This window comes from Parabacteroides faecis, from assembly GCF_014647375.1.
Lineage (GTDB): Bacteria > Bacteroidota > Bacteroidia > Bacteroidales > Tannerellaceae > Parabacteroides > Parabacteroides faecis.
This window is the reverse complement of record NZ_BMPB01000013.1, coordinates 1-57,671: the sequence shown is the minus strand read 5'-3', so window position 1 is coordinate 57,671 and position 57,671 is coordinate 1. Positions and strand designations below refer to the sequence as shown.

The 57,671-nt window shown below is 43.0% G+C and carries 50 protein-coding genes, 1 tRNA gene and 1 riboswitch (1 of these 52 running past the window's edge); of the genes, 22 read left to right on the top strand and 29 right to left on the bottom strand.

The features are described from left to right. Positions 1-793: the beginning of a PAS domain-containing sensor histidine kinase gene (locus IEY67_RS18580; RefSeq protein ID WP_183670864.1), read on the bottom strand. 1,061 nt of this gene lie to the left of the window's left edge; 793 of the gene's 1,854 nt are visible here — the first part of the coding sequence; the start codon lies at positions 791-793; its stop codon lies beyond the left edge, outside the window. Positions 794-1,132: 339 nt separating this feature from the next. Next, positions 1,133-1,609 carry a pyridoxamine 5'-phosphate oxidase family protein gene (locus IEY67_RS18575; protein ID WP_183670866.1) on the bottom strand — a complete coding sequence of 159 codons (477 nt, stop codon included), beginning with the start codon at positions 1,607-1,609 and terminating at the stop codon, positions 1,133-1,135. 79 nt (positions 1,610-1,688) lie between these two features. Between IEY67_RS18575 and IEY67_RS18570 the strand changes: the two genes are divergently transcribed. Beyond that, positions 1,689-2,975: a M64 family metallopeptidase gene (locus tag IEY67_RS18570; RefSeq protein WP_183670868.1), complete on the top strand. Its 1,287-nt coding sequence runs from the start codon at positions 1,689-1,691 to the stop codon at positions 2,973-2,975. 69 nt (positions 2,976-3,044) lie between these two features. Here IEY67_RS18570 and IEY67_RS18565 read toward each other — a convergent pair whose 3' ends face one another. Continuing rightward, positions 3,045-3,752, bottom strand: a complete 708-nt coding sequence (locus IEY67_RS18565; RefSeq protein WP_183670870.1) for a pirin family protein — start codon at positions 3,750-3,752, stop codon at positions 3,045-3,047. 178 nt (positions 3,753-3,930) lie between these two features. Between IEY67_RS18565 and IEY67_RS18560 the strand changes: the two genes are divergently transcribed. The 4 genes from IEY67_RS18560 to IEY67_RS18545 all read left to right on the top strand — a co-directional run bounded on the left by IEY67_RS18560 (position 3,931) and on the right by IEY67_RS18545 (position 10,476). After that, positions 3,931-5,424, top strand: a complete 1,494-nt coding sequence (locus tag IEY67_RS18560) for an IMP dehydrogenase (protein WP_122352898.1) — start codon at positions 3,931-3,933, stop codon at positions 5,422-5,424. 279 nt (positions 5,425-5,703) lie between these two features. After that, on the top strand, positions 5,704-6,606 hold the full coding sequence (locus tag IEY67_RS18555) for a helicase associated domain-containing protein (RefSeq protein ID WP_183670872.1): 903 nt from the start codon (positions 5,704-5,706) through the stop codon (positions 6,604-6,606). A gap of 78 nt (positions 6,607-6,684) precedes the next feature. Next, positions 6,685-6,889, top strand: a riboswitch (cobalamin riboswitch). A 228-nt stretch (positions 6,890-7,117) separates the two neighbouring features. Further along, a complete protein-coding gene (locus IEY67_RS18550; RefSeq protein ID WP_229801128.1) occupies positions 7,118-9,358 on the top strand; it encodes a TonB-dependent siderophore receptor in 2,241 nt (746 codons plus the stop codon). A gap of 11 nt (positions 9,359-9,369) precedes the next feature. Beyond that, the gene (locus tag IEY67_RS18545; RefSeq protein WP_183670876.1) at positions 9,370-10,476 is read left to right on the top strand and encodes a PepSY-associated TM helix domain-containing protein; all 1,107 of its coding nucleotides are present in this window, start codon (positions 9,370-9,372) and stop codon (positions 10,474-10,476) included. Positions 10,477-10,526: 50 nt separating this feature from the next. Here IEY67_RS18545 and IEY67_RS18540 read toward each other — a convergent pair. Further along, positions 10,527-10,597 (bottom strand) — tRNA-Gln (locus IEY67_RS18540). Between the two features lie 224 nt (positions 10,598-10,821). Between IEY67_RS18540 and rsfS the strand changes: the two genes are divergently transcribed. The 3 genes from rsfS (at position 10,822) to IEY67_RS18525 (ending at position 14,260) form a co-directional block, all read left to right on the top strand. Further along, positions 10,822-11,181, top strand: a complete 360-nt coding sequence (gene rsfS, locus IEY67_RS18535) for a ribosome silencing factor (RefSeq protein WP_122352894.1) — start codon at positions 10,822-10,824, stop codon at positions 11,179-11,181. Positions 11,182-11,209: 28 nt separating this feature from the next. Continuing rightward, positions 11,210-13,273: an ATP-dependent zinc metalloprotease FtsH gene (gene ftsH, locus IEY67_RS18530; protein ID WP_122374016.1), complete on the top strand. Its 2,064-nt coding sequence runs from the start codon at positions 11,210-11,212 to the stop codon at positions 13,271-13,273. A 153-nt stretch (positions 13,274-13,426) separates the two neighbouring features. Then, positions 13,427-14,260, top strand: coding sequence for a phosphatidate cytidylyltransferase (locus IEY67_RS18525; RefSeq protein ID WP_122374015.1), 834 nt, complete (start codon positions 13,427-13,429; stop codon positions 14,258-14,260). Here IEY67_RS18525 and porT read toward each other — a convergent pair. Next, the gene (gene porT / locus IEY67_RS18520; RefSeq protein WP_122352891.1) at positions 14,247-14,948 is read right to left on the bottom strand and encodes a type IX secretion/gliding motility protein PorT/SprT; all 702 of its coding nucleotides are present in this window, start codon (positions 14,946-14,948) and stop codon (positions 14,247-14,249) included. The two genes, IEY67_RS18525 and porT, sit on opposite strands and share 14 nt — an antisense overlap. A gap of 112 nt (positions 14,949-15,060) precedes the next feature. Between porT and fdxA the strand changes: the two genes are divergently transcribed. Continuing rightward, positions 15,061-15,231: a 4Fe-4S ferredoxin gene (fdxA, locus tag IEY67_RS18515; RefSeq protein ID WP_007658993.1), complete on the top strand. Its 171-nt coding sequence runs from the start codon at positions 15,061-15,063 to the stop codon at positions 15,229-15,231. Between the two features lie 101 nt (positions 15,232-15,332). Here the strand turns inward: fdxA and IEY67_RS18510 are convergent, their stop codons facing one another. Continuing rightward, entirely contained in the window at positions 15,333-15,695 is a 363-nt protein-coding gene (locus IEY67_RS18510; RefSeq protein WP_122352890.1) for a DUF3276 family protein, read from the bottom strand. 224 nt (positions 15,696-15,919) lie between these two features. On the opposite strand from IEY67_RS18510, the gene nusB reads away from it, so the two are divergent. From nusB to IEY67_RS18485, 5 genes are all read left to right on the top strand, one after another. Then, entirely contained in the window at positions 15,920-16,846 is a 927-nt protein-coding gene (gene nusB, locus IEY67_RS18505; RefSeq protein ID WP_122352889.1) for a transcription antitermination factor NusB, read from the top strand. A gap of 63 nt (positions 16,847-16,909) precedes the next feature. Beyond that, complete coding sequence (gene yajC / locus IEY67_RS18500) at positions 16,910-17,221, top strand: preprotein translocase subunit YajC (protein WP_007658999.1); 312 nt, start codon at positions 16,910-16,912, stop codon at positions 17,219-17,221. Between the two features lie 12 nt (positions 17,222-17,233). Further along, positions 17,234-18,244, top strand: coding sequence for a YbbR-like domain-containing protein (locus IEY67_RS18495; RefSeq protein WP_122374014.1), 1,011 nt, complete (start codon positions 17,234-17,236; stop codon positions 18,242-18,244). Next, positions 18,241-18,813, top strand: coding sequence for a dephospho-CoA kinase (gene coaE, locus IEY67_RS18490; protein ID WP_122374013.1), 573 nt, complete (start codon positions 18,241-18,243; stop codon positions 18,811-18,813). Before IEY67_RS18495 ends, coaE begins: the two co-directional genes overlap by 4 nt. A 66-nt stretch (positions 18,814-18,879) precedes the next feature. Then, positions 18,880-19,329 carry a DUF5606 family protein gene (locus IEY67_RS18485; RefSeq protein WP_122374012.1) on the top strand — a complete coding sequence of 150 codons (450 nt, stop codon included), beginning with the start codon at positions 18,880-18,882 and terminating at the stop codon, positions 19,327-19,329. Between the two features lie 69 nt (positions 19,330-19,398). On the opposite strand, the gene lon is transcribed toward IEY67_RS18485, so the two are convergent. After that, the gene (gene lon, locus IEY67_RS18480) at positions 19,399-21,858 is read right to left on the bottom strand and encodes an endopeptidase La (RefSeq protein ID WP_370450077.1); all 2,460 of its coding nucleotides are present in this window, start codon (positions 21,856-21,858) and stop codon (positions 19,399-19,401) included. Between the two features lie 107 nt (positions 21,859-21,965). Between lon and IEY67_RS18475 the strand changes: the two genes are divergently transcribed. After that, on the top strand, positions 21,966-22,682 hold the full coding sequence (locus IEY67_RS18475) for a tRNA1(Val) (adenine(37)-N6)-methyltransferase (RefSeq protein WP_183670877.1): 717 nt from the start codon (positions 21,966-21,968) through the stop codon (positions 22,680-22,682). Here IEY67_RS18475 and IEY67_RS18470 read toward each other — a convergent pair. Beyond that, positions 22,667-23,638, bottom strand: coding sequence for a diacylglycerol/lipid kinase family protein (locus tag IEY67_RS18470; protein ID WP_122352883.1), 972 nt, complete (start codon positions 23,636-23,638; stop codon positions 22,667-22,669). The two genes, IEY67_RS18475 and IEY67_RS18470, sit on opposite strands and share 16 nt — an antisense overlap. A gap of 197 nt (positions 23,639-23,835) precedes the next feature. Between IEY67_RS18470 and spt the strand changes: the two genes are divergently transcribed. From spt to gldH, 3 genes are all read left to right on the top strand, one after another. Continuing rightward, positions 23,836-25,023 carry a serine palmitoyltransferase gene (gene spt, locus IEY67_RS18465; protein ID WP_183670878.1) on the top strand — a complete coding sequence of 396 codons (1,188 nt, stop codon included), beginning with the start codon at positions 23,836-23,838 and terminating at the stop codon, positions 25,021-25,023. A gap of 169 nt (positions 25,024-25,192) precedes the next feature. Continuing rightward, entirely contained in the window at positions 25,193-26,617 is a 1,425-nt protein-coding gene (locus tag IEY67_RS18460) for a PSP1 domain-containing protein (protein WP_122352882.1), read from the top strand. Next, positions 26,556-27,068, top strand: coding sequence for a gliding motility lipoprotein GldH (gldH, locus tag IEY67_RS18455; RefSeq protein ID WP_122352881.1), 513 nt, complete (start codon positions 26,556-26,558; stop codon positions 27,066-27,068). The genes IEY67_RS18460 and gldH overlap by 62 nt, the downstream gene beginning before the upstream one ends. A 9-nt stretch (positions 27,069-27,077) precedes the next feature. On the opposite strand, the gene rodA is transcribed toward gldH, so the two are convergent. The 8 genes from rodA to IEY67_RS18415 form a co-directional block, all read right to left on the bottom strand. Further along, complete coding sequence (gene rodA / locus IEY67_RS18450; protein WP_122374166.1) at positions 27,078-28,523, bottom strand: rod shape-determining protein RodA; 1,446 nt, start codon at positions 28,521-28,523, stop codon at positions 27,078-27,080. Beyond that, positions 28,513-30,390, bottom strand: a complete 1,878-nt coding sequence (gene mrdA / locus IEY67_RS18445; protein WP_183670879.1) for a penicillin-binding protein 2 — start codon at positions 30,388-30,390, stop codon at positions 28,513-28,515. The genes rodA and mrdA overlap by 11 nt, the downstream gene beginning before the upstream one ends. Next, positions 30,380-30,895 carry a rod shape-determining protein MreD gene (gene mreD, locus IEY67_RS18440; protein WP_122352879.1) on the bottom strand — a complete coding sequence of 172 codons (516 nt, stop codon included), beginning with the start codon at positions 30,893-30,895 and terminating at the stop codon, positions 30,380-30,382. Before mreD ends, mrdA begins: the two co-directional genes overlap by 11 nt. Beyond that, a complete protein-coding gene (gene mreC, locus IEY67_RS18435; protein ID WP_122352878.1) occupies positions 30,888-31,742 on the bottom strand; it encodes a rod shape-determining protein MreC in 855 nt (284 codons plus the stop codon). The genes mreD and mreC overlap by 8 nt, the downstream gene beginning before the upstream one ends. 95 nt (positions 31,743-31,837) lie before the next feature. Continuing rightward, positions 31,838-32,857: a rod shape-determining protein gene (locus IEY67_RS18430; protein WP_007659018.1), complete on the bottom strand. Its 1,020-nt coding sequence runs from the start codon at positions 32,855-32,857 to the stop codon at positions 31,838-31,840. A gap of 20 nt (positions 32,858-32,877) precedes the next feature. Then, the gene (gene purH / locus IEY67_RS18425; RefSeq protein WP_122352877.1) at positions 32,878-34,401 is read right to left on the bottom strand and encodes a bifunctional phosphoribosylaminoimidazolecarboxamide formyltransferase/IMP cyclohydrolase; all 1,524 of its coding nucleotides are present in this window, start codon (positions 34,399-34,401) and stop codon (positions 32,878-32,880) included. Positions 34,402-34,540: 139 nt separating this feature from the next. Further along, positions 34,541-35,704, bottom strand: coding sequence for a DUF4934 domain-containing protein (locus IEY67_RS18420; RefSeq protein WP_183670880.1), 1,164 nt, complete (start codon positions 35,702-35,704; stop codon positions 34,541-34,543). 130 nt (positions 35,705-35,834) lie between these two features. Next, complete coding sequence (locus tag IEY67_RS18415; protein ID WP_183670882.1) at positions 35,835-37,619, bottom strand: tetratricopeptide repeat protein; 1,785 nt, start codon at positions 37,617-37,619, stop codon at positions 35,835-35,837. A gap of 351 nt (positions 37,620-37,970) precedes the next feature. Between IEY67_RS18415 and IEY67_RS18410 the strand changes: the two genes are divergently transcribed. Both IEY67_RS18410 and IEY67_RS18405 read left to right on the top strand, forming a co-directional pair. Further along, on the top strand, positions 37,971-39,590 hold the full coding sequence (locus IEY67_RS18410; RefSeq protein WP_122353863.1) for an ABC-F family ATP-binding cassette domain-containing protein: 1,620 nt from the start codon (positions 37,971-37,973) through the stop codon (positions 39,588-39,590). Further along, entirely contained in the window at positions 39,587-41,428 is a 1,842-nt protein-coding gene (locus IEY67_RS18405) for an LTA synthase family protein (RefSeq protein WP_183670883.1), read from the top strand. Before IEY67_RS18410 ends, IEY67_RS18405 begins: the two co-directional genes overlap by 4 nt. An 89-nt stretch (positions 41,429-41,517) precedes the next feature. Here the strand turns inward: IEY67_RS18405 and IEY67_RS18400 are convergent, their stop codons facing one another. From IEY67_RS18400 to IEY67_RS18340, 13 genes are all read right to left on the bottom strand, one after another. Further along, positions 41,518-42,057: a DUF1097 domain-containing protein gene (locus IEY67_RS18400; protein WP_183670885.1), complete on the bottom strand. Its 540-nt coding sequence runs from the start codon at positions 42,055-42,057 to the stop codon at positions 41,518-41,520. 260 nt (positions 42,058-42,317) lie between these two features. Beyond that, positions 42,318-43,856 carry a ribonuclease Y gene (gene rny, locus IEY67_RS18395; RefSeq protein ID WP_122353866.1) on the bottom strand — a complete coding sequence of 513 codons (1,539 nt, stop codon included), beginning with the start codon at positions 43,854-43,856 and terminating at the stop codon, positions 42,318-42,320. A gap of 107 nt (positions 43,857-43,963) precedes the next feature. Then, a complete protein-coding gene (locus IEY67_RS18390; RefSeq protein WP_122353867.1) occupies positions 43,964-44,260 on the bottom strand; it encodes a cell division protein ZapA in 297 nt (98 codons plus the stop codon). Positions 44,261-44,265: 5 nt separating this feature from the next. Then, positions 44,266-44,559 (bottom strand): coiled-coil domain-containing protein, encoded by a 294-nt coding sequence (locus tag IEY67_RS18385; protein ID WP_122374003.1) that lies wholly within the window; start codon positions 44,557-44,559, stop codon positions 44,266-44,268. A 148-nt stretch (positions 44,560-44,707) separates the two neighbouring features. Continuing rightward, positions 44,708-44,908, bottom strand: a complete 201-nt coding sequence (locus tag IEY67_RS18380) for a winged helix-turn-helix domain-containing protein (RefSeq protein ID WP_007659033.1) — start codon at positions 44,906-44,908, stop codon at positions 44,708-44,710. A 129-nt stretch (positions 44,909-45,037) separates the two neighbouring features. Further along, positions 45,038-45,727: a B3/B4 domain-containing protein gene (locus IEY67_RS18375; RefSeq protein WP_183670887.1), complete on the bottom strand. Its 690-nt coding sequence runs from the start codon at positions 45,725-45,727 to the stop codon at positions 45,038-45,040. A gap of 6 nt (positions 45,728-45,733) precedes the next feature. Beyond that, positions 45,734-46,585, bottom strand: a complete 852-nt coding sequence (pgeF, locus tag IEY67_RS18370) for a peptidoglycan editing factor PgeF (RefSeq protein ID WP_183670889.1) — start codon at positions 46,583-46,585, stop codon at positions 45,734-45,736. Beyond that, a complete protein-coding gene (gene obgE / locus IEY67_RS18365) occupies positions 46,530-47,687 on the bottom strand; it encodes a GTPase ObgE (RefSeq protein WP_122353871.1) in 1,158 nt (385 codons plus the stop codon). Before obgE ends, pgeF begins: the two co-directional genes overlap by 56 nt. A 15-nt stretch (positions 47,688-47,702) precedes the next feature. Then, positions 47,703-48,275, bottom strand: a complete 573-nt coding sequence (locus IEY67_RS18360; RefSeq protein ID WP_122353872.1) for an adenylate kinase — start codon at positions 48,273-48,275, stop codon at positions 47,703-47,705. 121 nt (positions 48,276-48,396) lie between these two features. Continuing rightward, positions 48,397-48,939, bottom strand: coding sequence for a hypoxanthine phosphoribosyltransferase (gene hpt, locus IEY67_RS18355; RefSeq protein ID WP_122374000.1), 543 nt, complete (start codon positions 48,937-48,939; stop codon positions 48,397-48,399). Between the two features lie 88 nt (positions 48,940-49,027). Next, positions 49,028-49,702: an ABC transporter ATP-binding protein gene (locus IEY67_RS18350; protein ID WP_122373999.1), complete on the bottom strand. Its 675-nt coding sequence runs from the start codon at positions 49,700-49,702 to the stop codon at positions 49,028-49,030. A gap of 27 nt (positions 49,703-49,729) precedes the next feature. Further along, positions 49,730-52,138, bottom strand: a complete 2,409-nt coding sequence (locus IEY67_RS18345) for an ABC transporter permease (RefSeq protein WP_183670891.1) — start codon at positions 52,136-52,138, stop codon at positions 49,730-49,732. 23 nt (positions 52,139-52,161) lie between these two features. Then, positions 52,162-54,549 (bottom strand): ABC transporter permease, encoded by a 2,388-nt coding sequence (locus IEY67_RS18340; RefSeq protein ID WP_183670893.1) that lies wholly within the window; start codon positions 54,547-54,549, stop codon positions 52,162-52,164. 351 nt (positions 54,550-54,900) lie between these two features. On the opposite strand from IEY67_RS18340, the gene IEY67_RS18335 reads away from it, so the two are divergent. Then, complete coding sequence (locus IEY67_RS18335; protein ID WP_183670895.1) at positions 54,901-56,268, top strand: sigma-54-dependent transcriptional regulator; 1,368 nt, start codon at positions 54,901-54,903, stop codon at positions 56,266-56,268. Next, on the top strand, positions 56,265-57,587 hold the full coding sequence (locus IEY67_RS18330) for a sensor histidine kinase (protein ID WP_183670897.1): 1,323 nt from the start codon (positions 56,265-56,267) through the stop codon (positions 57,585-57,587). The genes IEY67_RS18335 and IEY67_RS18330 overlap by 4 nt, the downstream gene beginning before the upstream one ends. The last annotated feature ends 84 nt before the right edge of the window (positions 57,588-57,671 follow it).

The following is a 57,671-nucleotide window of genomic DNA, read 5'->3' as shown; positions in this document are numbered from 1 at the left end:
TGTGGCTATTCTTCAATGCTAATTCCATCATAGTACGACTCTCCGTCAGTTTACCGCTCAGAGCCTTATTTTCTTTTTCCCTTTCTACCTGCTCAGATACGTTGCGAATATAGACCACCACATATTTATGATGCAACGGAACCATTCTTATCTTAAAATAGACAACCGGAGTATTATGCCCGGGAATCGACATATCCATATTGATTATTTCCGATGTATCCAGGCATTTTTGTACAATCTTCGTCATATTCCTCTTCGTTTCATCGGGGTAGGTAAAACCAGGCAAATCATCTATACGGTGATTGATCGCTTCGGGAGTGATACAAGTCTCTGTCGCATAAGCGATGATCCGCTCTACAACAAGTTCTTCATTCACTAACAGTATCGTATCCGGAATCGATTCGGCTACCTTTTCGGAGATATCAGCCAGTTCCCGCATTTTCTGGTCATACGACATAACATCCCATTCTTTGGAGGCCGGGTCTGTAAGTAACAATGTATATCCTATAATTCCTCCTTCTTCATTGAACCCGGGAATAATAGAAAACCCGAGAGGCAAATTGTGACTGACCACACTCCCATTCCGTAGATAAGTTTTTTGAATATCTGAAAGAAACGTCGTTTCAAATAAATTACTCAGGAGAAAATCAGAAATATCTGTTATAGCAAACTTCTCACACATTGCCTTATTTAAAGCGATTAACAAACCATCACCATCATACAAAGCTCCGCCCTGAGGATAGTAGTTAAAGAAATTTGTTATCAACTGCTGTTCGACCAATGAATTTCCCATCGCTATTTAGATTTAAATCAATCTACAAAGAAAAGCAAACTTTATAAATCAAAGACTATTTAAACATAAAAATATTTTATCAGAGAAAAATAACAATTACCATAAACGCAGTCTATCGCATCATAGATATTATCCATCGGATAAGTTTGGCTAAGGAAAATGAATAAGCGAACTTTGTTACAGAATCATGTAATGTTATAAAAAAATAGGGATATAATTAGTCAATAGCAAAAAGGCGATAAGGGATATGCCGTGAGATGGCACAAGAGATCCCGTCATAACTAAGAGAGGGTTAATCCCGGGAAGTTTTCCCGGGATTAATTATTTATATTCATCCTGTTACTTGATGCGTTTACATTTTCCGGAAATATGCTCAATATCCAGACGCAGGACATTAGTCCGCTTAAATGATCCGGCAATATATTTTTCTCCGACAACCTCAAATCCGGAGCAATATTTCTTTGCCAGCAGACGCAGGGCAAGCATTCTCTCTTCTACCGGCAGATCCATATGAATTGTACCGAAAGCAATAGCTGATTCATAAGCAGTCGTAAACTGCCCGGGAATAACACGGGTTTCTCCAACTACACTAAAACAGACTTTCGGGTTTTGTCTCAGACATTCCAGTTTATACCCTTCCGGAGCACAATGAAAATAGATACACTTATCATCGTTCAGTACATAACTGATCGGTATACCATAACCATAGCCATTCACTCCTTCCATAGCAAGAAATCCATATTCTCCACTTTCCAGGAGCCGATAAGCTAATTCATTTTCAAGAATTCTATCCTTTCTTCTTATATCCGTAAACATATCCTTGAGATTTAGAAAGACAAATCTACAAAAATAGTATCTTTGTGCGTACAAATCACACCTGATAAAACACAAAAATATGAGAACACAAATTTCCCTGCTTCTAATTGCCTGTTTTTGCAGCCTTACTTGCCTGGCACAAAACGAATTCGACAAATATTTCACAACCAAAAGCCTACGAATTGATTTCGCTTTAAGCGGAAATACCCAATTTCAGGCTGCAGCTATACAGCAGTTACGGGAAGAACCGGTATGGGGAGGTCCTGTTAAAAACCGGATCGACAAATTCAATTATGGCGGATATTACATCAACATATATGATAAATCAACCAATGAATTGATCTACTCACGCGGTTTCAATACGCTTTTTGAAGAATGGCGTACCACAGAACAGGCCAAAACAGAAACACAATCGTGGACGAACAGTATCTCGGTTCCCTATCCTAAGACAACAGTCGTTGTTGAGATTACAGCACGTGACAAAGCAGACATGCAATTTCACCCTCTGTTAAAAATGGATATCGACCCGGCCAGTATTTTCATTGACCGGGGAAAACTAAAAGAAAATAAAGTAACTCAAATTCAATATGAAGGAAATCCGAATGAAAAAGTCGATCTGGTTTTCATTGCAGAAGGTTATACGGCAGACGATCAGGATAAATTTGTTGCCGATGCAAAAAAATTTACGGAGTCATTGTTTCAGACGCCTCCTTATACTACACGACGTAAGGATTTCAATATATGGGCAGTGAATCTAATCTCAGAAGATAAAGGAACTGATATTTCAGGTAAAGGCATATATAAGAACACGGCTTTAAATTCCGGATATTACACCTTTGGAGTCGACCGTTACCTGACAACACCGGATATGAAACCGATCCGCGATGCAGTATGGAATGTACCCTGCGATGCCATATTTCTGCTGGTTAACACCGATACATATGGTGGTGGTGGAATGTATAATTTCTACGCTATGGGAACTGCCGATAATGAAAAAACACAACATGTTTTTGTCCATGAATTCGGACATAGTTTTGCCGGACTGGCCGACGAATATTTCTCTTCCGAAGTCGCCTATCAGGATTTCTATAATCTGAAATATGAGCCCTGGGAACCCAATATCACCACGCTGGTTGACTTCGACAGTAAATGGAAAGATCTTTTACCTGCCAATACCCCTATTCCAACACCACTGGACGCTGCACACAAAGACAAACCCGGTGTATTTGAAGGAGGCGGTTATATTTCCAAAGGTATTTACCGTCCGATGGATCATTGCATGATGCGTGATTACGCTCCTTTCTGCCCGGCCTGCAGCCGTGCTATTCTACGAATGATCGATTTCCTGTCTGACAGAGAATACTAAAAAAACAGAAGGAGGTATGCCATCAAAACATACCTCCTTCATATTTATATTAACCAAAAGATCTAAAATTCAATTCATCGGAACTTCCATCAATAAGATTTTCGCATCCTTCAGAACTTCTATCGTTATACTGTCGGTATCATAGAAACCGGCACCATCCCGTTTGGATAAAGTCGTGTTGTTTACCTCTACTTCTCCTTCGATAACGAAAAGATAAACACCTGTTCCTTTCTTATGAAACTTATACTCCTTGATCTGTCCGGCATCCAGTGTTCCCAACGAGAACCAGGCATCCTGATTGATCGCAGCCGGAGTTACACCGTCAGGCGAAAGGATCAAAGATAACTCATTCTTTTTCAAAAAAGGACGTACATCATAATTGTTGTACTTCGGTTTGGTATTCTCTTCACGCGGGAAAACCCAAATCTGCAGAAATTCAAGCTGCTGCTCGGCACTATCATTAAACTCGCTATGGAAAATGCCTGTACCGGCACTCATCACCTGTATATCTCCCGGAGTGATCGTTTCGCTGTTCTGTATACTATCGCCATGCCGCAAATAACCATTCAACGGAATAGAGATAACTTCCATATTCTTATGTGGGTGTGTATCAAAACCTTCACGCGGTGCTACCGTATCATCATTCAATACACGCAACTTTCCGAAATGTACTCTTTTGGGGTTGTAATAATTGGCAAAACTAAATGTATGATATGTTTTAAGCCATCCGTGGTTTGCATATCCGCGAGAGTTCGCCTTATCTACTACCATTTTCATAAATATTCCTCCTCTTTAATTCACATATATAACATTTCAGCCGTTGAAAAAGTTCCGGCAATGCCTTTTGTCCGGTAACAGCCTTTTTTATTCATATGAAAAATGATCATAAATAAAACATATCTGAACAGAATTCAGTACTTTTGCACAAAAATTCATCCAGTAAATATATAATCATATGGCAGTTTACTTAAACGATGTATCTAGAACCTTCGGAGAATACCTTCTTATTCCCGGTCTGACTACAAAACAATGTGTGCCTACAAACGTTTCTTTAAAAACTTCGCTTGTCAAACACAATGTTGGCGATAAGTCATCTATCGAATTAAATATCCCGTTCGTATCGGCAATCATGCAATCGGTATCCGGTCCGGAACTGGCAATCGAACTGGCCCGCAACGGTGGTCTTTCTTTCATTTTCGGTTCACAGCCGATCGAGAGCCAGGCAGAAATGGTTAGAAGAGTAAAGAAATTCAAAGCTGGTTTCGTGACCAGCGACTCCAACCTGACACCGGAAAACACGCTGGCTGACGTGATCGATCTGGTCAACAAAACAGAACACTCCACCATCGGTATCACTGATGACGGAACTCCTAATGGTAAACTGCTGGGATTGGTTACCAGCCGCGACTATCGCATCGAAAAAGACGATCCTTCCACAAAAGTAAAAGAGTTCATGACACCTTTCGCAAAACTGATCGTCGGAGAAGTCGGCATCACGCTGAAAGAAGCAAACCAGATCATCTGGGATCATAAACTGAATACACTTCCGATCATAGACAAGGACCAGAACCTGGCCTATTTTGTATTCCGTAAGGATTATGACAGCCATCGCGAAAATCCGAACGAAATTTCCGGAGCTGACAAAAAATTACTGGTCGGTGCCGGTATCAATACCCGTGACTATACGGAACGCGTTCCTGCCCTGGTTGAAGCCGGTGTAGATGTATTATGTATCGACTCATCAGATGGTTATTCGGAATGGCAATACGAGACATTACAGTGGATCAAGAAAGAATATGGTGACAAAGTAAAAGTCGGAGCCGGAAACGTGGTGGACAGAGATGGTTTCTTATATCTGGTAAAAGCCGGAGCTGACTTTATCAAAGTCGGGATCGGTGGTGGTTCCATCTGTATTACACGCGAACAAAAAGGGATCGGACGCGGACAAGCTACCGCTTTGATCGATGTAGCTCAGGCCCGCGACGAATATAAAGAACAGACAGGTATTTATGTCCCTATTTGCAGCGACGGTGGTTTGGTGCACGATTATCACATGGTACTTGCATTGGCAATGGGAGCTGACTTCCTGATGATGGGACGTTATTTTGCCCGTTTCGACGAATCTCCTACAAAGAAACTGCGTATCGGAAACAACTTCGTAAAAGAATATTGGGGTGAAGGTTCAAACCGTGCCCAAAACTGGCAACGTTACGACATGGGAGGAAGTGCCTCACTGAAGTTTGAAGAAGGTGTAGACAGCTATGTTCCTTATGCCGGTAAAATGAAAGACAATCTGAATCTGACATTAGGCAAGATCAAAGCTACCATGTGTAGTTGCGGTGCTATCGCAATCCCCGCCTTACAGAAAAATGCCAAGATCACGCTGGTATCTTCAACGAGTATCGTAGAAGGTGGTGCACACGATGTGATCCTGAAAGAACAGAATTAAGTAATCCTATCTGAGATATTTAATCCCCCAACTGTAATCTCTTCATTCGTGAGCTTACTGTTGGGGGATTTTTTCTATCAATAATTTATATCTACAGAAATCCGATATTTTGAAAACAGACGTAAATATCTCCTATAAAACATATAGAAAACAGAGGTAAAATAACATTATATCAAACGGAGATTATTAGAAACCAAATATTTGAATATCTTTGAGGATAATAAAAACATTCGGTTATATAATACACAATAGACAAAGGAGATATAGAGTCGCTAGTATATGAAAAGAAGAAGAAAGAAAAGAAGTACCAAGCAGTATGCGGTTATTGCTTTCTACGAAAAAAACAACAGATGGCCTGCACCTTCGTCGCAAAATGTAAAAGAGCGGCATCTAGGTGAGTGGATTACCAGATGCAGATTTATCAGGAACCATTCTCCGGAGAAACTTACAGAAAAGCAGATTCAATTAATTGATAGAATCGATGCGGATAAGGCTCAAAAAAAGACAGAACGGTGGATGGTTAATTATGAAATGTTGAAAGACTTTGTGGAAAAAGAAAAACGATGGCCTTCCGTCAATGCATCAGAACCGGAAGAGATCAGGCTTGTCAACTGGTGCCTGTCACAACGGATTACCAGAAAAAACACCCCCAAAAGCAAACTAAATAAAGAACATATCAAACTGTTGGATGATATCGGTTTCCATTGGAGTTCAAACAACAAAAGAAGAACATGGAAAGAATCGTTCAACCTGGTCAAGGATTATTATGCCCGTACCGGTCAATGGCCTGCCCATACCAGAGATCCGGAAGAGTCGAGACTGGCGAAGTGGTGTAGTAAAATGAGAGCTTATAAAAACCGAACGGATACAAGTGTAACGCTTTCTCCCGGACAGATCAAAAAATTGAGTAATTTAGGTTTCGACTGGACCAATAGCCAGGAGAATAACAGACGCTCACCGGAAAATACCAACAGGATATGGATCGAGAGATATCATCATTTTTGTGAGTTCACAACAAACAACAAACGATACCCTAAGGCGAAATCCGGAGATCCCCAGGAAGAGTCTCTGTATTCATGGTGGATGAGAATGGCTTATTTGAAAAGAAAAGGCAAGCTCAGTAACGAACGTATCCATCTACTTGATTGTATCGGATTCAGATGGGGGAAAGGGAATGAATAGTCAAAAACAAAATTTCCCCACTCTGTCCCCGAAAGATAGGCGTATTCAGGTATTACTTTTATTCTAAAAAATATATTTATATTTGCTGCGATTTTTGGTTCATATAAAATAGACTCTATGAATATGATTAAAAGGGAATCAGGTGTGAATCCTGAGCAGACCCGCTGCTGTATTCTCCACAAAAGTCTTTGAACAACAAATACATCCACTGTTCATCAATGAATGGGAAGGAACGTTCAAAGATGGAGTAAGTCAGAAGACCTGCCAAAATCTTTTTTCTAAGGCTAACGTGGAATATAGCTGAAAGATATGACCAATGGAAAAATTCTAATTTTTCTTTTATCTTTTGTACTAAATTTTCAATTGTTTAGCTGTAATTTTTGTTATTTTTTCAATATTAATAATAATTATTATGGTTACATCATTTACTCGTTGCAGAACTCCATTTTTAATATGGCTGTTTCTGTTTATTTTATTTATTCCCATTTATACCTTTGCACAAACTAACAGAATGGTTAGTGGTTATATTGTTGATGAAAACAATAAGGCGTTAGAAAACATTGTAATTTTCATCAAAGGGTCGGAGTTGAGAACGATTACAGATGACAATGGCTACTACTCCATAAATTTAGAAGACTCAAAAAATCATGTATTGATAACCAACAGTTACAATACCGTTTCCGCTGTCCGCGACATTCCTGATGGCGAACAGGATTACAGATTGGATATTCAGCTGTCATATAAGTCATTAAGCCTTCCCGAGGTAGATATTACAGGAGCCCAACCCCAAAGCTACAATTCTGATATCGCCTTTTCTGCAACCCGCATGGAAATTCCGGTGCTGGAGATACCGGGATCGGTTGGTATTGTAACAAGAAAATTAATTGAAGACCAGCAGGCAACCACCATGACAGAAGTAGTACGAAATCTGGGTGGTGTCAAAGGAGGAGCTTCTGGTGAAGCCGGTAACATTAACGAGGTATTTTCTTCCCGTGGCTTTTCTATGACAAACTCCCGCAATTATTTCAGAAATGGAGTACGTTATCTCAAATTCTCAAATGATGCTCTTTCAAGTATCGAACGCATCGAAATACTAAAAGGACCTGCATCCGTTCTTTATGGAGCCGTAGAACCTGGTGGTATAATTAATTTTATCACCAAGCCGACTTTATATACTCCCCGCTATGGAGCTTCCATCAGATATGGCAGTTATGATTATAAACAGGCGGCCATCGACTTAACCGGTCCAATAAACACGAAAAAAACAATACGCTATCGCCTGAATGCGATGTACGAAGACGCAGATAAATTCCGTAAACCGCAAAATAGTAAACGATATGACATCACTCCAACCATTGACATTGATTTAGGAAGAAAGACTACTCTTAATCTTGATGCAGACATTTTCAGGGACAAGAGAACACATGATCCCGGAGTTTTACATATAAACAATGAAATTATCGATCATGGGTTCAAAACTTTTTTAGGTGAACCATGGGCTTATGGAAAGTTTACCAACACCAGTTTCGGCTATGAGTTGAAGCACCGTTTTAATAAAGATTGGACATTCAGAAGTTCTGCCCGCCAATATTTCACCCATGAAGACCGTCTGTATTTTCAGATGAAGACACCTCAAAAAGATAGCACAATCACTAGACGTCTGGCACATTGGGATGCAAAAATCAATTATTTAAATCTGATTGAAGAAATTAGCGGTAATTTCACAACAGGCTTTATCAAACATAAAGCGATCGCAGGAGTAGAATTCGGCCGGCTTACCAATAGAAGAAAAGTAAAGGGTAATATGTATACCCCCATAAATTATGTCAACCCTGTATACTCAGAGAAACCGACAGATTTTGAAATGGAACAAAGTACAGATTTATATATCACACAAAATACCGGAGCAATATATTTGCAAGATCAGCTAAGCTTTACCGACCAGCTAAAATTATTAATTGGTGCACGTGCTGACTGGGTAAACGACAAACAGGACAATTATATTAAAGAGACAAAAAGTGATGAAAAGAATTTCGCTATCTCCCCACGTGTTGGTGCGGTTTATATGCCAATACCAAGTTTAAGCCTTTATCTTTCTTATAGCCAATCATTCGTTCCTCAATCCGGCCAGACTAAAGATGGTAAAGCTTTCGATCCGATTCGTTCCAAACAATGGGAAGCCGGTATAAAGAAATCATTCTTCAATGATCGTCTTACCTCTAGCCTGGCGTTCTATAAACTGTCAAAAACAAACTTACCTACAACAGATCCTGAAGATGAAGAATTCAAAATTCTTATCGGTGAACAGACAAGTAAAGGTATAGAATTGGCTGTCTCCGGCGAAATTACCCCGAGCTGGAGTGTCGCATTCAACTATGCATATACACATGCCGAGGTGACCGAAACTAACGACAAGAACTATCCCGTTGGTACAAAGTTGGCAAATATATCTCCCAGTCAGCTCAACTTATGGACTTCTTACCTTGTTAGAGGAGGTGTTGTAAAAGGATTATCGTTTGGTGGCGGCTGGTATTATCAAGGAAAATCTTATGGAAATATGGCCCAAACCATCGAATTGGACTCATACCATATTTTTGACTGTTTTGTTGCCTACAAACGTAGCTTCTATAAAATTTCCGCAAACTTGAAAAATGTATTCAATCAGGAATACTATACCGGCTCGCAAGGTAATAACCTGTTGTTCCCCGGTACAGCCAGAACACTCATGGTAATGCTGGCTGTTAACTTTTAAATGACTGTGTTATGATGCACAATTATATCTTCAAAAAGATATTGGTAAATACACATTTATATATAGGACTCATATTAGGGTTAGTGATAACCCTAATATGTGTTTCCGGTTCAGCCATTGTCTATAAACCTGAGTTAGAAAAACTGTCAGTGAAAAAATTGGCATTTGTCGAGCCGTCGGACAGAATAGTTCCATTGCAATATTTACTGGATAACGTTAGAAAAAAATATCCTCAACTAACTATAAGCAACATGGTCCTTTACGGAGGAAAGGATTGCGCATACAGTTTTCGGGCCACATCCCCGGATGAGAAAGGTCGAATTCAAGTTTATGTCAATCAGTATACGGGGGAAGTCCTCGGGATTGACCGATATCGTCACAAGATATTCCAATGGTTGTATGATTTACATGTCAAGCTTTTATTAAAAAAGAACGGCGTTGTATGGGTTGCAGTGTTTGATTTCTTACTGATATTTCTTATTGTTTCCGGTCTATTTTTATATCCAAGTAAAAAAATATTCAACTTCCGGCAAGGGGAAAAACCAGGCGTCAGATGTTACAGGTTACATATAGTTATAGGACTTTTCACAGCCTTGTTTCTATTTTTAATCGCTTTCACCGGTTGCTATTTTGGGTTCAAAAAAGAATTCCACACTGTATTTGAATCTGTATCATCAGGTAAAGCCTTACAACCAGCTCCCAAAGTTGAAGAGTACTCCGGTCAATGGATTTCTTTAGATGCCATTATGGATATAGCATGTAAAGAATTTACAGAAGGTCGTCCTATGATGATCTTTTTTCCGAAAGACAACAAATCTGTTTTTTCTGTCAGAATGTATCATAGAGGTGACTTTGAAAGAACAGGAAGTAACCACATATATATACACCCTATTACAGGAAAAGTTGTCAAATTAAATTTGTGGAAAGAAAAGCCAACTCCAGAAAAACTGACCCGGTCTATGTATTTCATTCATTTCGGTACTTTCTGGGGACATTATTCACGTATTCTGTGGATCTTTATTGGCCTTGTTGTTCCATTTTTATATTTCACAGGTTTTTATGCATGGTGGTCTAAACTAAAAAGGAGGCAAAACACCCCCTATTCCGCCCCCCCGTAAAAGAAAATCCCTTGCAAGTTCTTGACTTACAAGGGATCATTTTTTAGCAGTTGTTCTACCAGGGCTCGAACCTGGAATTTCAGGACCAGAATCTGACGTGTTACCATTACACCATAGAACAGTTTTTGTAGCTTCGAGTAGTATGTTTCTCGATTACGGCTGCAAAGATACGGACATTTTTTATTCTTGCAAATATTTCGCGAAAAAATTTCATCAAAATAAACAATTTTCTTTTTCTCCTGTTTTGAATTTACTGGGTTTATACATATATTAAATAGAGAAAGCATGCAGTTTATAAATTAAGGAGTATATTTGCATCTTCGAAAATTATTCAATAAAAAATAAATGGATCAAACAAAAGAATTAGTAAAAACAATTATTGAAGGCCTACAAGAGAAAAAAGGCAAAAATATTGTAACCGTAGATTTAACCCAACTATCCGGAGCTGTATGCCAATATATGGTGATCTGCGAAGGAAACACACCAACCCAGGTTTCAGCCCTGTCTGATTCCGTTTGGGATTCTGCACGAAGAAAAGCCGGTGAAAAGCCATTGTCTGTCGACGGCAATCAAAGTGCCCAGTGGATAGGTATGGATTATGGCACGGTTCTTGTACACATATTTTTACCGGAACAACGCGAGTTCTATAATCTGGAAACTTTGTGGTCGGACTCAAAGGTCACACAGATCCCGGATCTCGATTAAACCGGATTAATATTATCGAATTCAAAGTATGGAAAATAAAAACGACATGTTTAATAAAGCGCCGAAGAACAATAAGCCTAAAATGTTCCGGTTTAACCTGTATTGGATGTATGGGCTAATATTTATGATGCTTATTGCATTATATCTGACAAACGATTCCTCGGCGTCAAAAGAACTGGGATGGACTGAATTCCAGAAACTGGCTCAGGAAAATGTGTTTGACAAGATGGTTGTCTACAACAAAAAAAACCTTGTTGAAGCTAGTGTTAAAAGCGGACAGAAAGGATTGGTATTTAAGAGTGACAGTACGGCTTTGGGAACAAACCCTAAAGTATATGTAAAAATACCGTCGGCAGACAAATTTTCCGATTTTTACGACAAAGCGGTGACAGATAATCATATCGATACACAAGTACGGTTTGAAGAAGGAGATGATGCAATATGGAACTTTCTGGTATCTTTCGGACCTATTATTCTGATTATTGTCGTATGGATTTTCCTGATGAGAAGAATGTCTGGAGGTGCAGGCGGTGGCCCCGGCGGAGTATTCAGTGTCGGCAAGGCCAAAGCACAACTATTCGATAAAGATAACGACAGGAAAGTTACATTTAAAGATGTAGCAGGATTATCTGAAGCCAAGCAGGAAGTAGAAGAAATAGTATCTTTCCTCAAAAATCCTGAAAAGTATACGGAACTGGGAGGTAAAATTCCTAAAGGTGCCCTGTTGGTTGGTCCTCCGGGAACCGGTAAAACATTACTGGCAAAAGCAGTAGCTGGTGAAGCAGATGTACCGTTTTTCTCATTGTCTGGTTCCGACTTCGTGGAAATGTTTGTCGGTGTAGGTGCATCACGTGTTCGTGACCTGTTCCGTCAGGCAAAAGAAAAGTCACCTTGTATCGTATTCATTGACGAGATCGACGCCGTTGGCCGTGCCCGTGGTAAGAACGTGAATATGAATAGTAATGACGAACGTGAAAACACGCTGAATCAGTTACTGACAGAAATGGACGGTTTCGGTTCCAATAGCGGTGTGATCATTTTAGCAGCAACTAACCGTGCCGATATCCTGGATAAGGCTTTACTTCGTGCAGGACGTTTCGACCGCCAGATCCATGTGGAATTACCGGATCTGAATGAACGTAAAGAAATATTCGGAGTACATTTACGCCCGATTAAAATAGATGAGAGTGTCGATGCAGAATTTCTGGCACGCCAGACTCCGGGTTTCTCCGGAGCCGATATCGCGAATGTTTGCAATGAAGCAGCATTGATAGCTGCCCGTAGCGGAAAGAAATTTGTCCAGAAAGAAGATTTCATGAATGCAGTAGACCGTATTGTCGGAGGTTTGGAAAAACGGACTCGGATAACCACAGCAGACGAACGCAATAGTATTGCTAATCATGAAGCCGGCCACGCAACTCTAAGTTGGTTACTTGAACATGCCAACCCTTTGGTAAAAGTAACTATTGTTCCTAGAGGTAAAGCGTTGGGAGCAGCCTGGTACTTACCGGAAGAACGCCAGATCACTACCCGTGAACAGCTACTCGATGAAATGTGTGCAACACTGGGTGGACGGGCTGCAGAAGAATTGTTCCTAGGCAAAATTTCGACTGGAGCATCCAATGACCTGGAACGTGTCACCAAGCAGGCCTACGCTATGGTTGTTTACTTTGGTATGAGTGATAAACTTCCGAACCTGAATTATTACGATTCAACCGGTCAGGACTGGGGATTCACTAAACCATACAGTGAAGAGACATCCCGCATGATCGACCAGGAAGTACAAAAGATCATCAACGAACAATATGAACGTGCAAAGAAAATCCTGTCAGAAAATGCAGAAGGGCACAACCAACTGGCACAGGTATTGCTTGAACGGGAAGTGATCTATACAGAAGATGTGGAACATATCTTTGGCAAACGGGCCTGGATCTCACGCTCACAGGAAATTCTGGAATTGCAGGAAAAGGCAAACAATGAAAAACAGGCTGCTGCTGACGACAAAAAAACGGAAGATACAGACAGCCAGGCAACCGACAATAAAGTCCAGGTTGTTACGGCCAGTGTCAGTGAGACTGACAATATTGCCTGACAAATAAACCGGACACAGATAACGCAGAGCACGCAGACTGCGTTATCTGTGTCCGGTTTATTTGTTTTGCCACACTCTATCCTGTTTATATTTAGATTTATTCTTTATCTTTGCACGAAAAATAAATCAACAAACGAACAAAACGATACAGTATTGAAAAATCTGATAAAACGGGCGCTTACCGGTATAATCTTCGTTGCGGTACTAGTTGGAGCAATTTGCTACCATCCAATCTCTTTTCTCATCGTATTCGGTATAATTACCGGATTGACTTTATGGGAATTCTACGGCTTGGTGAAACATTATGAAGAAGCCTCTATCAAGCGAACAATCTCATCACTGGGAGGAGCTTATCTATTTGCTGCCACTTTCGCTTACACCAATCAACTGACAGATGGTATCATTTTCCTGCCCTATATCCTATTCCTTATATATATACTGGTTGCCGAATTATATTATAAAGCACCGAATCCGATCAATAACTGGGCATTTACCATTTTTGCACAGGTATATTGTGCCGGTACATTCTCGATGCTGAACTTTATAGCTACCATACCGGATACTCCCGGACAAATCGTTTATTCGCCTTTGTTCATTATGGCGATCTTCATTTTCATCTGGCTGAATGATACCGGAGCATATCTGGTCGGTTCCATGATCGGAAAAAGAAGATTGTTTGAACGCATATCTCCTAAAAAATCATGGGAAGGATTTTTCGGAGGACTAGCTGTCGCTTTAGGAGCGTCACAAGTTCTGGCATGGTATGCCCCGGAAGTAAGCTGGTATAACTGGCTGGGATTATCAGCTACCGTTGTCCTGTTTGGGACCTGGGGAGACCTGATCGAGTCATTACTGAAACGCACGCTGGGTGTTAAAGATTCCGGCAACGTTCTTCCCGGTCATGGAGGAATGCTCGATCGGTTCGATAGTCTGATGCTGGCTGCTCCTGCCGCTTACATTTATATAGAAGTGTTTATTCGAAATTAAACGTCAGCGAAACCATACGTGAAGTTGCTTTCGATAACGCATTCGGATACTTGATAAGATCTTTATCAGTAAGGTCGCTACGATCTTTTTGCAAAAGGTCGACTAGTCCGAAACTAAACTTCAATTCGGGACAGAGCTTAAAAAACGGCAGGTAAATATCACATCCGATACCAAATTCCAAACCGAAATCAGCTCCTTTCAACAAGACAGGCATCCCCTTTTTACGTCCAAGATCCATCGCACCATATATTCCTCCTATTAAATAAGGACGATAATTATTCAACCGAAGGGCAGAAAACTTCACATTCAGAGGAAAACTCAGGATAGTAGAACGGACAGAAGTAGAGAACTCCTCACCGGTTTCCTGTTCACGGAACAGAAACTTTTTATCCCCGAAATGCACGGTGGGAACAAAACGCAAATTAAAATAGGGATTCAGATACATATCACCTATAACACCGACACTGAATCCTGGCGAATAACTAGGAATTTCAGCAAACCATATCTCACCATCGGTTGTAACACCGGTATTGGTCAACAACAAATCCTGCGCATGCAATCCGACATGGAATCCCAAATGGAGCCACTTCAAATCGGCATACGGCTGATTTTTAACCTTTTCTTTTTGCGCCATCACACCAGGGATGGCAAGGCTACACACTAATATTAAAAGTAATAGACGTCTCAACTCTCAATCAATTTTGAATAATAACGAAAAAGATCAGAACTTATTGCAGAAATACAAATAAAACTCTATTTTTGCACCAACTAATAGTTATCAATTTTAAACGTTTAAGAAAATGGCTTATTTAATTAGTGAAGATTGTATTGCTTGCGGTACTTGCATCGACGAGTGTCCGGTAGGAGCTATTTCAGAAGGTGATATCTATCATATCGATCCTGAAATGTGTACTGATTGTGGTACTTGTGCTGACGCTTGTCCTACTGAAGCAATTCATCCGGTTGCATAAACCGCAGTAAAATAGGCAACCTTTACAACAGGATACCTATAAAAGATAACGAGCTGCCTATTCTTTAAAGAAAAGCAGCTCGTTATTATTTTTCCCCCTTCTTAGAAATCGATGTCCAGTTTTATCTCATCTGAATCATCGTCTGTTTTTGTTTCAGCATCCGGGGCCTGTGCTTTTTGATCTTCGGAGTTTCGCTGTTTGATGTAATTGATTACATCATTCATTCCCTCCATAAACTTCTCAAAATCCTCCTTATAAAGGAAAATCTTATGCTTCTCAAAAGAGACCTGTGTTCCGTTTTTAGGCTGTACCTTTTTACTTTCGGTAACCGCCAGAAACAAATCGTCTTTCAAGTTCTTCTTCACATCCAGATAATAGATCCGCTTACCTGCTTTTATGGCTTTAGAGTACAGAATCTCTTTATCGCCACCTTCAACCTGTGTTTTCTTCACCGACTCATCCATATAGCCAACATTTGTTAAATACCCACCCAATATTCATAACTTGCTTCAAATATGTGCATTTTTTTTTAAACAACAACTATTTTAACTCATCAAAATATCTGATTTTACGTTTGAAAGTGTAAAATAACACCTAACTCATGTAAAATTAAATAAACCAGGACTCTTTTATCAAAAGAATGACTACCTTTGCAACCTAATTTATAATAAAGTAGTTCCTTCAAACGATGATCAACAGAATTTTAATCCGCATTAAAGTTTTACAGATAGTTTACTCATTCTATCAAAACGGAAACAATGACCTCAAAGTAGCGGAAAATGAATTGCTTTTCAGCTTACGGAAGTCGTATGACTTATATCACTACTTCCTCCTTCTAATTATCGAAGTCACCAATTTACAAAGACGTACGCTTGACGCTAAAAAATGCAAGTACATGCCGACTCACGCAGAGTTGAATCCCAATACCCGTCTGGTAGATAACCGTTTCGCAGCCCAGGTCGCAGAAAACGAAGCTCTTCAGAAATATGTAGCAGAACAAGGGTTGTCATGGGTTAACGATGAAGAGTTTGTAAAAAATGTACTGGACATAATCCTGGCTTCGGATTTGTATAACGAATATCTGGATAATGAGAATGATTCGTACGAGACAGACAAAGAGTTTTGGCGTGCCGTATTCAAAAAGTTAATCTGTGGTAATGAACAGATTGAAGAATTTCTGGAGGATAAAAGTATCTACTGGAATGACGATATCGGAATCGTTGAAACATTTACATTAAAAACAATCAAGCAATTTGAGGAAAAAAGCGGTAGCAAACAAAAATTGTTACCGATGTTCAAAGACATGGAAGACCAGTCTTTTGCAATCAAACTATTCCGCCAGTCATTGCTGAAAGGTTCCGAATATCGCGAACGTATCAATAAACATATGAAAAACTGGGAAGCTGAACGCATTGCCAATATGGACCTCATTATTATGCAGGTAGCCTTGGCTGAAATCATGACATTCCCGACAATTCCTATCAATGTCACATTGAACGAATATATCGACACAGCAAAATACTACAGTACTCCTAAAAGCGGAGTGTTTATTAATGGAATATTAGATTCTATTGTATCCGAGTTAAAAAAAGAAAAGGTATTGCTTAAAGACTAATTATTATCCTTACATTTGTAGTTAGTCAACTTGGTACAAATTTATAAATGAATATAATTAATTATGAGCTTAGTTAGTATTTTACTTCAGGCTGCCGGAGGCCAGTCACAATGGTCAGGCATCTTAATGATGGTAGTTATCGTTGCCATCTTCTATTTCTTCATGATCCGTCCGCAACAGAAAAAGCAGAAAGAGATCCAGAAATCGCGTGAAGCGTTGAAAACCGGTGACAAAGTAATCACTGCCGGAGGTATTTACGGTAAGATTAAAGAAATTGGTGATACTTATATGCTGATAGAAATTTCAGACGGCGTACGTATCCGTGTTGATAAAACTTCTATCTTTGCTTCATCAGAAGACGCACAGCAAAAATAAGGAACAACAAATATGCCGCAGCTTGATAATATAAATCAATCATTCAAGTCTGCCCGGATGAAGATTAATGCTTTTCTGCGTCGTCAGAGATGGAAGGAAGCATTGATCTTTTTCTTTTTTGTACTACTGTCATTAGGTTTCTGGTTATTACAGAGCCTCCAGCAGGAATATGAGATAGAAATAAACATACCGGTCAGATATAAGAATATCCCCCCTGATATCTCCTTTACGGAAACACCTCCCCAAGTGGTTATTGCCAAAGTAAAGGATAAAGGAAGTGTTCTGTTGAACTATTCCTTCGGGAGATCATTTGCTCCAATCGAGACGAATATGAAAAATCAAGCAGAAAAAAGCGGTTCCATATCCATTTCTAAAAAAGCGATCGAAAACGATATTCAAAAACAATTGCTGGCAACCACCTCTTTGGTTACTTTTGAACCTCAGCACATTGAAGCAGCATACAGCAAACGTATCAAAAAAGAGATTCCTGTTGTATTCAATGGGACGATCCAGACAAACCCAGGTTTTCACGTATCCGGTAATATAACAATCTCACCGATGAATATCAGCGTATATGCAAGTGATGTAGTCCTGGATACTCTGAACCAGGCGAAAACGGTATTTACGGAAATAAAAAAAGGTAATAAAACAATCACAAAGACCATACAACTGCAGAAGGTCAGCGAAGCGACTTATGATCCGACCAGTGTTACTATAACGATCCCTATTGAGGAGTTTACAGAAAAAACACTGGAAATTCCGGTACTTTGTACGGATTTGCCACCTCATTATACGTTACGCACTTTCCCTTCTGTTGCAAAGGTGACATGCAGTATTCCGTTATCTCGTTTCAAGGACTTATCGGAAGACGCCTTTGAGATCAGATTTTCTTTTAAAGACCTGGAACAAAACGTATCAGGCTCCTTACCTATCCAACTGACAAAAAAGCCGGATTGGGTAAATTCTGTGGCGCTCGTTCCGGACAAAATAGAATTCATCCTGGAACAAAATAATCTTCAATGATCAAAATTGGCATAACGGGAGGTATAGGAAGCGGTAAATCGGTAATCGCTACTTTATTGAATCTATATGGAGTACCGGTTTACGTAGCTGATACGGAAAGTAAAATATTGACTGAGACTTCTCCGGTAATCAGAAAAAAACTTATAGCATTGTTCGGGAACAGCATTTATACAGAAAACGGACTGAATAAAAAATTGTTGGCGTCATACATATTTAACACTCCTGAATACCTTCAACAGGTAAACGCAATCATCCACCCTGAAGTCAACCGGCATTTCTCTGAGTGGACAAAGGCCCAGACTGCTAATGTATGCGCTATTGAATCGGCAATTCTCTTCGAATCAGGTTTCAACAAAGCGGTAGACAGAAGCCTGATGGTGTATGCTCCCCTGGAGCTCCGTATTGAACGGGCTGTCTCACGGGATAATGTTCTCAAGGAAGAAATCGTACGCCGCATCGAAAATCAGTTTCCGGACGAAACAAAAAGGGACCAGTCTGATTATGTCATTTACAATGATGATAAGCAGGCATTACTCCCCCAGATTGAAAAATTTCTGGCGTCTTTATAGAATTAATCGCATAGTTATGCTACATTTGCAGCTTTAAAGTTTAACACTATTAGAAAACGAAGTATTATGTTGAAGACTATTTTGTCTATTTCGGGAAAACCGGGATTATTTAGATTGGTTTCCCACGGAAAGAACATGCTGATTGTCGAATCGCTGACAGATAAAAAAAGAGTACCCGCTTATGCAAAAGATAAAGTGATCTCGCTAGGTGATATAGCTATTTACACGAACGAGACGGAAGTTCCTTTGCACGAAGTTCTTACCAGCGTAAAAAATAAAGAAAACGGGGCTAAAATAACAGTACCTTCAAACACAAATGAATTGCGTACTTATTTCGCCGAAGTTTTACCTGATTTCGACCGTGAAAGGGTATATCCCAGCGATATCAAGAAATTGCTGACATGGTATAACATCCTGATCGGAGCAGATATCACCGATTTTACCCCGGAAGAAGAACCGGCTACAGAAGAAACAACAGCCGAGACAGAAACTAACGCTGAAGAAAAAACTGAATAAGAATCGATCAGTAACAAAAAAGCCGCTGCATTAATTAATGCAGCGGCTTTTTTGTTATAGCAGATCAAATCAGAATAACGGATTATCCACCTTTTCTTTCAACAGAGCGATATCGATCACCTGATGAATATCTTCCACATAATGGAATGTCAATCCCTTTACATAATCAGCCTTGATTTCTTCAATATCCTTTTGGTTTTCCTTGCAAAGGATCAATTCTTTGATGCCTGCCCGTTTGGCAGCCAGGATCTTTTCCTTGATACCTCCGACCGGAAGAACTTTTCCACGCAACGTTATTTCACCCGTCATAGCCAGATTCTTCCTTACCTTACGCTGGGTAAATGCAGATACGAGCGAAGTAACCATGGTCACACCGGCACTGGGGCCATCTTTAGGTATCGCACCTTCCGGGACATGAATATGCACATTCCAGTTCTCAAATAAATCCTCATTTATATTGAACACAGATGCATGTGCGTGAATATACTCAAGTGCCAACATGGCAGATTCTTTCATCACATCACCCAAATTTCCTGTCAAAGTTAACTTCGAGCCTTTTCCACGACTCAAGCTGGACTCTACAAAAAGGATCTCTCCCCCTACGGCAGTCCACGCCAAACCGGTAACAACTCCGGCATACTCATTACCCTGGTATTTATCACGGCTGTATTCTACCGGACCCAGATAATCATGAAGGTCTTCCGGCTTGATCTGTGCCGGGATCGCTTCGTCGGAAGCTACTTTACGAGCCAGCTTGCGCATTACTTTGGCGATCTTCTTATCCAATTCACGTACGCCGCTCTCACGAGTATACGATTCTATAATAACTTGTAACGTCTTCTTAGGGAACTTCACCTTGCCCTTACTCAGTCCATGGGCTTCCAACTGCTTCGGCACCAGATGACGGGCTGCTATTTCTACTTTTTCTTCCAGGATGTATCCGCTCACTTCAATCAATTCCATACGATCCAATAAAGGCTGCGAAATCGTATTCAGATTGTTAGCCGTAGCGATAAACATCACTTTACTCAAATCATAATCTATATCCAGATAATTATCGTGGAAAGCAGAATTCTGCTCCGGATCCAGAACTTCCAGCAATGCAGAAGCCGGGTCCCCTTTGAAATCGTTCGTCACCTTATCTATTTCATCCAGGATAAACACAGGATTTGAACTACCTGCTTTCTGGATATTCTGGATAATACGTCCGCTCATGGCTCCTATATAAGTACGGCGATGACCACGTATCTCAGCCTCATCGTGTAAACCTCCTAACGAGACACGTACATATTTACGATGCAAAGCCTCTGCTATCGATTTACCCAAAGAAGTCTTACCAACTCCCGGAGGTCCGTATAAACAGATGATCGGCGACTTCATATCACCTTTCAGCTTCAGTACGGCCAAATGTTCTATAATACGTTCTTTTACCTTTTCCAGTCCATAATGATCACGGTCGAGAACTTTCTGAGCATGTGTCAGATTGAAGTTATCCTTACTGTATTCATTCCACGGTAAATTGATAATGGTCTGCACATATTGCGTCTGTATGGAGAAATCAGGTGATTGCGGATGCAAACGTTCTAGCTTACGAATCTCTTTCTCAAATATTTCAGCAACAGAAATCGGCCATTTCTTCTTGGCAGCTTTCTCCCGTAGTTCTTTTATCTCCAGTTCATTTATATTACCACCCAATTCTTCCTGGATAGTTTTGATCTGCTGCTGCAGGAAATACTCCCGCTGCTGCTGATTGATATCCTCATGTGTCTTCATCTGGATAGAAGCTTTTAATTCCACCAACTGATATTCACGATTCAGGATAAACAACAGGCGATAAGCACGATCTTTCAGATCACCGATCAACAATAGTTCCTGTTTTTCGGAAGCTCCACTGGGAATATTGCTACAAGAGAAATTGACCAGATAAAGGATATTCTTATTATTTTTTATCGAAAAGATCAAATCGCGGGGTGGATCGCTCATTGCGCCCAACATCTTAATCGTCAAATCCTTGATCGTCGAAATAAGAGCTTCGAACTCCCGGTCGGTCTTATCCGGCATCTTATCCTCCAATAAGGATATTTTTCCTTTCAGATAGGGTTCCGTATCTTCCAGAGCTTCCAGCGAGAAGCGTTTCTTTCCTTGCAAAATAACGGTAGTCGTACCATCCGGCATTTCCAGCACGCGAACAATATCAGCGATCACACCAGTCGTATACAAATCATCAAAATCCGGATCTTCTGTGTTCATTTCCTTTTGGCAGACAACTCCGATCAAAGATTTATTGTGGACGGCTTCTTTTATCAGACGCATAGATTTAGGCCTGCCAACAATAACCGGCATGGCTACTCCCGGAAAAAGAACCATATTCCTTAACGGAAGAATAGGAACTATGTTCCCTACCTTTTCTATTCCTTCTGTAAAATCCTCATCCACATCGCATTCTGTAAGGATAGGCATTACAATCCCAATATTATCATCCAAATCGTCATACGACTCTTCGGTAAACCTCTTCATTCTTTCTTTCATCATATTACTTCCCTATCAATTGTACTGATTGATACAATAAACGTGCCAAAGTTACAGCTTTTCAGGTAATTCTAACTACTTTTGTACCCCACAATATAAAAATATGTATGGCTAATCCTTATTTTCAATTCAAAAAGTTCACGATCCGGCATGATAAATGTGCAATGAAAGTCGGAACAGATGCTGTTTTGCTTGGAGCATGGGCTGATATCACGGCATGCAAAAACATATTGGATATAGGAACCGGGACCGGAATTATCGCTTTAATGCTTGCTCAACGATGTTTTGCGAACATCGATGCAATCGACATCGATACGGATGCCTATAGCCAGGCGAAAGAGAATGTTGCCGCTTCCCCATTTGCAGAAAGGATTAACGTCATACATGCTTCCTGCTCCGAATACACCGGTTCATGTGCACGGGAAAAATATGACCTGATCGTTTCCAATCCGCCCTATTTCATTAATTCCCTGAAATGTCCTGACAACAAGCGTTCGGTCGCACGCCATACAGACAGTCTGTCCTTATTCGAACTGATTGACGATTCGTGTTCATTATTGTCTTTATCCGGACGCATTGCCCTGGTCTTGCCTTACGAGCAATTGGGAGAAATCGAAATGATCGCTCGTAAAAATCATCTGTCTATTTGCAGGCAAACCGATGTTATCCCCGTTCCCGGAGCTCAACCCAAACGACTTTTGATCGAACTTTCCATGACCTCTACAGATATAAAAAACCGGAATACACTGATCATTGAAGAAGCCAGACATCAGTATACTCCGGAGTATATAGCATTAACCAAAGATTTTTATCTGAAAATGTAAGGCAATTTCTTATCGAAGAACCGGGTCACTTCACCAAACAAGTTGTGCACCTCCTCGGTAAAAGAGACAACTTCCGGTGTTATGACATGCAATGACTGTGGTATAACCGAAATATCGATCCGATTGTCAGCCATGATCGGTTCCCCATCCAGGTGCATAACCCCCGGGCTCTGACGAATAATCGTTACTTGCCGTGCCTTCATCGTCTTGATCTTACTATTCCGGTCGATCTGTTTCGTAAATAACTGGATTGCCAAAGGTGCTATATCCAACGGCATAAAAGGAGACAGAATAGTCAAATCCATCTGACCGTCCTGTATATTGGCATGAGGAGCTATAAAAGCATTATTCCCGTACTGGGAGGCATTCGCACATGCTACCAGAAATGCTTTTTCCTTGATCGTCTGATTATCTACCAGCAACTCATACGGCTCCGGCTTGTAACTCAGATATTCTGCCACCGTATTTTTAATATAGGTAAGAGATCCGCGTCGCTTCTCCTCGGCAAACTTCTGGCTTACCGCAGCATCAAAGCCAACCCCGCAGGTACAAAAAAACACACGGTCGTTTGCCTTACAGCAATCTATTGTCGAAACATGTCCTTTTATGATCAGTTCCAATGCCCGTTTAGCATCCATCGGTATATGGAGCTCACGAGCCAGTCCGTTACCGGATCCTTTCGGAACAATCCCCAAAACGGCATCCGAATGAACCATAGCACGAGCTATTTCATTTACCGTGCCGTCGCCACCTACAGCTATAATACAATTAGCCCCTGCGTCAATCGCTTTTCTCGTCAACTCGCTGGCATGCCCCGGATATTCCGTAAAAGAGATTTCCAGCGAACAACCGCCTTTCTCGCACATTTGTTCGATCATCTTAGGGATCTTTCGCTTCGAACCTACTCCGGAAATAGGATTTATTATAGCCTGTACCGTTATTTTTTTCCCGTCCATCCTAACTGTTTATAAAGATTGAAGCGACAAAAATAATGCTTTTGTAAAACTTTTAAAGCATTAAGGCTACTATAAGTTATTTTTTTACTACTTTTGCGGCTGGATTTGCCGAAACATAGGTGAATATGTATACGACAAACCTTCAATTCTATAATGGAATTTTAATAAGCGAGAAAATCATTCTCTTCAATAATAATATGAAACTTTTACAAGAGAAACTAGCAAAGTACGATGCTCCTCAAAAAGCTATGGCTGCAGGAATTTACCCTTACTTCAGAATGATCGAAAGCGATCAGGATACTGAAGTAATGATCAGTGGTAAAAAAGTCTTGATGTTTGGTTCAAATGCTTATTTAGGATTGACTAACCATCCTAAAGTAAAAGAGGCAGCAATTGAAGCGATCAAGAAGTACGGTACGGGTTGTGCCGGTTCACGTTTCCTGAACGGAACGCTTGACATCCACATTCAATTGGAAAAACGTCTGGCCGAATTCGTAGGGAAAGAAGATGCGATCGTGTATTCAACAGGTTTCCAGGTGAATCTGGGAGTAGTTTCCTGCCTGACAGGACGTGAAGATTATATCTTGTGGGATGAGCTGGACCATGCCTCCATTATCGAAGGTCACCGTCTGTCTTTCTCAACTAAACTGAAATACAAGCATAACGACATGGAATCGCTGGAAAAACAACTCCAGAAATGCGAGCCCGATAAAGTTAAGCTGATCGTCATCGACGGTGTATTCAGTATGGAAGGAGATATAGCCAAACTTCCTGAGATCGTAGCCTTGGCAAAGAAATACAATGCCAGCATTATGGTCGACGAAGCACATGGCCTGGGAGTTCTCGGAGATCACGGACGCGGAACATGTAACCATTTCGGTGTTACCGACGACGTAGACCTGATCATGGGTACGTTCAGTAAATCACTGGCTTCTATCGGTGGTTTTATCGCTTCAGACAAAGACACGATCAATTACCTCCGCCACAATTCACGTTCATACATTTTCAGTGCAAGTAACACGCCGGCAGCTACAGCAGCAGCAGGTGCAGCACTCGATATTATGCTGAGTGAACCGGAACGTATCGAACATCTTTGGGATCTGACCCATTACGCACTGGACGGTTTCCGCAACATGGGTTGCGAGATCGGACATACCGCAACACCGATCATACCGCTGTTTATCCGCGATAACGATCTGACATTCCTGATCGTTAAGGAACTGTTCGAAGCAGGAATCTTCGTCAATCCGGTAGTTTCTCCGGCTGTTGCTCCGGAAGATACGCTGATCCGCTTCTCACTGATGGCAACCCATACAAAAGAGCAGTTGGATTATGCCCTTGAAGCAATTCATAAAGTATTTAAAAGTCACGGCTTAGTAGACTAAACTGTTACTATTTTTATAATAAAAGGCTCCCAAACGGTAGAAATACAAGCTTGGGGGCCTTTCACGTCTCTCCTATTCTTGTTTTTTCACTTTCCCTTGCTCATTCTCTGAGAATATTTGACTATTTTTGCGTAATTGTACAGACTATAAATACATATACAACCAGAAAATGGATTTCAAATTAAATAAAGGAAGTTGCTGCATGGGTAAAAAAGGATGCAGCAAAATACAAAATAATAAACTAAATACCTACGATTGGCTCTGCGACGTACCAGATGCGGAAAATGCAACCGATTACGTAGAAGTGCAATTCAAAAACACCCGTAAAGGGTATTTTCTGAACAGTTCGAAGATTCCCCTTGAAAAAGGAGATATGGTAGCGGTCGAAGCCAGTCCCGGACATGACATAGGAACTGTAACGCTTACCGGAAAACTGGTTCTTCTTCAAATGAAAAAGAATAATGTTCGCACAGGAGAAGGATACGAACCCAAAAAAGTGTATCGCAAAGCGAAACCTACCGATATAGAGAAGTACGAAGAAGCAAAAGCAAAAGAACATGTAACCATGATCCGTTCACGCCAGATCGCAGCAGACCTGGGACTGAACATGAAAATCGGCGATGTAGAATACCAGGGAGACGGCAACAAAGCTATTTTCTACTATATTGCCGACGAACGTGTCGACTTCCGCCAGTTGATCAAGGTATTGGCCGAAGCTTTTCGCGTACGAATCGAAATGAAACAGATAGGTGCCCGTCAGGAAGCCGGCCGTATCGGAGGTATAGGACCTTGCGGACGCGAACTGTGCTGTTCCAGCTGGATGACAAGTTTTGTATCAGTGGCAACCGGTGCCGCCCGTTATCAGGATATATCCATGAATCCGCAGAAACTGGCCGGACAATGCGCCAAGCTGAAATGTTGCATCAATTACGAAGTAGATGCTTATGTAGAAGCTCAGAAGCGTTTACCGTCCAGGGAAATCGTACTTGAGACAAAAGATAACAACTATTATCATTTCAAGACAGACATCTTTAAACGTGAAATAACTTATTCCACCGACAAATCTTTTGCTGCCAATCTGATCACTATAACAGCCGAACGTGCTTTCGATGTGATCAATATGAATAAGAAAGGAAGCAAACCGGTTACACTGGAAGCCGATACCAAGCCGCAACCACCCAAACGTGATGCGCAGGATATCCTCGGCCAGGACAGTGTTACCCGCTTTGATTCTGTCAAGAAAAAGAAGAAAAAGCGTCCGTCCGGTAATGGAAGCAACGGAAACAACGGTGGAAACAATAATACGAGTGCATCTGCGAACGGAGAAAACAGGGAAAACGGAAATAATAAACCGGCAAACAACCGCCCCGTCAACAATGACAGGCAACCCGGAAACGACAAAGCTCCGAACAACAACAACAACAACAACGGTAACAAAGGCGGCGGCAATAACAATAACAACCGCAACAACAATAACCGGAATAACAGAAACAGACAAAAGCCTAAAGGGAATAATGACAAACAAGCGAATAATGACAGACCTCAGCAGCAAGCTAAACCGGGAAACAAACCGGAGAATAAGCCCGAAGCTTAAAGGAATTTTTGTCGTTCTCTTTGCTTCCTTATGCTTCTCCTGCGATCAACAGGCCTTGTACGACCAGTACCAGGCCATTGACAATAAAACGTGGGGGAAGGATAAGGAATATTACTTTTCTTTTCATATAGACGACATTACTTCTCCTTACAATCTAACCCTCGAGGTTCGTAATAATAATATGTATCCATACCAGAATCTCTGGTTATTTTGTAATGAAGAACAGCCTATCGGCCCTTTGAAGCGGGATACGATCGAATGTACGCTGGCCGACGAATTCGGGAAATGGTACGGACATGGCATCTCTTTGTTCCAATCCAGTTTTCCTATACGGACAAATTACAAATTTGAACATCCCGGAATGTACACATTCAGTTTCCGTCAGGGAATGCGTGACAGTACCTTAAGAGGGATACAGGAAATCGGCTTCCGGGTAGAAAAAGCAAACTGATCACATCGATCACCGCTCTCTCCGGGAAGCATCCAACCGGAGGAATATAAATAACAAGATTGTGAATCCTAATAAAGAAGAACCTCCATAACTAAAGAAAGGCAACGGAATACCGATGACAGGAGTCAATCCGGTAACCATTCCTACATTTATAGCCAGGTGAAAGAAGAAAATTGAGGCTACACTATACCCGTACACCCGTCCGAATGCCGTATTTTGTCGCTCTGCAAGCACAACCAGCCGGACTATAAATATACCGAACAGAATAAGTACGATCGTTGAACCGACAAAACCATGTTCCTCTCCTACCGTACAAAAAATAAAGTCTGTTTCCTGCTCCGGTACATATTTCAATTTAGTCTGTGTCCCGTTTAAAAAACCTTTTCCGGTCAATCCTCCCGATCCGATAGCGATCTTCGACTGATTCACATTATAACCGGCCCCGCTGGGATCGTCTTCTAATCCTAATGAAACCTTGATACGGATTTGCTGATGAGGCTCCAGTATCTCATCAAACACATAATCCACTGAATACATAAAAGCCATAGACCCCAAAGCAAAAGCAGCGATCAACGCATAATGCCATACCCAGTTACGAACAGAAAGATATACCAGATAAATGACAGCCAAACCGACCAACCCCATCGACACCCAGGCAAAGTTCACAGGAATGAACAAGGAAGCGATATAAGCTGCCAGATATACGATAGCCGTCCCACCCAACATGATCTGCAAAGCCATCTTATCCTTACGGACTGTTGCCACAAGGAAAAAGGAGATAACCAGTATCAGCGAAGAAACAATCAATTCCCCCATATCCGTTGCACCGACCACCACATCCGAAAACTTCATAGTCGTCACAAAAAACGCTACCGCACAAACACCTGCCAGCAAAATATATCCGGACATCCCTTCCCTGTATAACATCAGAAAGAAAGCAAAATAAACCAAAGCTGAACCAGTCTCCTTTTGCAGAATAATACATATCATCGGCAGGAAAATAAGCAGGAGAGTGATGGAAAAATTCTTGACAGTGGTCAGTTGGAACCCATAGGAATTCATAAATTTCGCAACAGCCAGAGCGGTTGCAAACTTGGCAAACTCCGCCGGTTGTATACGTAAAGACCCCAGCTGCAACCATGAATGGGAACCTTTTATATTCGGAGCAAAAAAGATGGTCGCTATCAACAGCACTATGACAGCCGCATAGATCAGATAAGCAAAGACATCGAAGAAATCGCTTTCCAACATCAATATGACAAAAATAACCACCATAGAAATGCCGACCCACATCAGCTGTGATCCGGGACGTCCGTTTATATCAAATAAACTCATGCTGTCAAACTCGAAACTGGCACCACAAATCGTAAACCAGCCGGCCACTATCATCAAAAAATAAAGAATGATAGTAAACCAGTCAACAGTCTTCCATATTTCAGTCTTTCTATAAACCACGATCCAACAATGAATAAATACGATCTTCAGTAACAACTGAATTCACTATTCTTTCTTCCAATGCTTTATCTTCCGGAGATATCTCACCTTTCAGATAAAGTTCCATCATCAGTTTTCCGATAGGAACCCCAAACACAGCCCCGAAACCACCGTTCTGGACATATACACAGATAGCCACTTTAGGATTCTTATACGGAGCAAAACCAATAAACGCAGAGTGATCCTTTCCATGAGGGTTCTCAGCCGTACCAGTTTTACCGCAAACTTCAATTCCCGGTATTGCCGCAGCCCAGCATGTACCGCCAAGTACCGCATTACGCATACCCTCTGCTACAACGTCATAATATTTTGCATCTACAGTCGGATAACGCTTCTTTGTATACAGAGTATCCAGAGGCGTATCCTGTACTTCCTTTACAACATGCGGAGTAATAAAATACCCCCGGTTAGCAATCGTTGCCGCCAGATTACATATCTGCAACGGCGTTGCAGTTACTTCTCCCTGACCAATTGCAATAGAGATGATCGTAGTAGAAGTCCAGCGCCGGTAAAATTTATCATAAAACTTACTATTCGGGATAAAGCCTCTCTTCTCGCCGGGTAAATCGATACCTAACGGATAACCATATCCCATCGACACCAAGTGATTCTTCCAGACTTCAAAAGCATCCTGGATAGTCGGATACCGGCGGCGGCTATCCAACATATCATGTAATCCCCAACAAAAATAAGAGTTACAAGACGTTGCCAAAGCCGGGACCAGGCTCAAAGGTGAATAGTGCCCGTGACAAGCCGGCTTTCGTTTAGGCGAATAAGTATATCCATGTGCACAAGTGTACATAGTTTCAGGAGTAATAACCCCTTCCTGTAAAAAAATCAATCCCTGAGTAGGCTTAAAGGTAGATCCGGGAGGATAAAACCCCGTTATTGAACGGTCTACAAGCGGTGTTTGAGGGTCATCCTCCAACATCTTATGATTCTTTCCCCGTTGGCGTCCTACCAATAAACTCGGATCGTAATTCGGTGAAGAGACCATACAAAGCACTTCACCTGTCTCAGGCTCTATCATTACGATACTACCGACTTTATTTTTCATCAGTTTCTCTCCGTAAGCCTGCAAATTTATATCAATGGAAAGCTTCAGGTTCTTTCCTGACACCGGAGCAATATCACTGTTACCTTCATCATACTTGCCTTTAATGCGGCCGTGTACATCCCGTAAAAGAATTTCCACCCCTTTTACACCACGCAGTTCTTTCTCGTACGAACGCTCAACACCTGCACGACCGGAGAAATCCCCCTGCACATAATAATCATCTTCTTTAATATCTTTCCGGCTCACCTGACCGATATTACCCAGGATATGGGCGGCATAAGGATACTCATACTGCCGGATCGTACGGTTCTGGATATAAAATCCGGGGAATTTATAGAGCTTCTCCTGCAACACCCCACACTCTTGCGCAGAAAGATTGTTCATAAACACCTGCGGGACATACGACGAATAGCCCGGATTCAGCTGACGGTTTTTTATTTCAGAAATCCTCTTGTCAAACAGTTCTTTGGTTATGCCGAGTATATTACAAAAATCCAGCGTATCGAACGGCTGGACCTCACGCATGATAAGCATTACTTCATAAGCCGGCTGGTTATAAACAAGCAATTCGCCGTTACGGTCATAAATCATCCCACGCGAAGGCAGTAAAGTCTTTTTCAGGAACGCATTACTATCCGCCCACGCTTTATAATCGTTCTCGACCACCTGCAGGTAGAACAAACGAATGATAAAGATGAGAACCAACAGAACCACGGCACTGATTATTACATAACGCCTGTTCTCAAGTGTATACTTTGTATTAGTCTCCACTCTTCTGTGTCTCTATATTGAAAGCTTCTATTGTACAAATTAATAATGTAGTCGTTACTACACTCGCCCCGATACGGATAGCCAGGAATAACGGATCGAACAAAGTCAGCGACTCGATCAGGAATAAAGTTACATGGTGAATGATCACGAATGTAAATACATACCGGAAGAAACCACCATAGCCAAAAGTCTTATAAGAGGGGTAAATCCCTTCAGGCAGATCCTTTCCCATAAAAAAGCGGATCAACGGCTCACGGATGAACCCGGCCAATGTACATGCAGCAGCATGCATCCCCGGTGTATTTGAAAACATATCGATCACCAGGCCGATCAGGAAAGAAGACAGGACAACCACATCACGCGATGTCCCTACCGGCATCTTTATAATAAAATAAAGATATAAGAACGGCGTTGCGACCCGCAGAAAATGTATATTGTTCAGGATCAACACCTGAATCAATACCAATACAACGAAATAAATCAATCCCCGTAATAAATTAATCATTTCTTCTCGCCTCTTGTTCTACTCTTCTCTGTTCTGCCTGATTATAATTCTTAATGATCCTGACGTTATTCAACGACTGGAAATCCGTAGCCAGTTCCACCTCCAGTGAAAAGAAGTTATCGTCATGTTGCTTCTCAAAATCGGAAACGGTACCGACAATCAATCCTGCCGGGAAAACACTTGAATAACCGCTCGTCACGATCGTGTCCCCCTTCTGAAACTCCACATGTCGTGGCAATTCCTCCAGATTGGCATAGTGGGTATTACGTCCGTTCCAACTCAACGAACCGAAATAACTACTTCCCAACACCTTACAACTTAACCGTGATTTAGGATTCAGTAAAGGGATGATTACCGAAAATTTATCAGCCACCGTCGAAACAATTCCCACAACTCCCCGTTCGGAAACAACTCCCATATCCGGAGCAATCCCATCTTTACGTCCTTTATTCACAGTGATATAATTCGAAAGATGGCTAACGCTGTTGTTCACCACCTCGGCAAGGACAAAACTATACGGAAACAGTTCGGTCGAATCCGGAGCAAACCCGGTAAAGGTAAGCGTATCCGCCATCATCATATCCAGGCGGTCCTGCAATTCCAGCAACTCCATTTCCAACTGTCCGTTCCTCTCCAGCAACTCTTTGTTTATTTCATGCAGGTTCAGATACGATGTCACATAACCGGAAACAGATGAAATATGGCCTGTCAATACGTTTGCCGAACTAAAGATAATATTCCGCTGGTACGCATTATTACGATAGATCAGCATCAGCGAAACAATCTCAAGCAAAACAAACAGAAACCAGTGCCTCTTTCTTACCAGGAAGTCCAGCAGTTTACGCATAATCAATTTAACAAGCTGACAGTTGACAAGTAACAATTGACAGTTAGAATAGAAAAATGAAACTGTCAATTGTTACTTGTCAACTGTCAACTACTTTATCGAATAAGGAAATTAAATTTATCTATATTCTTCAATGCAACCCCCGTACCTATTGCTACTGCATGCAACGGGTCTTCTGCAATATGAAACGGGATATTGATCTTATCCGTCAGACGCTTATCGAGTCCGCGCATCAAAGCACCGCCACCAGCCAGATAAATACCGTTACGCACGATATCGGCATACAGTTCGGGAGGAGTCTGTTCGAGTGCGCTCAGGATAGCCGCTTCCATCTTGGAGATGGATTTTTCCAGACAGTGTGCTATTTCCTGATAAGAAACGGGAACTTCCATCGGAAGTGCCGTCATCTGGTTCGGACCATGCACTATATAATCTTCAGGAGGATTATCCAGGAACGTCAATGCTGAACCGACATTGATCTTGATCAGTTCGGCAGTACGTTCACCAACCTTTACGTTGTGCTGGCGGCGCATATATTCCATAATATCAGCCGTCAGGTCATCCCCTGCGATACGGATCGATTTATTGGAAACGATACCGCCCAGAGAAATAACAGCGATTTCAGTGGTACCACCGCCTATATCCACAATCATATTACCTTCGGGTGCTTCCACATCGATACCGATACCGATCGCTGCAGCCATAGGTTCATAGATCATATAAACATCACGTCCTCCGGCATGCTCCGCAGAGTCACGCACGGCGCGGATTTCCACTTCGGTACTACCGGAAGGGATACAAACCACAATCCGCAGTGAAGGTGAAAACCAACGATGTTTCGGATTTATCATTTTGATCATACCGCGTATCATTTGCTCAGCAGCAAAGAAATCGGCAATCACACCGTCGCGAAGCGGTCGGATCGTACGGATATTCTCGTGCGTCTTCCCGTGCATCTGGCGTGCCTTTTCTCCGACAGCCAGCACCTTGTCGGTACGCCGGTCGAGGGCAACTACCGATGGCTGATCTACTACGACCTTACCACCACTGATGATGATGGTATTCGCAGTACCCAGGTCCATCGCTATTTCTTGTGTAAAAGAAAATAATCCCATTTTTTAATAAGGTGTTTTTTTTAGTGTTTGAAATGACGGATTCCCGTCTTAACCATAGCCAAGCCATGCTCGTTGCAATAATCAACAGACAGCTTGTCATTTACAGAACCACCCGGTTGGATAACGGCAGTAATACCTGCCTTATCAGCAATCTCAACACAATCAGGGAACGGGAAAAATGCATCAGAAGCCATAACGGCACCTTTCAGATCGAATTCGAAAGAGTTTGCCTTTTCAATAGCTTGTTTCAAAGAATCTACGCGCGATGTCTGACCGATACCACTGGCACAAAGCTGTTTGTTCTTTACCAATGTGATAGCGTTTGATTTACTGTGTTTCACCAGTTTGTTAGCGAACAGCAGGTCTTCCGTTTCCTGTACGGAAGGCTTTTTGTCAGTCATCGGTTCCAGATCTGCAGCAGTCTGGATGCTCAGGTCTTTTTCCTGCATCAATGCACCATTCAACAGTGAGCGGAATTGCATCGGACATGTCTTTGCCTCCTTACGGATCAGGATGATGCGGTTTTTCTTCTGCATCAACACATCCAAAGCGTCTTTAGTATATTCCGGGGCGATGATCACTTCGAAGAAAATCTTGCTGATCTCTTCTGCTACTTCTTTATCGATTGCACTGTTGGTAATCAGAATACCACCGAATGCAGAAACCGGGTCACCGGCCAACGCATCTTTCCATGCTTCGAGCACAGTCGGACGGGATGCGATACCACATGCATTATTATGTTTCAGGATAGCGAATGTCAGTTCATCGAACTCGTCGATCAGGCTGACAGCAGCATCGATATCCAGCAAGTTGTTGTAAGAAATTTCCTTACCGTGGATCTGGTCGAACATATCGTTGAACTTACCATAGTATTTGGCAGCCTGGTGCGGGTTTTCACCGTAACGCAGGTGCATTGGCTGATCTACAGCAACACGCAGGTGAGAGCCTTCGCGTCCGTCAAAATAATTGAAAATAGCAGAATCATAGCCTGATGAAACAGCAAAAGCTTCTTTGGCAAACCATTTACGGTCTTCCAGGGAAGTTTCTGCCCCCTTTTCATTCAGCACTTGCATCAAAGGTTGATACTGTGCTTTGGATGCTACGATCACTACATCTTTGAAGTTCTTTGCAGCGGCACGGATCAATGAGATACCGCCTATATCTATCTTTTCGATGATTGCCTGTTCTTCAGCTCCGGAAGCAACTGTTTCCTCGAACGGGTACAGGTCTACAATCACGAGGTCTATTTCAGGAATTTCGTATTGAGCGATCTGTTCTCTGTCGCCTTCATTTTCTCTACGATTAAGAATGCCGCCAAAAACTTTCGGGTGAAGTGTTTTAACACGTCCTCCCAGGATAGAAGGATAACCTGTCAGGTCTTCCACCGCATCACAAGGGATGCCTAATGATTCGATAAACGTCTGAGTTCCACCGGTTGAGACAAAAGTCACACCTTCATTATGGAGTTTTTTTAAGATTTCATCCAGTCCCTCTTTATGAAACACGGAGACCAATGCACGCTTAATACGTTTTGTTGCAGCCATCTTTGTTAGGTTTATTTTAATGTTTTAGAGCACAAAAGTAGATAATTATTTTCAATATGTATATGAATGTTGAGAATTAATTTCCCGAGGCAATTCATTAATAAAACTTAGAATCTGTTGAAAACTGTAGGGGTAATTATTATTTTTTAAGCTTCACCAGCATGATCACCGGATTATCCTCTTCGTTCAATCCGGCTGCGACCTCTTTCAATTGACCTTTCAGTTTACCTTTCCCGTTAGCTTCCAACAGTTCTGCAGCTTCCAGCTGTATTGAAAAAGCAATATCCTCGTTTAATGCACAAGCAGACATGTCTTCTTTCCGCTGATCGAAATCGGCATTATAAACGGTACTGCTATAGATCTTCTTTTCCTGTTTGTCGTATACCAAATCAACTTTCGGCATATCTGTTTCTTTCTCGAAGTCACACTCTTTTTTCACCGTCTGCATAAAACAATAACGATCTGTCAGGATTCCCGGGAAAAGAAAGACTTCCGGTGTCATCGTCTGTACGGAAGGGCTTCTGACCAAAAACGGGCGAAGATCTCCGTTCGGCCTATGGGCATAAATGGTATCGGCCGAAGGCTCACTCAAAATCCAGTTATCCTGGTAAGAGGAGATAAAACTATTACCGGGAACGCTTGCGTACACTCTATCTGCTACACGCTTCATAATTACCGGCGATATTCTTTTCCGGTACGGAACCTCGATATCCGTCCAGCTTCCATCCTCTTTAGACAGCAGGAAGAATGTACTCGTTGAAGATTCGTTCTCCGGTGCATATACATTTTGAGACAGAAAATGACGATCGTCATAATCGTACAGGTTTGTAACAAGTGCTCCTTTTTTATAAAAGATCGTTTTCTTATAATTACCTTCCAGATCATACACCTGGATCTTACTTGAAGGGCCATCGTTCACAAATATCTCATTCTCTTCCTTATTCAAGTGAACATTAAAAGGCAGTATATATTCCTCCGGTCCCTGTCCCCTACGATTGATCTTTTTCAATCCTTTGCCGGTCGACCGGTCGAAAATCAATATTTCTCCCTGACGCATATTTGTCAATATCAGGATATCTTTCCCAACATCCGCCACCTTGCCTTTAATTATAAACTCGTCCGTTGTCTCCAAGGGGATATATTCCACATCCATAAAATCTTGAAGTGTCAAATTTTTCTCCGGATAGTTCGCCGTGACATCCACTGTGATAAGATTGTCAGTCCCTGGTTTGTTGCCTCCACATCCTATCAAGACCAATAGGATAACATAAACAAATGCTCTATTCAACAAAGAGTTTTTCATGATAATAACTTTTAAATTACGTTTACACAAAAATAAGGACCACCAAAAACCTCCCCAAAGCTTTCATGTCACAAATATGTCACATTTCACAAGATATTAATAGACAGTAAATTATAAACAATATCTATTATTAAAAAGCTTTTATAAATTCATCAAAATCCTGTGCAGATCCTTTCCGGTGAGTTAATTTTTCATATAAACGCTTACGCTTATTAGATATCGTCTGGCTGTTTACCGATAATAACGATGCTATACGTCCTACCGGAATATCCAACTTGGTCAAACAACATACCACCAAATCCAACTCTGAGATTCGGGGATATAATATTCTTATCTTGCTGGTAAAATCTCTGTACAACACATGGTCTATAGTCTTAACCACCTCCGGCCATTGTGTCTCATCTAACTTTTTCCATTTTGTACATAACCCCAGATACATATCTGAAGTAAAAAACAAATGATTAAAATCGACTTCCTCCTGAATACCATCTATTGGCACAACTAATTTTTTACTCAAAAGGACTTGTACCATTTTTAGCTCTCGTTCCTTTTCAGCCGCCCTATCTGTTTCTTGTGCCAACTTCTTTTCATACCGTTGGATATTTTCTTCTATTCTTTCTTGCTCTACAGCTATTTGTTGCTCTAACTTTACGATAGTAACATTTCGCTCTTTCAAATATTCCTGGCTTTCTTTATATTTCTGCTCCTGAAGACGCAACGATTGGTCCTGCTGTTCTTCTTTTTTCTTCTTTTCCCTAAACAAATAAAAAGCAACGCATACCGCCATCAATAAAAAGAAAGAACTTCCTCCCCAAAGCCTGTACAAATAATTTGTCTTACGGTCTGCCTCCTGCCTGTAATACTCTTTTTCTTTTTCTACCAACCGATAATCATACAAACTTTGTAACCGAGCCAATGTTTCCATATAGGTCTGTTTCTCAATCGAGTCGCGCAATATCTCATACTGTTCCTGAAAGTCGGCACTGGCTTTCCAATTTTGTCTGTATTTTTCGAAACGTGATAAATTACGATAGGCATCGCACACTGTATGAAGATTAGTACTCTTCCTGGCAAAAGAAAAATAAGAATAAGCAGAATCCATTTTACCGGTCTTCAAGTACAAATCTCCTAAAGTTAAACTGACCAGACAGGAATCGTCCGCAGTCTCTATTTTTGAATAAGCTTTCCAGGCATAGGACAAACCTCTCTCATAGTCTCCTACCCGGCTGTACGCATCCGCCAATTCATTCGACATATAAAGCTCATGCGAATCGGAAGTATGCAGCAAGGCTATCGAATAATAAATAATTGCACTATCCAGTTTATTCTCGCAAACATAAATACGAGCGATATTTCGAAGAGTCACAGACAAACTGACGGTATCTGCATCCTGAACAAAGTAGTCGACCGCTTTTTTCTGGTAAATCAAAGCCGGTTGATACAGTTTTTGAAAAGTATACAAGGAACCTAAATTGGCACACAATTGTCCGAGTAAAGAGGGAGCATCCAAACTCTTTCCCACTTCATAAGCCTTTAAATAATATTCCTGTGCCTGAAGTGCATCATTCAAATCATAGAATACATTCCCGCAATAATAATAAGCCTGCATCTTCCGATCCTCCCAACCAGCCTTCTCATAATACCTGACAGCTATTTGTATTAAAGAATCGGACGAATGCTTTATCCGATTCTTCTCCTGTGCCTCCGTATACAACAAACACCAGAGAGCCTGTTCCTTGCGCGACAAATCTTCCGGCCGTTTTACACTGTCTAAAAGACATAAAGCCCTATCCGGCTTTACAGTCATATAGCTTTCAGCCTCACTCAACAGGGAAGCTATCTCGTTTTTTCCGCTACAGGCTAACAGTAAGAGAAAAAACAAAAGACCTAACAGTGGTTTAAATAGTTTGAACATATTAGCTACCCTTATTAATAACACTAATGTAAAACTTTATTTTCAAAAGTTCATCAATAAGAGTAATATTTATAAAAAACATACCTGATCAACGATACAAATCCTGCTATCCTGTGAACTTTTTTACTCATTCATTTTTGCGTTTGATATATATCAAACGAATAAAGCACAATTGTGTTCCTTTCGTTTGATAATTGCGTTTCTTTCATTTGATAATAATCAAACGGATGTTTATTCAGTATATACAATATTTTAATACGGTAACTCCGATTAAAACGATTCCGATTGGCACAGAACGTCCGTTTTTAGTATCTTTGCACACTCATTCGAAATTTAATAGATATTCAAAATATGATAACAGTAAACAATCTGGACGTACAGTTCGGCAAGCGCATCCTTTTTCAGGATGTAAATATGAAGTTTACACCGGGCAACTGCTACGGTATTATCGGTGCCAACGGTGCCGGAAAATCAACATTCCTTCGTGTAATCAGCAAACAACTCGACCCGACTCGCGGTTCAGTGAGCTTAGGTCCGGGAGAACGTCTTTCGGTTTTGAGCCAGGACCACTTTGCTTTTGACGAATATACGGTAATGGATACTGTATTGATGGGGCATACCACTTTATGGGATGTGATGAGCGAAAAGAATGCGCTTTACGAAAAACCTGATTTTAGCGATGCCGACGGTATCCGCGTATCGGAACTGGAAGAAAAGTTCGCAGAGATGGAGGGATGGAATGCAGAAAGTGATGCTGCCAGCCTGTTGAGCGGCCTGGGTATCAGCGAAGAATATCACTACAGCATGATGAAAGACCTGAGCGGTAAGCAAAAGGTACGTATTCTACTTGCCCGCGCCTTGTTCGGCCAGCCGGATAACCTGCTGCTGGATGAGCCGACCAACGACCTCGACCTGGAAACGGTCAGCTGGCTGGAAAACTACCTGTCCAACTCGGAACACACCATCCTGGTAGTAAGTCACGACCGTCACTTCCTGGATTCCGTTTGTACACATACGGTAGATATCGACTTCGGTAAACTGCAGATGTTTGCCGGTAACTATAGTTTCTGGTACGAATCAAGCCAGTTGGCACTCCGCCAGCAGCAGAACCAGAACAAGAAGGCTGAAGAAAAGAAAAAGGAGCTGGAAGAATTCATCCGTCGTTTCAGTGCCAACGTGGCTAAGTCTAAGCAGACCACCAGCCGCAAGAAGATGTTGGAGAAACTGAATATTGAAGAGATCAAGCCGTCTTCACGCCGTTATCCGGGTATCATCTTCACCCCGAACCGTGAACCGGGCAACCAGATACTGGAAGTGAAGGGACTGACCAAGAGGATCGAAGGAAAAGTGTTATTCAAGGATCTGAACTTCAATGTCGAGAAAGAAGATAAAGTGGTATTCATCAGCCGCGACCCGCGTGCCATGACAGCCCTGTTCCAGATCATCAACGGCGAAGAGAAAGCGGATGAAGGTACTTATCAGTGGGGACAAACCATTACGACAAGTTATCTTCCGCTGGATAATGCCAAATATTTCGCATCCGATTATAATCTGATCGACTGGTTAAGCCAGTTCTCACCGGACACGAACGATGTGTTCCTGAAAGGTTTCCTGGGTCGTATGTTGTTCTCAGGTGAAGAACTGCTGAAGAAAGTGAGTGTATTGTCCGGAGGTGAAAAGATGCGTTGCATGATCTCCCGTATGATGCTTACGGATGCCAACTGCCTGATCCTGGATACACCGACCAACCATCTCGACCTGGAATCGATCCAGGCTTTCAATAATACGTTGCAGCAATTCAGAGGAAACATCATTTTCTCCAGCCATGACCATGAGTTCATCCAGACTGTAGCAAACCGTATTATTGAACTGACTCCGAACGGCATCATCGACAGGATGATGGATTATGATGATTATATCACTGATCCTGTTGTTGCCGAACTGCGCGAAAAGTTATATACCGCTTCATGAAAAAACGGTTATTATTTCTTCTGACAGTATTTTTCTGCTGGCTTCCGATCCTTGCGATTCAGAAGCCAGTCTTTATGTTATATCACCATGCCTTAGCGAACGAATGTTCGCTAATCGATTACCTTAAGGTAATTACCCATGGTTTATTGCTTGACTGTACGGTTTCAGGATATCTGACAGTAATTCCTTTACTCTGTATATTGGTTTCCGTCTGGTTACCGGGCACATTCTATCAGAAGCTCATCAAAGGATACTTCCTGGCTACAGGGCTTCTGGTCGCTGCAATCTTTGCTGTCGATGTGGCACTTTACGGATATTGGGGATTCCGGCTGGATGCCACCCTGTTCTTTTACCTGCAATCGCCGGCAGATGCGATGGCAAGCGTTCCTATCGGAACTTTTTTTCTGCAGTTCCTACTATTTCTTATCTATGCTTATGGTATATACTGGGTGTTCAAACGGTTTGTCGTGCCTTTATTCCCCACTACTCCTGCTCATAACAGGCTAGGCGGAACGATCGTCATTCTTTTGTTGGGCGGTATACTGTTCATTCCTATCCGGGGAGGCGTAACGACTTCCACAGCCAATGTCGGGATGGTTTATTTCAGTAAGAACCAATTTCTGAATCATTCGGCTATCAATCCGGCCTTCAGCTTGCTTGCGTCGTTAAGCAAGCAACAGGACTTCGCCGCCCAGTTCGATTTTTTCCCTGAAGAAGAAAGAAAGGAGCGTTATGCAGCGCTGACCGCCCATAACAACCTTCCGATGAACGATGCCGATACGGAAAAGCTGCTGACAACAGACCGCCCCAACATTCTGATCATCCTGATGGAAAGTTTTACGGCAAATGTAATCGAAGCTGTAGGCGGAGAGGCCGGCATCACCCCTAACCTCAACAGACTGAGCCGGGAAGGGGTCACATTTACGAATATGTATGCCAACTCTTTCCGCACCGACCGGGGAATAGTGGCCGTGCTGAACGGTTATCTGGCACAGCCGACAACATCTATTATGAAGTATCCGGCCAAAAGTCAGACACTCCCTTCCATCGCCAAAAGTCTGGGTGAACAGGGATATACGGCTGATATGCTTTATGGCGGAGATATCAACTTCACGAATATGCAAAGTTATTTCTTCAGTTCCGGATATAGCCAAATAACAGCCGACCGGGATTTTCCGCTCTCCAGCCGTTTAAGTAAATGGGGGGCAAACGACGATATAACCTTTACTCACCTATACGAATCGATCAAGGATCGGGATGAAAAAGCACCCTGGCTCAGTACTTTCCTGACATTAAGCAGCCATGAGCCTTTCGAAGTGCCCTACCATCACCTGGAGGATCCGTATCTCAACTCCGTAGCTTTCACGGATAGCTGTATCGGTAGTTTCGTCGACAAACTGAAAGAATTGCCTGTCTGGAAAAATACATTGATCGTATTGGTATCCGACCACGGCTACCGCTATCCTTCCTCGTTAACAGACTATGAACCCCGTCGTTTCCATATCCCGATGATCTGGCTGGGCGGTGCCGTCAAAGAACCGGCTGTCATCGAAACGTATGCCAATCAGACAGACCTGGCGGCTACCTTACTTAGCCAGCTGGGCCTACCGCACGACCAATTCATATTCAGCCGTGACATACTGGCCCCCGGGTATCCGGAATATTCTTTCTATACATTCACGAACGGATTCGGATTCATCGACAGCACAGGCGTTTCTGTATATGACAACGAAAGCAACAAACCGCTGATCGAAAATCCGGCAGCCGGCAGTGAAGAACGCCTGAATAGAGGAAAGGTGTTGTTACAAACATTATACGACGATTTGGGTAACCGATAATAGCTGAAAGACTACTTTGAAACAGCTGTTCCTTATATCCGGTACAGTCGCTTCAAAGTAGTCTTTTTATATCATTCCGTTATTCCTTATTATTTTTCTTCCTTCGAATTATCTTCCGCCACTTTCTTTTCATAAGCACTACGCAGACAGATCGTGACATAACCGAAGATCAAACCGATCGTACAATAGATCATCTCTGTCAAAGCAGCCGTACAGAAGGTTGCATTCGGCACATAATTCATAAAAGCAAAGAAGGCGCCTGCCCCGATAAACAACGCCGGAACCAGAGACAACCATTCGCTACGCTCGCAGAAAATAGCACAGAAAGCGATCACACCAACCGCAACAGGAACAGCAAAGAACCCTAAGGCCGGAGTCATCGCACCACCGAGAAGCATAATAACGATAGAAGCCGCAATACCGATCGCATACGCAATAAAGGCTTTTATCCCTCCCCTCACCGTACAACCGGCCAAGAAGTAAACAGCCCATGACTGAAAGGATATCCAGCTAAATCCTACATTTCCTTCAGGAGGTACCGAGGTATACAATAACTGATCTAACGCCTGGATCAGGCATGCAAGAACTCCGATAATCACCGGGATCAAAACAAACTTTTTTAGTGTCATGTGGTAAAAGATTTAAATGAGTAATTAGATATAGAATATAAGTGATTTTGTACCTCTCGCGGTAAATATATTAATTAAACAAATAGAATACAAGACCGGACACGATGATAACTCCCTGTTATTGTGCAAAATATAATAATACTATCAACCCACTTCTCCTACCTCAAAGTCTAAGAATTAACAGTTGCACAAAATAAAAATGGCCGATCTGAATAGACCGGCCACCTTAAATATTTGTTCTAAATATTTCCTAAAAGACTTTATTTCGCATAACTTACGGCACGTGTTTCGCGGATAACCGTGATTTTCACCTGTCCCGGATAAGTCATTTCGTCCTGGATCTTCTTAGCAATTTCGTTTGACAGATTTTCTGTATCCTTGTCGTCGATCTTATCTGCTCCAACAATTACGCGAAGCTCACGACCAGCCTGGATAGCATAAGTCTTCACAACGCCCGGATAAGACAAAGCTAATTGTTCGAGATCATTCAATCGTTTGATATAAGCCTCGACGATCTCACGACGGGCACCCGGACGGGCACCTGAGATAGCATCACAAACCTGAACGATCGGAGCCAGCAGGGTCTGCATCTCGATCTCATCGTGGTGGGCACCTACCGCATTACAAATATCCGGTTTTTCCTTATATTTCTCGCAAAGCTTCATACCCAGGATTGCGTGCGGCAATTCCGGTTCATCATCAGGCACTTTACCAATATCATGCAGTAAGCCGGCACGTTTTGCTTTCTTCGGGTTCAGTCCCAGCTCGGAAGCCATCACAGCACAAAGATTGGCTGTTTCACGGGCATGCTGCAACAGGTTCTGACCATAAGAAGAACGATATTTCATCTTACCGATCATACGGATCAGCTCAGGATGCAATCCATGAACCCCCAGGTCGATCACGGTACGTTTACCGGTTTCAACCACCTCGTCTTCCACCTGCTTTTTCACCTTAGTTACCACCTCTTCGATACGGGCCGGGTGGATACGTCCGTCCTGTACCAATTGGTGCAATGCCAGACGGGCTATTTCACGGCGAACCGGATCAAATCCGGAAAGTACGATTGCTTCAGGAGTATCGTCCACAACGATCTCGATACCGGTAGCAGCTTCCAGGGCTCGGATATTACGACCTTCACGACCGATGATACGACCTTTGATCTCATCCGATTCGATATGGAACACAGTGATAGAGTTTTCAATCGCCGTTTCAGTTGCTACACGCTGGATAGACTGGATAACGATCTTCTTTGCTTCTTTATTAGCAGTCATCTTCGCTTCTTCCATGATCTCATTGATATAAGAAGTAGCTTCCGATTTGGCTTCGTCTTTCAACGATTCGATCAGGCGTTCTTTTGCTTCATCGGCAGAAAGACCGGAAAGAGCTTCCAACTGCTCGATCTCTCTCTGGTGAAGTTTTTCCAGATCCTGTTTTTTACGATCTACCAGTTCCAGCTGGTTAGCCAGATTTTCCTTTACAGCATCTATTTCACAGTTTTTACGCTGCAAATCTTCCTGACGCTGATTCAGGGTCAGTTCACGTTGTTTCAGTTTACCTTCGGCCGACTGGATCTTTGCGTTCCTTGCCGATACTTGTTTTTCCAGATCCGCTTTCAGATGAAGGAATTTTTCCTTTACTTCCAGCAATTTATTCTTCTTGATCACTTCCGCTTCCTTCTCAGCTTCCCTCAGTACGGAATCGTACCTCGATTTCAGAAGAAAACGCATGCTCAACCACGTCAACAGCCCCCCTATCAGGAGAGCCACAATTGATGATATGATTATATACACAGCCATTTTACTTATAGTTTAAATTCATTTATATATAAAAACAAAAAAAGCACTACAATACACGATTCACCGTGCAGAGCAGTGCGGAAACTCTTCTTACAATTATTATATAATTACTTATCCTTCAAATACTTCTCCAACTCACCCGTGAGTTCTTGTATCTTATCTGTAATAGGACTTGTATCGTTTTTATCTTCCAATTGCAAATTACTCATAGACAATTGAAAAGCAACCATGGCTAACAAATCTTTTACATCCACATCGGATTTAGCAAAATATTGCCGATACTGGTTGATCTTATTACGTATTTGCTTGGCAGCATCCCGCGCAAGCTGTTCTTCACCCCGATCAATCCAGAGGCCGTAACTCTTTTCGGCTATTTCTAAATGTATAAGAAATTTATCGTCCATCGCTTCTATTCGTTTAATAGTGCAATGCACTTGTCTACTTCCCGCACTAACTTCGATAAGCGCATCCTTGCACTTTTCATTTCCCCTTCATTTACAGAAACTACTCTTGCTGTCAACAGCTTATCGCATTTGGTATTCAACTCTTCAATCGTTTTTATTGCCTGCTTCAATTCTGTTTCCTTATGGTTCAAAACAGTTGTGAGCTCGTTGATCTTATGGTTTTGCTTATTACATAATTCCATTAAATCACGAACCCTTACCTCAAATACAGCCAACAGTCTCTTTTGATCTTCGGTCATTTCACACCAAATTCTATACAAAAGTAAAATTTAGAATTGAATTAAGCAACAGTCAGTCCGTTTTTTTAAACCGAAAACGTATAGACACACAAAAGGCCGTCCAAATACTATCCGAACAGCCCTCCTTTACCTAGTATCGGTTACGTGATTAAATCAGCGCAACAAATAATTCACCTTCAATCTCTTCGAAAGACAACTTTCCTTCTTTTGCTAACCAACCAAACGCAGCATACATGTCTTTTTCTGCTTTGATCTTAGTTGCTTTCTTTACTGCCTTTACACTCATTTTTCCGCCTTCGTTCAATACTGTCCAAACGAGGCCGGCGTTTGTTCCAATCAATTCGATCATTTTCTTTTTCGTTTTGTTAATTCGTTAACGGGGGCAAATTTAGAGATTAATCGATTAAAACAAAAGGAAATAGATGTTTTTTAGCATAAAACCGGGTGTTTTTGAGGTTTATAAACATAATTAACACGTTTATAACAATATTTTCACTCTACTTTCAGGCGTAATTTCCTCTATTTCGAAGTTTGTTGCTGAAACATATCGGCTTAAAAGATCGACGCCATAGGAGACGGCCTCCCGTAAACCATTCTCTCCCGAGTATCCGTTTATAATCATTAACAGCTTTCCCGTGTGTATGTCGATCTTGGTCCGCTCCTCATCGCTGGTCGGAGTTCCAACGCCTCCCTGGTTATCGCGATATACCGGAAGACCGGCTATATTTAATTCGCCACGACCTATTCCATGATAAAGTTCTCCTTCCTGGCCGACTCCCAGCACGAGGTTACCATCTATTTTACCGGCATCGAACCCACCGATGGAATAACCGCTCCGGATGGATAAAAGATTAATTATATCGACTAACGTATCTATTTTATACAAGGGCAATTCACGAAGGATACGTCTGCGAAGCGCTTCCGCTGAAGGACGGTACCGATTCGGGTCTTTTCCCAGGCGTTTATAAGCCTGCCGGGTTGCCCGGATAGGAGGGAATTTATTTATCTCTTCCAGTTTACAGGAACAACGGACAAGGGTTTCCACTTCCGTGATCTCTTTCCACAACTGTTCGTCTGATGCTGTATTTACCACGTCGCATTGCACAACAGCAATATGCAGCTCCGGACACGCCTTCGCTATTTCTTCCGAGATAGAAACATGTATCATATAGTATTACTCTTTAATTAGTATACCGGACAGGATGCGTCCGCTTTTAATACCCAACCGACGGGCTGAGAAAAAATCGTTATCATGCAGATAAGTACAGATGCCGGAAACCTCGATACCATCCTCCGGTAATCCGGATTGAAGCAGTTGGATACGGTTCGCTTCCCAAAGGTCGATATGAGCTTTGCCGGTCAGTGAGTTTCGCGTCATTATACGATTCATATCCACCCCGGTTGCCCGAAAGGCACCGACAACTTCCTCTCCCACCTCAAAAGCCTCCCGGCCGATCGACGGTGCAATACCGGCCATCATCTGTAAAGGATCGCAGGCATACCGATCCACCATACAACCGATTGTTTTAGCAACGATCTGCTTTACCGTTCCCCGCCATCCCGCATGGATAGCGGCCACCACCTTTTTATCCGGTGCATAAACCAGGACAGGGACACAATCTGCTGTAGAAACAGCCACACAAATTCCCGGAATATCGGTTACCAAGGCATCTTTACCGTTCATCTCATCCTTCTGCCCTGTCTCCGTAAGAGAAAGGAAATCAGTATCGATATACCCTATTTCCGCCTCATGCACCTGGAAAGGGGCAAAAATCTTTTCGGGAGAAATCCCAACCGCATCCGCAAGGAGCTGACGATTCATCCGGACAGCAACCGGATCATCTCCGCTATACTCTCCCGGATTCAGTGCTGCATAATTCCCTTTGCTCACGCCACCGTGACGGGTCGTTATAAAATGAGAAATGTTGCATTCCCCACTTAATCCGGAGAATTGCAACATTTCGACTGTATTACTTTTCAGTTTCTTCATCTTCGTCGTCCCACTCGTATTCCTCATACTCTTCATCCGGATCATCCTCATCCACAGGAAAGACGAAATCATCGTCGTCATCATCCAGCGGAATAGAATTTACGTCGATATTCTGATGAACGATATTCTCGACCTGGTGGAAGGTTTCCTTATTCAACTCCTTCCATAGCAAGTCTTTCAATTCTGTAATGCCTTGCTGGGTGATAGAGGAGATAAACACATGCGGAACACCTTCCGGTAGTTCCTCCGACAACGCTTCGATCAGTTCGTCATCCAGCATATCGCTCTTGGTGATAGCCAGTACACGGCTCTTACCAAGCAGTTCCGGATTGTATTTTACCAATTCGTTATGAAGGATCTCATATTCTTTCTTTATATCGTCGGAATCTGCCGGGATCATAAAGAGAAGCAGGGAATTTCGTTCGATATGACGAAGGAAACGAAGTCCGAGGCCCTTACCTTCACTCGCCCCTTCGATAATACCGGGAATATCCGCCATGACGAACGAACGGTGATCGCGATAGCTCACGATACCCAGATTCGGTTCGAGGGTAGTAAACGGATAATTGGCGATCTTCGGTTTAGCAGCCGATACGACAGAGAGTAACGTTGACTTTCCTGCATTCGGAAAACCTACCAGACCTACGTCGGCAAGTAACTTCAACTGCAGGATCACCTTGCGCTCCTGAGCCGGTTCGCCCGGTTGAGCATAACGGGGAGCCTGGTTGGTAGACGTTTTGAAATGCCAGTTGCCTTGTCCGCCGCGTCCGCCTTTCAGCAACATGACTTCCTGTCCGTCTTCGGTAACGTCACAGATATATTCGCCGGTTTCGGCATCATATACCACGGTTCCGCAAGGCACTTCGATCACCCGATCTTCACCGTCTTTTCCGAAGCTACGTTTAGCACTTCCGCCTTCGCCGTTCGTCGCCATGATATGACGTTCGAACTTCAGGTGCAGGAGTGTCCAGTAATTCCGGTTACCACGAAGATATACATGGCCTCCTCTCCCCCCGTCGCCTCCGTCGGGACCTCCTTTCGGAATATATTTCTCACGACGAAAGTGAGAAGACCCTCTTCCGCCCTTTCCCGAGCGGCAATAGATCTTTACGTAATCTACAAAGTTTGATTCAGCCATTTTCTTATTTCTTTCTTATTTTACTTTATTTACTGCTTCTTTGATACGGCCGAAGATTTCTTCTACTGTACCCATACCGTGAATACCAACATGTTTGCCTTCGCCAACATAATAGTCTGCCAACGGAGCCGTCTGGTTGTGGTAAACTTCCAGTCTCGATTTGATCGTTTCCAGGTTATCGTCAGAGCGTCCTGATACTTTGCCGCGTTCCAGCAGACGATTGATCAGTTCTTCTTCTTCCACCTGCAGGTTCAACATAACAGATACATCCGTACCCCGTTTGTTCAGCATCTCTTTCAGTGCCTTTGCCTGCGGAATAGTACGAGGGAAACCATCGAAGATAACACCCTTAGAACCAGCCTTGCTATCCAATACCTTTGCCAGCATATCGACAATCAGTTCATCCGGTACAAGCTGACCTTTTTCAATATAATCTTTTGCGATCTTACCAAGTTCTGTTTCACCTTTCATTTCAGCACGCAACACATCACCTGTTGAAATGTGATCCAAACCATACTCTTTAATGATCAACTCGCTCTGTGTTCCCTTTCCAGATCCGGGAGCACCAAAAATAACAACGTTCAACATAATATTGTTTCTTAGTTTTATATAAATATACTTTTCAGTTGACAGTTGACAAGTGACAGTTGACAATTATTTCGGTCTTCGACCGATTGATTACTAGCAACCATCTGTCAACTGTCAACTGTCACTTGTCAACTATTACCTTATATATATCCCGGTAGGCACGTCCCATCTCGTCATAGTCAAGTCCGTAGCCTACAATAAAATCGCTGGGGATCCGGATGCCCACATAGTCTGGCTTCAAATCGCATTTCAGAGAATCCGGTTTGAATAACATGGTTGCCAGCCTGACATCGGCTGCACCGTCATTCCTTAACTTATCCATCACGAACTGCATGGTGTAGCCGGTATCGATAATATCTTCCAGCAGGATCAGGGTGCGTCCCTTCACATCGGCCTGCACCGGCATAATCTCACGAACAACTCCTGTGGTATTAAGACCCCGGTAGGATGAATAACGGGCAAATGTAATTTCATAGTGCGTATCCATCTGCCTCATCAGTTCGGCAGTAAACATAAACGCACCGTTCAATACCCCTACGAACAGGGGATTGCTGTCTCCCACATCCGCCTTGATCTGTTCAGCCATCTTCGCAATGGCCTCCTTGATCTCCTTCTCCGGGATAAACAGTTCAAATTCTTTGTCTTTTAATCGGATCTTATCCATATACCGTTTATTTTTCGAGGGAGCAAAGGTACAACATTTTCATCGAAGCACAAACAGGTAGGAATGAATACAGAAGCAATATTATGTGTTATTTATAGCTTTCCGTCAGGATATTTCCATCCATCATGCGGATCAGCCGTCCCGCCATCCGGGCATTTTCTTCCGAGTGAGTTACCATGACAACGGTCGAACCTTCCTTGTTTAATTCGAGAAGCAGGTTCATCACCTCGCTGCCGTTCACGGAATCCAGGTTTCCGGTCGGTTCATCCGCGAGGATTATCTGGGGATTCGTAACAATGGCACGGGCAATAGCCACACGTTGCTGCTGGCCACCGGATAATTGTTGTGGATAATGTTCCGTACGATGGGCAATCTGCATCCGGTCGAGCGCAGCGTTTACCCTCGTCATCCGTTCTTTTGCCGGAACCCCGGCATACAATAAGGGAAGCTCCACATTCTCAAACACGGTCAGTTCATCTATCAGGTTGAAACTCTGAAAGACAAACCCCAGATTACCATTCCGCAAGTCGGTACGGTTATTCTCCGTATAGCGGGAAACTTCCTGGTCCATAAACCATAACTCGCCGGAAGTCGGGTTATCCAATAACCCCAACAGATTCAGCAAGGTAGATTTGCCACAGCCGGAAGGTCCCATGATTGCCAGGAACTCACCTTGGTTTATTTCCAGATTGATGCCATTAAGGGCTGTCGTCTCAACACTCTCCGTACGAAACACTTTCGTTAAATTTACTGCTTTTATCATGATCTTTCTATTATTATTCTTATTGTTTTATTCATATCGTAACGATTCCACCGGGTTCCGGGAAGCGGCACGCCAGGTTTGCACGACTACTGTCAAGACAGTAATCAACAAAATGATCAACCCCGATACAGGGAAGAGCCACCAGCTGATCGTCGTCTGATAAGCGAAGTTACTCAGCCAGCGAACCATCAGGAGATAACCGAGCGGACAGGCTACCAGAAAGGCAACTCCTACCCAAAGTATATACTCCCGGCAAAACATCCGTACGATCCGGTCGGAATGTGCCCCGTTCACTTTACGGACCCCGATCTCTTTCGTCCGTTGTGCAGTGGCAAGGGCAACCAACCCTAACACGCCCATCATAGCAACAACGATAGCCAGTACCGTAAACACCAGGAACATTTCCCCCAGTTGTTGTTCATGGGCATAGTTCCGGTTGAGGGCATCCGAGAAGAAACGGTAAGAGAAAACATTGTCCGGACGCATCTCTTCATATTTTTCTTTCAGGAACTTCAAAGTCTCCATCCTATTCTCCGGAGCTATCTTGATGTACAACGTATTCAATAATTGGCGGGAATAATACAGGTAAGCAGGCTTCACCTTCTCTCGCAGCGGCTGGAAATGAAAATCTTTTACCACGCCGACAATCCGCGAAGTCTCTCCGAACCATCCGTTATTCTGAACGACCATGCCGATCGGATCTTTCACATTCATCATCTTCCAGGCCGTTTCATTGATCACGACAGGCGATTCCTTACTATATGTTCCGTCCATATAAGCATTCTTATCGGCACCGAACACCTCGCCTTTGAGCAATGTCAACCCTAAAGTCCCCATAAAGTTACCGTCACCTACTACGCCGACCAGCTTCAACGAATCCACCTGTCCGTTGTCATGCTGCCAGCTGAAGACTGTTTCTTCCGTTTTATGTCCGCGGAGGTAATTCGAGAGTTCCACACCGCCTGCCACATGCTTGACATTCGGGTTCTTCATGACTTCCTGCCGGTAATCGTCTATGCCCAGACCGCCGAAGTAAGACATCAGCTCGAACTCTCCGCAATTGACGACTATCATCTCTTCCCTATCGAATCCCAAATCCGCATTTTGCAGGTAATGAAGTTGTTTGAATACAACCGAAGTGGAGAAAAGCATCGTTATGGCTATAATAAACTGTACGCAAACAAGTCCTTTGATCAGCATCCCTTTCTTACCGGTAGCCTTTCCACCTTTGAAAGCAAGCAACGGATTGAACGACGACATATAAAAGGCGGGGAAAGCACCCGACAGGCAACCGATCCCTATGATCCCGAACAGGATAAACAACAAAGTCTGCCAGTTGAACTGCAAAACAATATCCTTCGCGACAAACACATTGAAGAAAGGCAACAGCAACTCCGTCAGTGCCAGCGCCAGGACCAGCGAAAGAAAAGCCTGCACCAGACTTTCCGACAGGAACTGCACGATCAGCATTTTACGTTTCGCCCCTGTCACTTTCCGGACACCGATCTCTTTATAACGCAGGGATGCACGTGCCGTCGACAAAGTAGTAAAGTTGAATGCTCCCATAAATATGATCAGCAATGCCAGGGCTGTGAACAACCAGATCTGTGACATACTTCCATAGTTGCTGACTTCCGGGTCTTTAAACCAGGTATGCAGGTGAATATCATTTAGCGGCTGGAACTCCAGCGACAACCCGCCTTCCTGTCTGTCCTGCCAGGCACGGCTCATCGCTTGCCGGTCGGCATCCGAAAGAACAGTACCTTTCTTCAACTGGACATATACATTTGTCCCTTCCACATAATCCCAGCTCATCGGCTCAAAATAAGCCTGCTCACTCAGTAACACTTCAAACTGAATATGGCTTTTACGAGGTACATCCAACACGGCAGCCACCTTATAGCGGTTGAGCTGTCCCAGGAATTGGCAGGTTACTTCTCTCCCGACAGCCGTCGACTGTCCGAACAGCTTTTGTGCAGCCGACTTAGCCAGCACGATTTGCTGCGGGTCTTTCTTCATCAGATTCGGATCGCCGGCAAGGACCGGAAAACTGAATACATCAAAGAAAGTAGTATCCACATACGTATATTTTGCTTCGATCAGGTCAGCTCCCGAATGGAGGTTCAACGTACCGAAGTTAAGCATAAAGGTCGCGTTCTCCACCTGTGGAAAATCCTCCCGGAAGGTTTTACTTAACGGAGCCACCGTATAGACAGATTCTTTTACTTGTCCGCCTTCATCCCGGTTCACGGCAATCACACGGTAGACAGAGTCGCCGTTTTTATGGAAATCCTCGAATGTCAGTTCATCCACAATCCAGAGGTAAATCAGGAAAGCGGCCGTCATCCCCAATACAAAGCCCAGCATATTGATGGATGAGAACAGAAAACTTCTCTTTATCAACCGAAAGGCTACTTTTACATAATGTTTCAACATATCGTTATCGTTTGTTTGTTCTTTTATTCATATCGTAAAGATTCTACCGGATTCCGGGAGGCGGCACGCCAGGTCTGGGCCATGACGGTCAACAAGGTTATCAGGAGTATAATGCCGCCTGCCAATGGGAAAAGCCACCAGCTGATCGTGGTCTGGTAAGCAAAGTTGCTCAACCATTTCAGCATGAAGAGGTAACCAAGCGGACAGGAGATCACAAAAGCAACCCCCACCCAAATCAGGTATTCACGGCAGAACATCTTCACGATCCGGTCGGAATGTGCCCCATTCACCTTGCGGACACCTATTTCTTTTGTCCGCTGCACCGTAGAAAGAGCCACCAGTCCGAATACTCCCATCATGGCAACGATAATCGCCAATACGGTAAAGATCAGGAACATCTGGCTTTGTTGCTGCTCGCGGGCATAATTCTCATTTAATACATCTGTCAGGAAACGGTAATTGAAAAGCATATCCGGACGTGCTTCTTCATATTCCTTTTTCAGGAACTCCAACGTCTCGGTCTGGTTCTCTGCCGAGATCCGGATATACATATAATTAAACAACTGAACCGTATAATAGAAGAATGCCGGTTTTATCTTTTCCCGTAGCGGCTGGAAGTTAAAGTCTTTCACAACACCTACGACCCTGGAATTACGGATACCGATCCCGCCGCCCGTCAGCAACATACCGACCGGGTTCTCGACCTTCAGCATCTTCCAGGCCGTTTCATTGATAACGATCGGCGATTCCTTTGCATAGGAACCATCCCAGTAATGGTCGGGATTCGCTCCGAAAGTTTCCCCTTTCAGCAAGGTCAGTCCCAAAGCTGGAATAAAGTCGCTGTCTCCGACCATTCCGACCATCTTTACCGAGTCTGTTTTTCCATTCTCGTCTTCCCAGCTGAACATACTTTGTTCAAAGCCATATCCCTGCAGGTAGTTTGTGATCTCCACCCCCAACGCAACGCTCTTGACATACGGATTTTTAAGTATCTCTTGTTTAAATCCATCTGCTCCCCGGCGCCAGTCTACAACATCCACCTCGATCAGATACTCTTTGTTCAACCCCAGATCGGCGTTCTTCAGATAATGGAGTTGCTTGAATATGACAGTCGTACAAATAATCATGGTTATTGCGATCACGAACTGTACACAAACCAGTCCCTTGATCAATGTACCCTTCTTACCGGTCACCTGCCCTCCTTTGAAAGCCAGCAACGGACTGAACGACGACATATAGAAAGCGGGGAAAGCCCCGGCCAGACAACCTACGCCGACGATACCGAACAACACAAACAAGAAAGTCTGCCAATTGAGCTGCAAAGTAATATCCTTTCCGACAAATAGATTGAAAAAAGGTAATAGCAATTCCGTCAGTGCCAATGCCAGCAGCAACGAGATAAAAGCCTGCACCAGACTTTCCGACAGGAACTGCATGATCAGCTTTTTCTTTTTTGCCCCGGTCACCTTCCGGACACCGATTTCTTTTGAACGCAGGGAAGCACGAGCCGTCGACAACGTCATAAAGTTAAACGCCCCCATAAAGACAATCAAGATAGCCAACACCGCAAAGAGGTAAATCTGTTGAATATTTCCGTGGTTGAACACATCGTTGGGTTCTTTGAAAGGTGTATGCAGATGAATATCTTTCAACGGCTGGAACGCCAGGGGCTTCCCCCATTGCGAATGTTTCATCCAGAGATCACGCATGGCCAACCGGTCTGCATCCGTCAATGCATTCCCTTTTCTCAGTTGGATAAAGACGTGCATTCTTTCTGAAAAGCCCCAGACTTCATCTTCTATTCCCGCCCATTTATAAGCATCCCAGCTGCCCAGCACCTCAAACTGAATATGGCTTTTGCGCGGAACTTTCAGGACGGCTGCCACCTTATAATATTTTTTACTGTTTTTACACTCGACTTCTTTTCCTATAGCCGATGTCTTACCGAACAGTTTCCCGGCTATCGCTTCCGACAGCACGATCTGTTGCGGATCTTTCTTCAGCAGGGACGGGTCGCCTGCCACAACAGGGAAAGTGAATACATCAAAGAAGGTCGTATCGACAAATGCATAGTTAACATCGATAGCCACCTCTTTTGTACGAATGTCATATTTCCCACCGTACTTTATAAAGGTCGCATTTTCCACCTTCGGAAATTCTTTCCGGAATGTTTCACTAAGCGGAGTAACGGTAGAAGGCACCTGACCGTTTGAGGTTTGCTCTTCCCGGATCACCCGGTAGATAGATTCGCCGTTCTTATTAAAATCCTCAAATGTCAGTTCATCCACGATCCATAAGTAAATAAGGAAAGCGGCAGTCATCCCCAACACAAAACCGAATATGTTGATGGAGGAAAACAGAAAACTCCGTTTAACCTGGCGGATAGCCACTTTGATGTAATGTTTAAACATGGTTATTTCTTTTATGATAGTCAATGTTATACCGTTCTGTCTGTCGATACCTGGCTAACTATATCCAATATCTATGCCATTTTCATAACGTATTAAAAATTAAATATATAAATATAGCAGAGAATATAACAACCGTACGATATCGTACACTTTCCATACGATTCCGAACGGTTCATCACCAACAACTAATCCCAAACGCAGGGACTTTCAATTCTTTTCTAAGAAAGAACTAACAGGATAGTTGCCATAATTGGCACATTGGCATATTAACAAATTGGCAAATTATTAATCGTCTATCCGGAAATTTTACCTAAGTTTGGGGCACTCTATAACACACGAAGAACAAATATCATGGCAGTACGACAAGGCAAAATATTAGTGATCGATGATAACGAAGACATTCTCTTTACATTGAAAATGTTACTTCGTCCTCTGGCTGAAAGCGTTACGACCAGTACTAATCCGAAGGAGATCAACCGGCTCGTGTCGACCACCAAATACAACGTGATCCTGCTCGATATGAACTTCACGGCCGATGCCGTCAGCGGGAAAGAAGGCTTTTACTGGCTGGAACGCATCCGCGAAATATCACCCGAGACTGTCGTTATCCTGATTACCGCCTATTCGGATACGGAAAAGGCTGTCCGTGCCATCAAAGCAGGCGCCACCGACTTTATTCCGAAGCCCTGGCAGAATGAAAAAATGCTGGCAACTATCTCGTCCGCCCTTGAACTCAGCCTGCGCCGCGGTGAGGTACAAACCCTGAAAGAGCAAAAATCGGTGCTCACCACTGCAGAGCCTAAAGTTGAGGTGATCGGCGAATCTCCCGTGATGGAGCAGATATTCAGGACACTGGATAAACTGAAACATGCCGATGCCAATATCCTGCTTCAGGGCGAGAACGGGACGGGGAAAGACCTGATCGCCTACACGCTCCACCAGCAATCGCCACGTAACCAGGAGGCATTCGTAGCTATCGACCTGGGAAGCATCCCGCACAACCTGTTTGAAAGCGAACTGTTCGGGTACGAAAAAGGGGCCTTTACCGATGCAGGTAAAAGCAAATCGGGACGTTTCGAGATCGCATCCGGCGGCACGCTTTTCCTGAATGAGATCGGAAACCTGCCGCTTATGCTTCAATCGAAGCTGCTCACGGTGATCGAACAACAGAAGATAAACCGCCTGGGATCGACCAAAGAGACGCCTATCGACGTCCGGCTGATCTGCGCGACCAATACCGACCTGCATGCGGCAGTAAACGACGGCAATTTCCGTCAGGACCTGCTTTACCGGATCAATACGATCGAGCTGTTCATCCCTCCTCTGCGCGAAAGGGGAAACGATGTCTCCCTCCTCGCCGATCATTTCCTGAAACGCTACAGCCTGAAATACAAGAAAGAGATCGACGGCTTCTCACGGGAAGCACGCCAGCTCCTCAAGCAATACCACTGGCCGGGCAACGTCCGCGAACTACAGCATGTCATCGAACGGGCGGTCATCCTTTCCGACCAGAAGAAACTGCAATATGATGACTTCATGCTCCGCACCCCTGTTGCCAGTTACCGGGAGAAAGAGGAGAAATTCAATCTGGAAGAACTGGAGAAGAATACGATACAAGAGGCGTTGCTACATTGCTCGGGTAACCTGACACAGGCCGCCGACCTGTTGGGTATTACGCGTACATCTTTATATAGGCGACTGGAAAAATACGGCTTATGAAACAGTACTCGAAAAAGGCCATCGCTTCGATCCTGTTAGTACTGCTCACCAGTCTGGTTTGCGCATTTCTGGTGGCGGGAAAGTTCTACATCTCTGCGGGGATCGCCGGGATCGCTCTTCTGATCGAAGCCTGGTATCTGCTCCGGCAGATGGAACGGAGCGACCGACTGTTCCGCCAGTTTGTCTGGTCGGTACGTTATTCCGACTTTCTGGCTTCCGGGAAAACACCCAGAGAGAACTCGGAAGCTCTTCCCCGTGAGTTGACCGAAGCGATGGAGGATGCCTTACTTTATTATAAAAAACATCTGCAACAGAAAGAAAGCCAACTGCAATACTTCCAGGCATTGGCCAACCATATCGACCTTTCCGTCTTCGTTTATTCTTCCGAAACGGCACAGATCGAATGGATGAACCAGGCTGCCAAGATACAAACCGGATTGAATTTTGCCGAAACAATCGACGATCTGGCAGCTTATCACCCGGAACTTCCTGCCCGGCTGCGTATTTTGCATCCCGGCGAACTCTCCATCCTGCAAGTCCGCCGGCAGGAGGATTATTCGCAACTGATACTCTCTTCCATGTCATTCGTGGTATTGAACAAGCCGCTTACAGTCGTCAGCATGAAGAATATCCGTTCCGTACTGGAAAACAAGGAGACCGAAGCATGGCAGAAACTGATCCGGGTACTGACACACGAGATCATGAATTCAATGACTCCTATCGTCTCCCTCTCCGAACTGCTGAAAAACAAGCAGGCTTCGGAGGAGATCAGCGAAGAGGACCGGGAGGAGATGAACCAGGCGATCAATACTATTTTCCGGAGAAGCAGCGGCCTGGTCCGTTTTGTAGAGAATTACCGGAAGGTGACGGGCATCCCTACTCCGGTTCCCGAAATCATTCCGGTAGACAGCCTGCTTAACAGCGTCGTCCTCTTGTTCAGGGAAGAAACAGATACGATAAGGATACTTCCTTCCTCATCGCATTTACAGGTCATTGCAGACAAGACGCTGATCGAGCAAATACTTATCAACCTGATAAAAAATGCGCTGGACGCAACAATAGATTGCCCGGACCCGTTGATAGAGTTGTCGGCAGGGATCAATGCAGAGGGGAAAACCTTTATCCAGGTCAAAGATAACGGGACAGGCATTCCGGCAGATGTCCAGGAGCGCATCTTCATCCCATTTTTTACCACCAAACCTGTCGGCTCCGGCATCGGGCTGAGTGTTTCCAGGCAAATCATGTATATGCACAAAGGGAGCCTGACCGTTATTTCGGAAGCGGGAAAAGGTAGCCGTTTTCTGCTGACTTTCGCCTGAAAAACAGGAATAGTTTCATTGTTAGAAAGAAGTGAACCTATCTGAGCATAAGTCTCAGTCATCAATAAGACATACTTAGTTACA

Coding starts and splice junctions, on each gene's coding strand:
- IEY67_RS18340 (WP_183670893.1), bottom strand. CDS start 54,549: ATGTTTAAACATTACATCAAAGTGGCTATCCGCCAGGTTAAACGGAGT.
- IEY67_RS18415 (WP_183670882.1), bottom strand. CDS start 37,619: ATGTTCAAACTATTTAAACCACTGTTAGGTCTTTTGTTTTTTCTCTTA.
- IEY67_RS18390 (WP_122353867.1), bottom strand. CDS start 44,260: ATGGACGATAAATTTCTTATACATTTAGAAATAGCCGAAAAGAGTTAC.
- IEY67_RS18350 (WP_122373999.1), bottom strand. CDS start 49,702: ATGATAAAAGCAGTAAATTTAACGAAAGTGTTTCGTACGGAGAGTGTT.
- spt (WP_183670878.1), top strand. CDS start 23,836: ATGAAACTTTTACAAGAGAAACTAGCAAAGTACGATGCTCCTCAAAAA.
- rny (WP_122353866.1), bottom strand. CDS start 43,856: ATGGCTGTGTATATAATCATATCATCAATTGTGGCTCTCCTGATAGGG.
- IEY67_RS18380 (WP_007659033.1), bottom strand. CDS start 44,908: ATGATCGAATTGATTGGAACAAACGCCGGCCTCGTTTGGACAGTATTG.
- IEY67_RS18495 (WP_122374014.1), top strand. CDS start 17,234: ATGCCGCAGCTTGATAATATAAATCAATCATTCAAGTCTGCCCGGATG.
- IEY67_RS18385 (WP_122374003.1), bottom strand. CDS start 44,559: ATGACCGAAGATCAAAAGAGACTGTTGGCTGTATTTGAGGTAAGGGTT.
- IEY67_RS18420 (WP_183670880.1), bottom strand. CDS start 35,704: ATGAAAAACTCTTTGTTGAATAGAGCATTTGTTTATGTTATCCTATTG.
- nusB (WP_122352889.1), top strand. CDS start 15,920: ATGATCAACAGAATTTTAATCCGCATTAAAGTTTTACAGATAGTTTAC.
- IEY67_RS18545 (WP_183670876.1), top strand. CDS start 9,370: ATGATGCACAATTATATCTTCAAAAAGATATTGGTAAATACACATTTA.
- hpt (WP_122374000.1), bottom strand. CDS start 48,939: ATGGATAAGATCCGATTAAAAGACAAAGAATTTGAACTGTTTATCCCG.
- IEY67_RS18570 (WP_183670868.1), top strand. CDS start 1,689: ATGAGAACACAAATTTCCCTGCTTCTAATTGCCTGTTTTTGCAGCCTT.
- IEY67_RS18345 (WP_183670891.1), bottom strand. CDS start 52,138: ATGTTGAAACATTATGTAAAAGTAGCCTTTCGGTTGATAAAGAGAAGT.
- IEY67_RS18375 (WP_183670887.1), bottom strand. CDS start 45,727: ATGATACATGTTTCTATCTCGGAAGAAATAGCGAAGGCGTGTCCGGAG.
- IEY67_RS18485 (WP_122374012.1), top strand. CDS start 18,880: ATGTTGAAGACTATTTTGTCTATTTCGGGAAAACCGGGATTATTTAGA.
- pgeF (WP_183670889.1), bottom strand. CDS start 46,585: ATGAAGAGTATGAGGAATACGAGTGGGACGACGAAGATGAAGAAACTG.
- coaE (WP_122374013.1), top strand. CDS start 18,241: ATGATCAAAATTGGCATAACGGGAGGTATAGGAAGCGGTAAATCGGTA.
- IEY67_RS18575 (WP_183670866.1), bottom strand. CDS start 1,609: ATGTTTACGGATATAAGAAGAAAGGATAGAATTCTTGAAAATGAATTA.
- fdxA (WP_007658993.1), top strand. CDS start 15,061: ATGGCTTATTTAATTAGTGAAGATTGTATTGCTTGCGGTACTTGCATC.
- ftsH (WP_122374016.1), top strand. CDS start 11,210: ATGGAAAATAAAAACGACATGTTTAATAAAGCGCCGAAGAACAATAAG.
- IEY67_RS18550 (WP_229801128.1), top strand. CDS start 7,118: ATGGTTAGTGGTTATATTGTTGATGAAAACAATAAGGCGTTAGAAAAC.
- IEY67_RS18460 (WP_122352882.1), top strand. CDS start 25,193: ATGGATTTCAAATTAAATAAAGGAAGTTGCTGCATGGGTAAAAAAGGA.
- IEY67_RS18360 (WP_122353872.1), bottom strand. CDS start 48,275: ATGTTGAACGTTGTTATTTTTGGTGCTCCCGGATCTGGAAAGGGAACA.
- IEY67_RS18405 (WP_183670883.1), top strand. CDS start 39,587: ATGAAAAAACGGTTATTATTTCTTCTGACAGTATTTTTCTGCTGGCTT.
- mreD (WP_122352879.1), bottom strand. CDS start 30,895: ATGATTAATTTATTACGGGGATTGATTTATTTCGTTGTATTGGTATTG.
- gldH (WP_122352881.1), top strand. CDS start 26,556: ATGACAGACCTCAGCAGCAAGCTAAACCGGGAAACAAACCGGAGAATA.
- yajC (WP_007658999.1), top strand. CDS start 16,910: ATGAGCTTAGTTAGTATTTTACTTCAGGCTGCCGGAGGCCAGTCACAA.
- IEY67_RS18560 (WP_122352898.1), top strand. CDS start 3,931: ATGGCAGTTTACTTAAACGATGTATCTAGAACCTTCGGAGAATACCTT.
- obgE (WP_122353871.1), bottom strand. CDS start 47,687: ATGGCTGAATCAAACTTTGTAGATTACGTAAAGATCTATTGCCGCTCG.
- IEY67_RS18330 (WP_183670897.1), top strand. CDS start 56,265: ATGAAACAGTACTCGAAAAAGGCCATCGCTTCGATCCTGTTAGTACTG.
- mreC (WP_122352878.1), bottom strand. CDS start 31,742: ATGCGTAAACTGCTGGACTTCCTGGTAAGAAAGAGGCACTGGTTTCTG.
- IEY67_RS18410 (WP_122353863.1), top strand. CDS start 37,971: ATGATAACAGTAAACAATCTGGACGTACAGTTCGGCAAGCGCATCCTT.
- lon (WP_370450077.1), bottom strand. CDS start 21,858: ATGAAAGAAAGAATGAAGAGGTTTACCGAAGAGTCGTATGACGATTTG.
- IEY67_RS18510 (WP_122352890.1), bottom strand. CDS start 15,695: ATGGATGAGTCGGTGAAGAAAACACAGGTTGAAGGTGGCGATAAAGAG.
- IEY67_RS18565 (WP_183670870.1), bottom strand. CDS start 3,752: ATGAAAATGGTAGTAGATAAGGCGAACTCTCGCGGATATGCAAACCAC.
- IEY67_RS18400 (WP_183670885.1), bottom strand. CDS start 42,057: ATGACACTAAAAAAGTTTGTTTTGATCCCGGTGATTATCGGAGTTCTT.
- purH (WP_122352877.1), bottom strand. CDS start 34,401: ATGGCTGCAACAAAACGTATTAAGCGTGCATTGGTCTCCGTGTTTCAT.
- IEY67_RS18475 (WP_183670877.1), top strand. CDS start 21,966: ATGGCTAATCCTTATTTTCAATTCAAAAAGTTCACGATCCGGCATGAT.
- IEY67_RS18470 (WP_122352883.1), bottom strand. CDS start 23,638: ATGGACGGGAAAAAAATAACGGTACAGGCTATAATAAATCCTATTTCC.
- IEY67_RS18335 (WP_183670895.1), top strand. CDS start 54,901: ATGGCAGTACGACAAGGCAAAATATTAGTGATCGATGATAACGAAGAC.
- IEY67_RS18430 (WP_007659018.1), bottom strand. CDS start 32,857: ATGGGATTATTTTCTTTTACACAAGAAATAGCGATGGACCTGGGTACT.
- IEY67_RS18555 (WP_183670872.1), top strand. CDS start 5,704: ATGAAAAGAAGAAGAAAGAAAAGAAGTACCAAGCAGTATGCGGTTATT.
- rsfS (WP_122352894.1), top strand. CDS start 10,822: ATGGATCAAACAAAAGAATTAGTAAAAACAATTATTGAAGGCCTACAA.